This window comes from Halanaerobium sp. DL-01 (assembly GCF_003338615.1).
GTDB lineage: Bacteria > Bacillota > Halanaerobiia > Halanaerobiales > Halanaerobiaceae > QPJE01.
The window spans coordinates 1-46,604 of record NZ_QPJN01000006.1; the positions used below are offsets into that span (position 1 = coordinate 1).

46 protein-coding genes and 3 pseudogenes are annotated in these 46,604 nt (G+C 29.5%); 4 read left to right on the forward strand and 45 right to left on the reverse strand.

Going from position 1 to position 46,604, the window contains the following annotated elements; all coding sequences use genetic code 11:
• Positions 1-150: 150 nt before the first annotated feature.
• The 7 genes from DER71_RS03255 to cysD all read right to left on the reverse strand — a co-directional run bounded on the left by DER71_RS03255 (position 151) and on the right by cysD (position 5,593).
• Positions 151-852 (reverse strand): HIRAN domain-containing protein, encoded by a 702-nt coding sequence (locus DER71_RS03255; protein ID WP_114474276.1) that lies wholly within the window; start codon positions 850-852, stop codon positions 151-153.
• A 2-nt stretch (positions 853-854) separates the two neighbouring features.
• Positions 855-1,664 carry a HipA domain-containing protein gene (locus DER71_RS03260; RefSeq protein ID WP_114474277.1) on the reverse strand — a complete coding sequence of 270 codons (810 nt, stop codon included), beginning with the start codon at positions 1,662-1,664 and terminating at the stop codon, positions 855-857.
• Between the two features lie 66 nt (positions 1,665-1,730).
• Positions 1,731-1,919 (reverse strand): hypothetical protein, encoded by a 189-nt coding sequence (locus DER71_RS03265; RefSeq protein WP_114474278.1) that lies wholly within the window; start codon positions 1,917-1,919, stop codon positions 1,731-1,733.
• A 39-nt stretch (positions 1,920-1,958) separates the two neighbouring features.
• Positions 1,959-2,192, reverse strand: a complete 234-nt coding sequence (locus tag DER71_RS03270) for a hypothetical protein (protein ID WP_114474279.1) — start codon at positions 2,190-2,192, stop codon at positions 1,959-1,961.
• A gap of 108 nt (positions 2,193-2,300) precedes the next feature.
• Entirely contained in the window at positions 2,301-2,894 is a 594-nt protein-coding gene (cysC, locus tag DER71_RS03275) for an adenylyl-sulfate kinase (RefSeq protein ID WP_114474280.1), read from the reverse strand.
• Positions 2,888-4,690 carry a GTP-binding protein gene (locus DER71_RS03280; protein WP_114474329.1) on the reverse strand — a complete coding sequence of 601 codons (1,803 nt, stop codon included), beginning with the start codon at positions 4,688-4,690 and terminating at the stop codon, positions 2,888-2,890. Before DER71_RS03280 ends, cysC begins: the two co-directional genes overlap by 7 nt.
• A 21-nt stretch (positions 4,691-4,711) precedes the next feature.
• Positions 4,712-5,593 carry a sulfate adenylyltransferase subunit CysD gene (gene cysD, locus DER71_RS03285; protein ID WP_114474281.1) on the reverse strand — a complete coding sequence of 294 codons (882 nt, stop codon included), beginning with the start codon at positions 5,591-5,593 and terminating at the stop codon, positions 4,712-4,714.
• Positions 5,594-5,948: 355 nt separating this feature from the next.
• Here cysD and DER71_RS03290 point away from each other — a divergent pair, with 355 nt between their 5' ends.
• Both DER71_RS03290 and DER71_RS03295 read left to right on the forward strand, forming a co-directional pair.
• Entirely contained in the window at positions 5,949-6,365 is a 417-nt protein-coding gene (locus DER71_RS03290) for an Rrf2 family transcriptional regulator (RefSeq protein ID WP_114474282.1), read from the forward strand.
• 77 nt (positions 6,366-6,442) lie between these two features.
• Positions 6,443-8,368: an SLC13 family permease gene (locus tag DER71_RS03295; protein WP_233487365.1), complete on the forward strand. Its 1,926-nt coding sequence runs from the start codon at positions 6,443-6,445 to the stop codon at positions 8,366-8,368.
• A gap of 57 nt (positions 8,369-8,425) precedes the next feature.
• On the opposite strand, the gene DER71_RS11910 is transcribed toward DER71_RS03295, so the two are convergent.
• The 34 genes and pseudogenes from DER71_RS11910 to DER71_RS03465 all read right to left on the reverse strand — a co-directional run bounded on the left by DER71_RS11910 (position 8,426) and on the right by DER71_RS03465 (position 42,936).
• Entirely contained in the window at positions 8,426-8,590 is a 165-nt protein-coding gene (locus tag DER71_RS11910; RefSeq protein ID WP_158531784.1) for a hypothetical protein, read from the reverse strand.
• Between the two features lie 59 nt (positions 8,591-8,649).
• Entirely contained in the window at positions 8,650-9,573 is a 924-nt protein-coding gene (locus DER71_RS03300) for a hypothetical protein (RefSeq protein ID WP_114474284.1), read from the reverse strand.
• On the reverse strand, positions 9,560-10,696 hold the full coding sequence (locus DER71_RS03305; protein ID WP_114474285.1) for a hypothetical protein: 1,137 nt from the start codon (positions 10,694-10,696) through the stop codon (positions 9,560-9,562). Before DER71_RS03305 ends, DER71_RS03300 begins: the two co-directional genes overlap by 14 nt.
• A gap of 710 nt (positions 10,697-11,406) precedes the next feature.
• Positions 11,407-11,955: a hypothetical protein gene (locus DER71_RS03310; RefSeq protein WP_114474286.1), complete on the reverse strand. Its 549-nt coding sequence runs from the start codon at positions 11,953-11,955 to the stop codon at positions 11,407-11,409.
• Positions 11,936-13,078 (reverse strand): ImmA/IrrE family metallo-endopeptidase, encoded by a 1,143-nt coding sequence (locus tag DER71_RS03315; RefSeq protein WP_114474287.1) that lies wholly within the window; start codon positions 13,076-13,078, stop codon positions 11,936-11,938. Before DER71_RS03315 ends, DER71_RS03310 begins: the two co-directional genes overlap by 20 nt.
• Before the next feature lie 229 nt (positions 13,079-13,307).
• Positions 13,308-13,981 (reverse strand): annotated as a pseudogene (locus DER71_RS12470) (nucleotidyl transferase AbiEii/AbiGii toxin family protein).
• The gene (locus DER71_RS03330) at positions 13,978-14,571 is read right to left on the reverse strand and encodes a type IV toxin-antitoxin system AbiEi family antitoxin domain-containing protein (protein ID WP_114474290.1); all 594 of its coding nucleotides are present in this window, start codon (positions 14,569-14,571) and stop codon (positions 13,978-13,980) included. The pseudogene DER71_RS12470 and the gene DER71_RS03330 overlap by 4 nt, the downstream one beginning before the upstream one ends.
• 393 nt (positions 14,572-14,964) lie before the next feature.
• Positions 14,965-15,252, reverse strand: coding sequence for a hypothetical protein (locus tag DER71_RS03335; protein ID WP_114474291.1), 288 nt, complete (start codon positions 15,250-15,252; stop codon positions 14,965-14,967).
• Between the two features lie 20 nt (positions 15,253-15,272).
• Complete coding sequence (locus DER71_RS03340; RefSeq protein ID WP_114474292.1) at positions 15,273-15,719, reverse strand: hypothetical protein; 447 nt, start codon at positions 15,717-15,719, stop codon at positions 15,273-15,275.
• Positions 15,712-16,311, reverse strand: a complete 600-nt coding sequence (locus DER71_RS03345) for a hypothetical protein (protein ID WP_114474293.1) — start codon at positions 16,309-16,311, stop codon at positions 15,712-15,714. The genes DER71_RS03340 and DER71_RS03345 overlap by 8 nt, the downstream gene beginning before the upstream one ends.
• On the reverse strand, positions 16,304-17,548 hold the full coding sequence (locus DER71_RS03350; RefSeq protein ID WP_114474294.1) for an SIR2 family protein: 1,245 nt from the start codon (positions 17,546-17,548) through the stop codon (positions 16,304-16,306). The genes DER71_RS03345 and DER71_RS03350 overlap by 8 nt, the downstream gene beginning before the upstream one ends.
• Positions 17,541-18,971 (reverse strand): hypothetical protein, encoded by a 1,431-nt coding sequence (locus DER71_RS03355; protein ID WP_114474295.1) that lies wholly within the window; start codon positions 18,969-18,971, stop codon positions 17,541-17,543. The genes DER71_RS03350 and DER71_RS03355 overlap by 8 nt, the downstream gene beginning before the upstream one ends.
• Positions 18,972-19,045: 74 nt before the next feature.
• The gene (locus DER71_RS03360; protein WP_114474296.1) at positions 19,046-20,122 is read right to left on the reverse strand and encodes a DUF6765 family protein; all 1,077 of its coding nucleotides are present in this window, start codon (positions 20,120-20,122) and stop codon (positions 19,046-19,048) included.
• Positions 20,123-20,172: 50 nt separating this feature from the next.
• Positions 20,173-21,180 (reverse strand): type II TA system antitoxin MqsA family protein, encoded by a 1,008-nt coding sequence (locus DER71_RS03365; RefSeq protein ID WP_114474297.1) that lies wholly within the window; start codon positions 21,178-21,180, stop codon positions 20,173-20,175.
• A 209-nt stretch (positions 21,181-21,389) separates the two neighbouring features.
• A complete protein-coding gene (locus DER71_RS03370) occupies positions 21,390-22,001 on the reverse strand; it encodes a hypothetical protein (RefSeq protein ID WP_114474298.1) in 612 nt (203 codons plus the stop codon).
• A 491-nt stretch (positions 22,002-22,492) separates the two neighbouring features.
• Entirely contained in the window at positions 22,493-23,569 is a 1,077-nt protein-coding gene (locus DER71_RS03375; RefSeq protein ID WP_114474299.1) for a mannose-1-phosphate guanylyltransferase, read from the reverse strand.
• Positions 23,570-23,602: 33 nt separating this feature from the next.
• Positions 23,603-24,826, reverse strand: a complete 1,224-nt coding sequence (locus tag DER71_RS03380; protein WP_114474300.1) for a glycosyltransferase family 4 protein — start codon at positions 24,824-24,826, stop codon at positions 23,603-23,605.
• A gap of 22 nt (positions 24,827-24,848) precedes the next feature.
• Positions 24,849-25,775: a GDP-L-fucose synthase gene (locus DER71_RS03385; RefSeq protein ID WP_114474301.1), complete on the reverse strand. Its 927-nt coding sequence runs from the start codon at positions 25,773-25,775 to the stop codon at positions 24,849-24,851.
• A gap of 26 nt (positions 25,776-25,801) precedes the next feature.
• The gene (locus DER71_RS12170; RefSeq protein ID WP_369834982.1) at positions 25,802-27,265 is read right to left on the reverse strand and encodes a GDP-mannose 4,6-dehydratase; all 1,464 of its coding nucleotides are present in this window, start codon (positions 27,263-27,265) and stop codon (positions 25,802-25,804) included.
• A gap of 129 nt (positions 27,266-27,394) precedes the next feature.
• Positions 27,395-27,985, reverse strand: a pseudogene (locus DER71_RS12475) (GDP-mannose 4,6-dehydratase); the annotation flags it as partial.
• A 216-nt stretch (positions 27,986-28,201) separates the two neighbouring features.
• On the reverse strand, positions 28,202-29,140 hold the full coding sequence (locus DER71_RS03400) for a glycosyltransferase family 2 protein (protein ID WP_158531785.1): 939 nt from the start codon (positions 29,138-29,140) through the stop codon (positions 28,202-28,204).
• A gap of 11 nt (positions 29,141-29,151) precedes the next feature.
• Positions 29,152-30,174 (reverse strand): SDR family NAD(P)-dependent oxidoreductase, encoded by a 1,023-nt coding sequence (locus DER71_RS03405; RefSeq protein ID WP_114474303.1) that lies wholly within the window; start codon positions 30,172-30,174, stop codon positions 29,152-29,154.
• Between the two features lie 13 nt (positions 30,175-30,187).
• The gene (locus tag DER71_RS03410) at positions 30,188-31,117 is read right to left on the reverse strand and encodes an NAD(P)-dependent oxidoreductase (RefSeq protein WP_158531786.1); all 930 of its coding nucleotides are present in this window, start codon (positions 31,115-31,117) and stop codon (positions 30,188-30,190) included.
• 17 nt (positions 31,118-31,134) lie between these two features.
• On the reverse strand, positions 31,135-32,196 hold the full coding sequence (gene rfbG, locus DER71_RS03415) for a CDP-glucose 4,6-dehydratase (RefSeq protein WP_114474305.1): 1,062 nt from the start codon (positions 32,194-32,196) through the stop codon (positions 31,135-31,137).
• Complete coding sequence (gene rfbF / locus DER71_RS03420; protein WP_114474306.1) at positions 32,196-32,972, reverse strand: glucose-1-phosphate cytidylyltransferase; 777 nt, start codon at positions 32,970-32,972, stop codon at positions 32,196-32,198. The genes rfbG and rfbF overlap by 1 nt, the downstream gene beginning before the upstream one ends.
• 22 nt (positions 32,973-32,994) lie before the next feature.
• Entirely contained in the window at positions 32,995-33,693 is a 699-nt protein-coding gene (locus tag DER71_RS03425; protein ID WP_114474307.1) for a ferredoxin--NADP reductase, read from the reverse strand.
• Between the two features lie 3 nt (positions 33,694-33,696).
• On the reverse strand, positions 33,697-35,013 hold the full coding sequence (gene rfbH, locus DER71_RS03430) for a lipopolysaccharide biosynthesis protein RfbH (protein ID WP_233487367.1): 1,317 nt from the start codon (positions 35,011-35,013) through the stop codon (positions 33,697-33,699).
• 201 nt (positions 35,014-35,214) lie between these two features.
• The gene (locus DER71_RS03435; protein WP_114474309.1) at positions 35,215-36,327 is read right to left on the reverse strand and encodes a hypothetical protein; all 1,113 of its coding nucleotides are present in this window, start codon (positions 36,325-36,327) and stop codon (positions 35,215-35,217) included.
• 36 nt (positions 36,328-36,363) lie between these two features.
• Entirely contained in the window at positions 36,364-37,599 is a 1,236-nt protein-coding gene (locus DER71_RS03440; RefSeq protein WP_114474310.1) for a glycosyltransferase, read from the reverse strand.
• Entirely contained in the window at positions 37,589-38,701 is a 1,113-nt protein-coding gene (locus DER71_RS03445) for a DegT/DnrJ/EryC1/StrS aminotransferase family protein (protein WP_199505639.1), read from the reverse strand. Before DER71_RS03445 ends, DER71_RS03440 begins: the two co-directional genes overlap by 11 nt.
• Before the next feature lie 4 nt (positions 38,702-38,705).
• On the reverse strand, positions 38,706-39,449 hold the full coding sequence (locus DER71_RS03450; RefSeq protein WP_114474311.1) for a formyltransferase family protein: 744 nt from the start codon (positions 39,447-39,449) through the stop codon (positions 38,706-38,708).
• Positions 39,450-39,455: 6 nt separating this feature from the next.
• Positions 39,456-40,520 carry a Gfo/Idh/MocA family protein gene (locus DER71_RS03455; protein ID WP_114474312.1) on the reverse strand — a complete coding sequence of 355 codons (1,065 nt, stop codon included), beginning with the start codon at positions 40,518-40,520 and terminating at the stop codon, positions 39,456-39,458.
• A gap of 23 nt (positions 40,521-40,543) precedes the next feature.
• The gene (locus DER71_RS03460; protein WP_114474313.1) at positions 40,544-41,977 is read right to left on the reverse strand and encodes a lipopolysaccharide biosynthesis protein; all 1,434 of its coding nucleotides are present in this window, start codon (positions 41,975-41,977) and stop codon (positions 40,544-40,546) included.
• 443 nt (positions 41,978-42,420) lie between these two features.
• Positions 42,421-42,936 carry a winged helix-turn-helix transcriptional regulator gene (locus DER71_RS03465; RefSeq protein WP_114474314.1) on the reverse strand — a complete coding sequence of 172 codons (516 nt, stop codon included), beginning with the start codon at positions 42,934-42,936 and terminating at the stop codon, positions 42,421-42,423.
• A gap of 190 nt (positions 42,937-43,126) precedes the next feature.
• Between DER71_RS03465 and DER71_RS03470 the strand changes: the two genes are divergently transcribed.
• The gene (locus DER71_RS03470) at positions 43,127-43,618 is read left to right on the forward strand and encodes an Rpn family recombination-promoting nuclease/putative transposase (RefSeq protein WP_114474315.1); all 492 of its coding nucleotides are present in this window, start codon (positions 43,127-43,129) and stop codon (positions 43,616-43,618) included.
• A 42-nt stretch (positions 43,619-43,660) separates the two neighbouring features.
• Here DER71_RS03470 and DER71_RS03475 read toward each other — a convergent pair whose 3' ends face one another.
• Positions 43,661-44,095, reverse strand: a complete 435-nt coding sequence (locus DER71_RS03475) for a nucleotidyltransferase domain-containing protein (protein WP_114458477.1) — start codon at positions 44,093-44,095, stop codon at positions 43,661-43,663.
• On the opposite strand from DER71_RS03475, the gene DER71_RS12355 reads away from it, so the two are divergent.
• Positions 44,064-44,297 carry an Rpn family recombination-promoting nuclease/putative transposase gene (locus DER71_RS12355; protein WP_255416537.1) on the forward strand — a complete coding sequence of 78 codons (234 nt, stop codon included), beginning with the start codon at positions 44,064-44,066 and terminating at the stop codon, positions 44,295-44,297. The two genes, DER71_RS03475 and DER71_RS12355, sit on opposite strands and share 32 nt — an antisense overlap.
• A gap of 254 nt (positions 44,298-44,551) precedes the next feature.
• Here DER71_RS12355 and DER71_RS03485 read toward each other — a convergent pair.
• The 3 genes and pseudogenes from DER71_RS03485 to DER71_RS12030 all read right to left on the reverse strand — a co-directional run bounded on the left by DER71_RS03485 (position 44,552) and on the right by DER71_RS12030 (position 46,307).
• Positions 44,552-45,734, reverse strand: a pseudogene (locus tag DER71_RS03485) (RNA-guided endonuclease TnpB family protein).
• 11 nt (positions 45,735-45,745) lie between these two features.
• A complete protein-coding gene (gene tnpA, locus DER71_RS03490) occupies positions 45,746-46,153 on the reverse strand; it encodes an IS200/IS605 family transposase (RefSeq protein ID WP_089717738.1) in 408 nt (135 codons plus the stop codon).
• The gene (locus DER71_RS12030; protein ID WP_166635247.1) at positions 46,146-46,307 is read right to left on the reverse strand and encodes a hypothetical protein; all 162 of its coding nucleotides are present in this window, start codon (positions 46,305-46,307) and stop codon (positions 46,146-46,148) included. The genes tnpA and DER71_RS12030 overlap by 8 nt, the downstream gene beginning before the upstream one ends.
• Between the last annotated feature and the right edge of the window lie 297 nt (positions 46,308-46,604).

A 46,604-nucleotide genomic window follows, 5' to 3' on the forward strand; every position in this document is an offset into this window, starting at 1 on the left:
TAATACCCTTATATACCCTGTTTCTGGGGTAAAGAAAAATTATCACCCTCTGTACTTACTGTTATTAAAAGCCTCATTTGCTTCGCAATTTACTCTAAAAATAACCGCTACAAATTAAAGTAGCGGATTCATTAATTCATATTATATTTTCTAAGCAATAGAAAATTTGGTCTCTTCCACCTTTGGCTTAACCATCTTACCTCTAAATCTAATTTCTAAAATTTGATAAGGCCCAGCTTTAGGATTAACCTCATCAATTACAGCATCATATTCTCCATCTTCTACCAGCTTATCAATATACCTACTGTAAACAGCTGGAACATAACCAAGTTTGTACTCTTTATCTTTAGTCCAGATTTCAATTGCATGCATATCATAAATATTATCTTCTTCAATTTCTAAATGAAGTTCCTGTCCAGATTCTAAGCTTTCTAAAGCTTTATCTCCATCATAATGTCTCCAACCTGCAATATTGAATTTAACTGTTCTACATTTCTTCTCTTCATCAATAGGCTCCATAAATTCTAATGTATCTGTACTCAGTCTTCCTCCAGTTCTTTTCAGTGCTTCAAATGGCTTGTTTTTTCTATCTTTACCATTTAATCTATTAAGAAATGGAGCAAATAATTTGTCAGAAGTATATTTTTGATCAATATCTTCAAAAATCTTAATCGGCTTATATCCCATCTGAAGTGCATATTCAATACTGCCATGTTCATTCTCATCTTCTCTAATATATTTAAAATGAAATAACCCATTTTCTTTCCACAGCCTACCAATTACAATTCTTTCTCTAGTATCTGGATCCTTCCAAACAACTAGAAGTTCATTTTTGTGTTTAGCAATTACCATAATCAATCACCTTCCTTCTCAACTAAATCTAACATCCAGCTTCTGCGTTCCATTAATATCTTAAGAACTAATTTCTTTTGGTTTTCACTCATAAAATTTTCAGGTACTTTAAAAACAATCTCTCGAATAATATCTTCTTTCAGTAATTTTAATTTAGTAATAAAATCTTTATATATATCCGAATAGCTCTGATTTAAATAGTAGAGCATATCATACTGTGTAATTTTTTCATCACCGTTTAGTCTAATACAAGATTTGCATTTTCTTAAATAGGATCTAAAAAAGTTATCATCCTTAAGAAGCTTCTCAACATGATGTGGTAATCTTTCTCTTGCTAAAGAAGAGGCATTATCATAAATTGGGGCTAATTTTGGGGTGATATCATTTTTTTCAGAAACTATTATTCCCCAATTTTCTTCATGTCTGTCAGTTTGACCAATAAACCCATCAAATAATAATATTTCAATAAGCTCTTCAATTAAATCATATTCTTTTAGATCACTCAAAATATTATTTAGAGTATAATTTTGTCTATTAGCCTCAGTAATTTCATAGCTCATTAGGTCTACGCCTTCTTTTAAGATTTCATCCTTATTTAAAAACCTATAACTAATACAACCATGACTGTTGTTATAAAGAGCTAAATCAATTTTTGGAACTTTTAAATTTAATTCTTTCCCTATTTCTGAGACAATTTTTTCTGCCCAATGACCTCCACCATACCAATCATAATGTTCATTATATTTTGGCATTTTAAATAAAGCTCTATTTCGTGATTCTGTGTCACGAAGCCAATAAGAATTACATAACAATATCTTTTTCCTTAATTCATAAACAGGGTCAAGTCCCTCAACTGTATCTTTTAAATCATTTCTATTTTAAATTAATTCTTTAAAAGAATCATTCTTATTTCTTAAATTCGAACTAACATTTTCAATTTCAAATTTTAGATCGCCTTTTTCTTCTAAAATAATTGAACTGCGAGTTAAATCAATATTTTTTAAAAATATTTCATCTATTTTAATTGAATCAATAAATTTGGAGTATTTCTCTTTATTATCTCCCATTATATATCTCCTTTCTAAAACAAACTTATATAAATATTATTATGCAGCAGCCCGCTCTACTCCATTTATTAAATTATCAGGAAGATTTAAAGACCATTTTTCTTTATTTTTACTTTTATTGTAAGTTTTAAATGAATTATTCTCTTTTACTTTGACCTTTTCAAATGTTTCTTTTTCAAAATCTATATAGTTATCCTCATTCTCATCTTCTTTTAAATATAAACCTTCTTTTGGGAATTTATTCTCTAAATACTCACTAACTAATTTAAACATTGTAAAATATTGATTATATTTTTCTTCACTTTCATCATCAATACTGCGAACATTGTCAAAGCGAGGAAGGCATACTCAGATTTCTTTGATAAATTCATTAATCTATCATTAATCTACAAGCTCCTTATTTATCATTTCAATTACTTTTTGGGCTGACTGCTCAATAGTCAGCTTTTTTGTATCTATAATAAGATCAGGGTTTTCAGGCTCTTCATATGGTGCTGAAATCCCTGTAAAATTATCTATTTCTCCTCTTTGAACTTTCTCATAAAGTCCTTTAGGATCTCTCCTGGCACATGTCTCAACATCTGCTTTAACATAGACCTCTTTAAAATTATCTTCACCAGCTGCTTTTTTTGCATGTTCTCTCCCCTTCTTGTAAGGAGATATAAAGGAAACAAGAGTTATCAAGCCTGCATCAGCAAATAATGCAGCCACTTCTCCTATTCTCCTTATGTTTTCAGTTCTATCCTCAGGAGAAAATCCCAGATCCTTATTTAAGCCATACCTTATATTATCTCCATCCAGTCTATAAACTGTTCTGCCCTTCTGAAATAGGAGTTTCTCAACTTCTACTGCTATTGTTGATTTACCTGAACCTGAAAGTCCGGTAAACCAGATTACCATTCCTTTTTGTTTAAGCTTTTCTTCTCTTGCTTTTTTATCGATTTTACCTTTATGCCAGCTTATATTATCTACCATGGTCTAAAGATAATCCCCCTATCCTGAAGTAAAGCTTTTATTTTTGCCGATACTTCTTTTTCAGAAGTAAATTCTGGAATATGAAGATCATAATCTATATCTGTAGTAACGTTTTCTCCCAGCCAGACTGTTTCTATCTGCTGTGGGTTAACGGTTGTTTTTATAATTTCTAAATCACTCTGGGTCAGTTCTACTGCAGTCACTATCAGAATAGCTCCTGCATCCAGCATAAGGTGTGATACCTCAGCCAGCCTGCGCAGATGTTCTTCTTTATGATTGTCTGTTCCATTTTTGATATCTGCATCAACACCATACAGCAGGTTACCTATACCCATAAAATAGACTATTTTGCCGTCATCAAAAAGCCTTTTTTCCAAAGCTTTAGCTGTTGGTTTTTTGCCTACATCTTCTTCTCCTGTAATAAGGATCAGTGTTGATTTTTGATTATATTTTTCAGCCCTTTCTTCTCTGCTAATTATGCTCTGTTCCCATTTGTAATTTCTTCTTATTACCTTTTCTCTAAGCCAGCTCTGTTCATCTTCTAAAGCATCTGAAACAATTCCTCCACCTGCTATTTCAAAATCATCTACAATAACAAATCGGCTTGTCTCTTCTATTTCTCCTGCCCTATCAAATGCAATTGCTTTTTCCAGTTTAAAAATAACTTCTGCCACATCATGGCGCTCAATCTTTTCTTTTTCTTCATCCTGAGCTAGATTTGATGCATCTATTACTCTATTTATTTTTTCTAATCTTGCTTTTGCTCTAGCTGTACCAAGCTTTAGTTCATATACTTTATCTTTGGTCAGCGGTTCTTTACCAAGCCAGAAAAGATTCGCTTTTATTCTTGCTGATGATTTAGGTTCTATTTCATCTTCCCTTACAGCAACTTCTCCCCTTGTAATATATATCTGTTCTTCCAGAGTAAATCCAGCTGCTTTTCCTACTTTAATCTTATGTTTTTTATCTTCATTAAATACTTCTATTGTTTTAACTCTGCTTCTTTTGCCAGATGGATAAAATACTACTTCATCACCAACATTTAGTTCACCAGAAGCAACTGTCCCGGCTACTATTCTTCTCTTATCTCCACCTTTGGTAAATTTATATACATCCTGTACCGGCATCCTAAAAGGTTTATTATGTGGTAGTTCTTCATTTTCGAATTTATCCAGCAGCTTAAGTACTGTTTTGCCTTTATACCAGTCCATATTATCTGAAAGCTCAGCTACATTATCTCCCATCATACCACTAACAGGAATAAAGTCCATTGGTTCTATACCTATCTGATCTAAGAAATCAGTATATTCATCCACTATTTTATTATATCTTTCTTCATCATAATCTACTAAGTCCATCTTATTTACAATGACTGCTATCTGCTTGATACCCAGCATGGAAAGCATATATCCATGGCGGCGGGAGTTTTCCTGTACTCCTTCTTCTGCATCTATTACAAGTAAAGCTGCTTCTGCTCTTGATGCTCCTGTTACCATATTCTTTAAAAATTCTATATGTCCAGGTGCATCTAAAATTATATACTGCCTAAAGTCTGTCTGAAAAAATACTCTTGCTGAATCTATAGTTATACCCTGTGCCTGTTCATCTTTTAGGGCATCGAGTAAAAATGCGTATTCAAATGGTTTTGAGTTTTTACGGCAGGTTTCTTTTACCTGTTCCAGTTTACCTTCTGGTAAAGAGTCTGTATCAGCCAGCATCCTGCCTATAATGGTACTCTTGCCGTGATCAACATGGCCTGCAATTACAAGTTTTAAATCCTGTTCTTCTTTATTTATTTTATTCACTTTATGTACCCCCTACATATATCCATCTTTACGCAGTTCTTCTAAACCGCCACCATCTTCTTTATCCTGTTCTCTGCCTGCTCTTTCTGCAATATTAGAAAATTTACCGGTTTTTAATTCTTTTATTATCTCCTGATTTGTACTGGCAGTAGATTCTACAGGTTTTGTACAGGGAGCACAGCCTAAAGAACGATAACGCCTCCCATCTCCCTGATCATAATAGAGGGAGACCATTGGTATCTGTTCTCTTTCTATATATTCCCAAACATCAAGTTCTGTCCAGTCTAAAAGTGGATGGATTCGCACATGGGTACCTGGAGCAAAATCCGTTTTATATTGATCCCAAAATTCAGGAGGTTGATCTCCTATATCCCAGTCATTATTTATGTCACGAGGTGAAAAATATCTTTCTTTTGAGCGTGAGCCTTCTTCATCAGCCCTGGCACCTACTATTACTCCCGTATATGCTTCTCTATTGTCATCCAACTCATATTTTCCCTTATTGTGATTAAAGCGATATCTTCTCCAGCTGCCGTTTAGAGTATTTTTTAAAGCATCTGTTTTTAATCTTTTACAGCATTCTAAATGAGTTGCATTACCATCTGGAAAAGTATCTTTGTTTTTAAGTGCTTTTTCATTTTGGCCGTAGATCATATCCAGTTCCCATTCTTTAGCCAGCCTATCTCTGTGTTCTATCATTTCCGGTATTTTATAGCTGGTGTCTATATGGACTAATGGTAGTGGCACATGCCCAAAAAATGCTTTTCTGGCAAGCCAGAGCATTACTGTACTGTCTTTACCAATAGACCACAGCATACACAGATTATTAAATTCACTGTATGCTTCTCGTAATATGTGAATACTTCTGTTTTCAAGTTTATCTAAGTGATCCAAAGTCTAATCCCTCCATAATTGTTATTTTAGTTTACGATACTTAGTCTTCCACAAAGCCATTGTAACGCCCCCTAAGAGTATTGGACAGATACCAATTCAACATACAAAATAACCTCTCCCGGCAAGAATTTAAATACAGGTCTATTATACTTGATATACAGGAAAGATTCAATTTAAACAACAAAATGTCAGAAATAGTAATTAAAAATGGTTCCTAAATTAGCTGAGCAAATATCTTTTTATTTTTCAAGATAAATTATATAAATTAATTCCCGCGGTAATTTGATTAAATAATAAAAATGTGATAATTTAAAAAGAAAGGTTTAGAAATTAAATATACAATTAGGAGGTTCTCATGAAATTATCTAAAAAAAGTGAATATGCTTGTTTGGCATTAGTCGATATTACTCAAAATGCTCAAGTTAAACCTAATCAATTAGCAAAAATGGATGGAATAGCAAAACGCAAAAATATTCCGAAAAAATTTTTAGAACAGATATTATTAAGTTTAAAGGGTGCAGGATATGTGAAAAGCAAACGAGGAGTTGGCGGAGGTTATAAGTTAGCCAAATCACCATCTGAAATCAATTTAGCTGAAGTTATTAGATTATTTGATGGAGCACTGGCTCCAGTGGAATCAGCTAGTGAACATTTTTATGAAAAAACTCCAATTGAAAAAAATGAAAAATTGTTATCCATCTTCAAAGAAATTCGCGATTATGCTGCTGATATATTAGAAAATACTACCCTGGCTGATTTAGTCGAGAAATAAAAGAATAGCTATTTTTTTGCTCTAAACTCTACTTTGTTGATAGACAATATATACTTTTTAAAATGGAGGGATTTAAGTTGCTGGAATATAAAGAAAAAACATTTATCGTATTACTTTTAGTTTTTGCAGTATTTTTTTTTAATGCAGGGAAGGTTGAGGCGGCAAACAGTTCAGCTCAATCAAGTTTAGAAGCACCTGTTTTTAACAGTCAGGTTGCTGTAGTAATTTTTTTAATAGTTTTAGTTTTAATTTTATTTATCTGGGAACCACTTCCCGTGGGGATTATTGCGATTTCAATTCCAGTAATTCTGATAACCTTAAAAAACTGGACCGCGGTTACTGCTGAACAGGCATTATCAGGTTTTAGTAATAATGCGACCATAACTGTAATGGCTATGTTTGTAATCAGCAGAGGTATTCAAAATAGCGGTGCTGTACAAATTTTAGGCAGCAAAATAGAAGGTTTTGCTGGAGATAATAAAAAGAAACAGGTAGGAGCAATTGCTGGTCTGACCGGGGTGATTGCCAGTGCAATTAATAACACCCCTGTAGTAGCAGCTTTTATTCCAATGGTGACTAATCTGGCTCGACGGACAAAGGTCTCTCCCTCAAAATTATTAATTCCTCTTTCCTATTCCGCAATGCTTGGGGGTACAATAACCTTATTTGGAACTTCAACTAATATTTTAGGCAGTGAAGTTTCGGCAAGATTAATCAACCATCCTTTTGGTGTATTTGAATTTACTAAATTGGGTATTATAGCTTTTTTAGTTGGTTTTTTATACTTAATTACAATCGGCTATTACTTAACTCCTGAACACATCACCTATGAAGACAAAGACCTGATAGAAGGCTATGAAATGAATAAATTTTTAACTGAGGTCGAGATTAAAAAAGATTCTCCTTTATTAGGTAAAAGTATTGGTGAAGTTTTCAAGGAAATAGAACCTGACTTAGATATTATACAGATGACAAGAAAAAATGAACAGTTTATGGAGCCGTTAAATGTTAAGACCATCAGAACGGGGGATCATTTAGTAATAAGAGCTACTAGAGAGACTTTATTAGATTTTATAGAAACTAAAGGAATCCAATTACTGCCGGATAGTCAAATTAGTCAGAGTCAATTAGAAGATTCGGTTCAGGGTCAGAAGGTTATAGAATTGATTGTCTCTGATAATTCATTTGTTGAGGGAAAAACAATTAAAGATGTTAATTTTCTTGAACGCTATAATGCCAGTTTATTAGCAGTTAGACATGGAGAGAAAATAAGATATAATGATTTAAAAAATTTTACTCTTAGATCAGGAGATGTATTACTTCTTTTAGTATCAAAATTAACTTTAGGTCGATTAGAAAACAATAAAAATTTCATTGTTGAAGAAAATATTTCTGAAGCACCAAACTATGATATTAGAGATATTGGGCTTGGTATCGGGATTATAGGAATTGTAATTGCCTTAGCTTCATTAAATATTGTTGCGATTTCCATTGCTACTTTAGGAGGAGTTGTGGCTATGGCAGCAGTAGGTTTAGTAGACCCTAGAGAGATTTATGAAGCAATTAACTGGGAAGTTTTCTTCTTACTGGCAGGATTAATTCCTTTAGGAGTGGCAATTGAACAGACTGGTACGGCAAAATTTATAGCACACCAATTATTGAAGGCAACAGATATATTTCCGCCACTGATAATTCTAAGCCTTTTTTACTTATTTACTGCAGTTTTAACCAGTGTAATTAGTAATAATGCCAGTGTAGTACTGATGATTCCTGTTGCTGTAGGAGCAGCCAATCAAATGGGAGCTAATCCTTTTTCCTTTATTCTGGCAGTAACTTTTGCCTCCAGCTCAGCTTTTTTAAGTCCAATCGGATATCAGACAAATTTAATGGTCTATGGTCCCGGAGGCTATAAATTTAAAGATTTTATTGTTATAGGTACCCCATTATTGATTTTATTATCTATCATTATCCCATTTTTTATCTCTGTATTCTGGGGAATATAAATAGCTGTTGGGTTAACTGTTATTTTGATCAGCTCTAAATCAGACTGGGGAAGTAGACTACCTTACCATCATTGAATAACCTTTTCTCTGATCACGCTCTGCAATATTGGAAAACTTACCTGTTTTTAGCTCATCTACTGCCTCTTTAACTGTGGAGGCGGTAGAGTCAACTGTCTCCGTAATTATTAGTAATATTAAAGAATATAATATCCTGTTCTGCAAGAACATTATCCAGCTGGTCAAAACGGCTGACAAGCGTTTCCAAAATTTTAGCTTAATTATTAATTATCAAAAATGCTCATTTGTCCTTCAGCTGTATTTGCTTTATCACTAATCAAATTTCTTAAGGCATTTAATTGGTTATAATTAGGTTCTGTCAAATTATCGTCTATTTTCCAATATTTCTGTTCATTTTTCCAACTGAAATATTCCGGTTTTTTATCTTTTAATTTTCTCATTACTCTTTTTAGTTTATTTTTTACAGCACGTTTAGTTTCACTACCGATTAGGTTTTCAATCCCAGGATATGGAGAAAGTAAATCATTTGTTAGCTCTTCTAAGGTGAATTCTAATTTATCTTCTAAAATATAAGAGATAATATTTTGAACTGCAGCTGGAATCAGTTCTTTAACAGTACTATGCTGATCGAAATTTATAAAATGAGGTATTCTATTTTTTGGTATTTTTATAATACTTTTTGTAAGCAAATTAATTTTTTCATCATTAAATTCATTAAGCTCTAAAGATAGAAAACTATTATCTTTGTCATATTTTAATACTGCAAAATTATAATTCCCTTTTATACTTTTTATTAAGTTATCATAAGCTCCAATTCTTTCATCTTCAACATAAGTATCCTGATAACATAAATAAGAAATATCAAATCCTTTTTCAAGATAAATATTTTGAAAACCGACATTATTTATTAAATCTCGATTTTCAATATCAGCATAATTTTTAAGTTGTTCTTCTTCAGCGTTTTTACCAGATTTTGCCTCAAAAATAATCAGAAAACCTCTCTGACTTGCAATGATCAGATCTGGTTTTACAGTATTCCCCTTTTTATTTACAAAAGATTGTTCTAAAGCTTTAACTTCATAATCCAAATCATAAAATGGATGGGGAAAACCTGCTCTGGGAAAAGTAAGTCCAATAATTATATTAACTAATTCTTTTTCATCTCTATAATCATCAGAATAACTCATCATCCTTACCTCCCCAGACTTTTATTTGAGAATCTAAATACTGCTGAATATTACAGACAAGTCTCGCTATTGTATTCCCACAATTTTTTTTTGATAGATAAATTGAAATAAAGTCCTTAGTTATTTCAAAATTAATTTTATTTCCCTGATTGCCATTATGAAGATCTACAGCAAGCACTTTATAATAACCATCATCAATTTTATCTGCGTAACCCCAGAGTTTAAAAGGCTTTTTATTAGAAAAGATTGCCTTAATTATATATTCTGCTGACAAATCATCTCTTTTAAATTCAATATTAATGGGAAGCCCCATTAATTTATTGTTTTCAATGCTAATAGAATAATTCTTTTCAATATTATAAACCAACTCTTTATAATCAGTATAAAGTTTATTAACCAGCCATAAATGACGATTAAAACTTTTTCCTCTAGTTGAAAATTTACCGTCATAACGCAAATCATCGATTATTCTGCTTGAAACATCCTGCTTTTCCTGACTTAATAAGCTCAAATGAGAAATTCCGGTAGTATATGAGAATTGCTCATCAGAAGACAGTAAATTTATCAAACCTTTTACTTTAGTTTCTGAAGAATTATTTATTTTTAAATTTAATTTTTCACTATTTTCTTCTGTTTTTTCCATATCAATTTTATCATGATTGATTGAAATTCCTCGCCAGGTAGTATAATCCTCTGTGGATTCCATCAATTTTTTGCTAAGCCATACATTATCAAAATTAGGAACATTTTTTAATAAACGATCTATATTGGTATCTGTAGCTTTTGATCGTTCCGAGCTATGGAGCATAAAAAATCTTTTATCATTTTCTGCATCCAGAAAAAACTCTGTCTCATCAAATAATAATTTATATAGATATTCTTCTTCAGTTTCTTTTAGCTGCACTTTATATTCCATGTCTTTGTCTTTTGTTTTCTTTTTAAAAAATCGCAAAAAATCATCATGAGAGGGATTATCAGTTTGGTTAATATGGCCTTCAATTAAATATGTCTTAACTAAATTTTGATTGAAGTTTTGTTCCTGTTCTTCTTTCCGACTAACATAAACACTATTCATTATATCATTAAAATTATTATATAATTCACGACGATTTTTAACCTCCATATAACCCCTCCTTTTATCCGCTACGTTACGTCAACAAAACAAAACTATATTATTAGAATAAATTTATCAGATTAATTTTTTGAAATAATTTATTCAGTAAGTATATTATAATACGAATGTTTGGCACAATCAAGAAAATGGAATTCCACCTTCAATTTAAAAACTTCCTGCCGTTAATTAAGACTAAGGCTTTTAGCAGATCATAAACTGCATAAAGAGTAGAAAAAAGAAGCAGCATCGAGAAAAAATTTATTATTTTACCACTGATAAGATTCTCAGATTTAGACAATTCTAAAAAAGAGAACTTTATTTTTTTACAGCTAATCATTATAAATGACAGTATCAGGCTAAAGAAAACATAAATAAGATCTTCTCTGCTTTCTTTATAAATTTATTCAGTCTTTTTGTAGCTCTTTTTAACATTTCCTCAAATTTCAAGATAATTGTATTTCAGCCTGAAAGCCTCAACAATTGCCATCTTTTGGCTGAATTGATTACTTAAAATAATATCTCGAGAGCCCACACCTATTTGTTGTATAATAAAATTACCGGGAATTGCAAAGTAGTATTCCCGAAAGTTGCAAACTAAAATTCCCTATTATTACTCAAAAACTCAATTCAACACAGGGAGCATTTTATTGAATTAAAACAAAAAACTCCCATCAGAATTTTAATGCTCCAGTGGGAGTAGTAATCTCATCATTTCTGTATCAAATTTTATAATAAGTATATATTTCACTCTTTAAATAATTAGACAGATAACAGCTTGAATCTTCTGAAAATAGAAATTCTAAACAATCTTTAAGCTGACTAAATTCCATAATTTCATTTTCATAAGCAGAAATGATTATTCCAAGAGTGCCAGTAACTTTGATATTATACTTTTTACAGATGTCTCTAACTGGCTTATCATTACTTACTGCCAAAAGATCATCTTCACCAGCAATGGCAATAACAATTCTGTCATATTCAGATAATCTTTTAGCTATATTATCTTCTGAATCTCCAAGCTCAATAAAAATACTATATCCCAATTCACTCTCTATTGTTCCTTCAATAAATTTCAAGCTTCCTAAATCATCATAAATGTTTTCATCTTCTAAAACAGGTGTTGGAATTTTTACTTTTTCAAATAACTGATTTAAAATAGAGATATAGTCGAAGCTTAAGGCTGCTGTTATCTCCATAAAATCAGTTAGGATATTATTATCGACTACTATAGTTTCTCCTTTGTAGTTTTTAAGCCGTTCTGTATTCATAATTCTTCCATTTTTTAGCTAGTTTTCTCATTTCTAAAACTGAAATATTTAATACTTCTGCAGCCTTGTTAATAGTTATTTTTTCTTTGATAACCAATTTTCTAACCAGAGCAAATAGCTTTTCATTTTTTCTTATATAATCTCTTGGTTCTGGTTCTTTTTTGTCATATCCAGCCTCCTTGAGTTTTTTGAATAAAGCACCTAATATTTTACCATCTATATAGCCATATTTATTTAAAGTCATGATCAGAGATTTTGCACTAACACCAAATTCTTTCTTCTTCTCAATAATCAGGTCCAGGTCAATATAACCATCAAAATAATAATCATAATTTTTTAAAACTTTAGCAGGCACTAAAAATGCCATCGCAAAATGATCTGCTGCTTTTTCTCTTATATCCTTTATCCGGGTGTTAGCATATTTTAACTCATTAATATCTTTGCTGTATTGATCACGGTGAAGAATTAAGTGTCCTAATTCATGGACTGCAGAAAAGATTTTTCTTTCTTCGGGAATATCTCTGCTGTCATTAATAAAAATATAGGCACCTTTATCTTCAGAATAAGCAGAAACAGCATCTAAATTAGCATCTTTTATTTCCTGAGCAATTACATTAATATTATTTTCTTCAAAAAGAGTAAAGATATTGATATTTAATGCATCATCTACCCACATATATCTTCTCTGTTTTTCTGCAATTTTTTCTATGGCAGTTTTTTCTTTTTTATTTAATTCATTACCTTCGATTTTTAATTTATATTCTTCTGGTAAATAATCTTTTACTGGGTCATCACTCAGTTCTATAATTTCATGATATAATTTAAATTTCTTTGCAATTTTATTTTTTAATTTGTCATCAAAATTATTTTCTGGATCATCGGCTCTAAACATAAATGATATTTTTTCTCTTTTTGTTTTTTCGCTTAAAAAGAAATCAATTTCTTTATCAAAATATCTGGCTAATTTATATAATTTGCCGCTGTCCATTACTCTTTCTCCATCTAAATACTTTGCAAAAGTCTGTCTAGTAACCCCTATGATCTCTCCCATTTCAGTCTGGTTAAGGTTGAATTCATCCTGCAGCTCTTTTAAATTTTTAGCTATTACTTCTGCCACTTTCATAATGGCACCTCCTTATATGTTAAATTAATATAACTTATATTAAGATATTAAAAAATATATTTGTTATACTATATTAACATTATAACACTAAATTCTGAAAAATGAAATGATTAATTAAAAAAACCCCCACCTATTATAGTGAGATTAGAAATCAAACTAAATCTATCTTTACTTTCCTATTCAATGCTTTTGCAATTTTATTAACTGTTTCAATTCTTCTTTGGTTTATCTAAGTTCCACGACTTTTAGCAGTTTCAGTTAGAGCATCTGCTAATAGAGCTATATTAATCTTTTCTTTAAATTCTAAAGTTAAAATATATACATCATAAAAATCACGCATTCTAGTATTTATCTTTGATCTGCTAACTATAGTTTCTAATTTTTCTGCCAGTAGAGTTTCTAAATTATAGGATAAAATTTCAATTTTTTTATCGTTAAATAATAATTGATATCTGTAATTGATTTCAAATGGAGTCAGTTTATCTCCTGTTGTTAAATCTATTTTTAATGGTATTTTCGCTTTCCCCATTAATGCTAATATAGATAATCTAAATCTTTATATTCAGCTTCTTCTCTTATTTTATCTATTTGTTTTAGTTCAAATTCAATTTCATCTTCAGTTTTTGTTAAAAATATTTCTGCAAAAACTCTTGTAATATTTTCTCTGGTTAGGCTAAAAGATTTTATAGTAAGATCCATATCTACTGTACTTCTTGATTCAATTCCTACTAAATCAGCAACTAACATACCACCTTTTAAAATAAAGTTATTCTTATAATCTGAATTTGCAATTTTTAATAATAATCGCTGCATCATATAATTTCTTAAAAGCACCTGACTATTAATATTTTTTTCTTCAGCCAAATTTTTAATTAAATCTTTTAATTGCATTAAGTTTTTCATACAAACATCTCCAAATATTTTCTTAAAACACTGCTTATTTTTAATTTATCTCCATAATCTAAAAGTAAATGTAAATCTTTATTTTTTTCCCTTAAATATTTTCTAATAGCTTCATTTACCGTTGAAATATCCATGTTATTACGATCTTTTAAAATATCACAGATTGTTCTCTCTTTATTATATGCTTTAATTTTTCTACCGAAGATGGTTTCTTTTCCCATAACTCCAAGTAAATGAAGTTCTTTTTTAACTGTATGAATTTTGATATCTTCATCTTTTAAATAAGGATTATGATAACCATAAGGAACAGTTACTGTATATTCTAAAGGATCTCTATCACTTAGATCATGTAGATAAAGTGCTGTTTCATGAGAATAAATTAATCTGGAGTTTTTTTGCTGAATGGTATACATCTCATCATTAAAAGTAGCAGGAGTTGTATAAACTCCTCTTTTGATTCTCTCCAACTTATCTTCTTCTAAAAAAATAGATAAATATTCTCGAGGAATATTTTCTTCTTCCAGTTCTTTAGTAATAATAAGGCCGTCATTCTTTTCGATTAAATTATTTAATTTTTGACGATAATTCATAGTACCACCTCTTTTACTTTTATACTAATATTATATCTTATTTTAGTTTAAAAGTAAAAAATCTTTATTTATCGCATAGTACAATTACCGGGAATTGCAAAGTAGTATTCCCGAAAGTTGCAAACTAAAATTCCCTGTTATTGCAACGAAACATGTGAAATCTTATTTAGCACCACCAGCAGCCTCTACTGCTGGCATTTTTATAGCGTTAGCTCTAAAAAGCCTTCCCCACAGACTTATGAAATCACTCAAATCACACAAACAAAAAACTCCCGCCAAAATCTCTCAACTTCAGCAGGAGCAGTCACATAATGCTTTTGATATTTATAATTTAATTACTCTTTTATTCTTAAGTTCTTTTATATATTAAATTACCTAAGATCATAATTAATGTTATTCATTCCTATTTTCAGCTAGTAATTTATTAATATTTAGAGGTGGAATAATAAGCGAAGATATATCAAATGTATTAGAAACATCATAATTTTTATCTTCAATTTTGAAAGAATCTAAATCTGTTTTCAGAGTAATTTCCTCAGATGAAGAAAGTCTAAAACCAGATTCTTGAGAAGCTTTAATTTTGTAAGCTCCGGCATTATACATATTCTTTTCAAATTCCTCTATAGTTAAATTATCTAAATGTTCTTCTATAGCTTTAATTCTTTCTTTAAAAGTACGCATAATTAATCATCACCTTATATTCATACAGCCGCTATTTCATTTTCCTGAGCAGCCAATTTAACCTTTGTAATCATTTCTTTAAGAAGATCAATCCGCGGCTGCCATCTATTAGCTTCTTTTCTGGCATCCACAATTTTTTCAAAAGGAATTTTCTGTTTTGAATCATATTTAAAAAGTCCAATTCCTTTCTTTTTTAACAACTCTATAAATTCTTCTTTAAATCCCTGTTTTGGCTCCGGCATACAGATATAAGCTTCATCTGCCCCATATTTGTGGACTTTAGCCTGATTTAAAGCCTTTCTCCAATTTTGAAGCTTAAACTCTATAGTTATTATCCGACTGTTATTTTCAATTATTACCATATCAATAACCTTTGACATATAAGGTATTTCTAGATGTACTTCTTTAATATTATCCATATTCAATAATTTAGTATAACAATCTTCTACAATTTCATATTCAGTCATTTTTAGCACCTGCTTCTGCTATATAATCAGATCTAATCAGCGAGTTTTCTGCTGCATCAGGATATTTATTATATACATAACTTAAAATTGAATCCAGAGATAGTGTATTAATTTTTCTTTTAAACTTTATTAAATACTCTTTTTGCTGTTTTGAAATGTTTTCTAAAATATTTTCCTCCACAAATTCAATACCCTTTTCTGCAAGTCTATAAGAATATAAGTTGGGAGGATCATTTTCCATAGAGTTGACATTTCCAAAACCTATCTCCTCATTATAATTATATTCAGATTCTTCATAATCTGCAGTAGTTTGCTGGATTTTCTCTACTTTTTCAATCACAAAATCAATATTAACAAAAAATTGTATATCATCTAATAAATCTTTAGAAAATGGTCCATAATCATAGGCAAAAAAATCAGGTAAAGTAGATTCGTCAAGTTTATCAAATTTATTTTTGAGTTCCTTATTAAAAATATAGATCATCTTAGTTAATCTAGTTCTACCAATTATCGGCTCATTTTTTTTATCAGTTTTACCAGGTAAATATAATAAAAGGAGCAAAATATCTTTACCAGTTAATTTTTTAGCCATTTTTTGTTTCCTCCTTTTGGAAAAAATATTTTATGCCCTTATAGTTAAACTTCAAATTATTTTTATTAAAAAAAGAACTGTATCTTTTTTCTGGAAGTTCAAGTCTACCCCTTACAAATTCTAGATCTTGATTATTAATCTTATCACTATAATACTCAGGATTATCAGTCTTATATAAAATCACTTTTATCTTTGTTTGCTTTTTTATAGCTTTTTTTAATAAATATCTTAATTCATAATCCGCTTCTGGAAAAGAATAACCAATAAAAATTACTTCATCAGCCTTTGCTAACTCATTAAATGCATCTCGCCAGATTCTCCGATAATGTAAGTTTTCAAAATTTTTAATATAGGTTGGTGTAATTATAGAACTCTCAAGTTCATTTGCGCGCTCCAATTCACTGCAAAAATGGCAGTTATTCTGATCAGTTTTATCCATTAAAGTTGATAAAGCTAGAATCTGATCATGTTGAGCATATAATTTAAAACAATTTCTACAAATTAACCAGTTGATTGACCCGTGTAATTTCAACAATTTAATCTTATTTTCACTTTTTCTATTTATTACTTTTCCTGTATCAATATTATAACAGTCTGTACAGTAATCTACAATAATGTCATCAGAAAAAGTCTTATTAAATAGGAAATTATCTATAATTGTATCCCAGTTTAAAGAAATTATTACAGGCTGATTTCCTGAATCGGCTTCACTTGCAAAATATTCAGAAATTTGTTCATACAAATGATTCTCAGATGGGGTATAATAAGATAAAATATAGATCAGACATTTATCAAGAGCAAGCTGTACTTTTTTGAGATCATTGATGCTGTAATTTTGAAAAAAACTGTCTTCTCCAATTGCCTTATCAATAATAGTAAATATATTCTCTAATGAAATATTAATTTCTATCAGTTGATCAAATATTTGATTCCATGTTTTTTTAAAATTACTGTCTTCCTGTTCACTATTTTCATTTATCTTTAATATTTTTTCTTTAAGATCCATATCACCAAAATTTTTAATTAAAAATCGGGCAAAAATTTTTCTGCTTTTATTAAACAAAGCAAATTGGGAGAAAAGATCATTTTTAGAATCAATAAAACTTAAATCTTCTTTATTCTTTTTCTGAAGTTGTTCTTTATTTAATGAAAATATCTCATTAATCAGATTTGATTGAATCGGAATACCTGTTGGCCTTGATGCTCCAGCCCCTAAAATAAATATTTTTTTATTCATCTGAATTCATTCCACTTTCTAACACTGTTTTCCATTTAATTAAATAATTTAGTTCTTCCTGATCCTGATGTCCATATTTTAAAAATGTATCATAATTATTATCAATTATAGTTAATAAACTTTTTAGATCCAGTTCCTCAACTTCTTTAAATTCTTCTACTTTAGATTCAAGATAATGAATTAAACAATTTTCTTTTGTCTCCTGATCAGCATAACTTCGCTGTCTTTTAACCCCTTTAACTTCATATTCATAAACTTCAGTACTTTCAAATTCAAAGAAGTTATCAATGTCCTTCCCTATTATCTGCTTACATTTAGAACAATCACAGATATCAGTATAATATAAATCTGCAATATCTTCTTTTTTAGAACTCTGAGCTTTATCTATAATATGACTTTTAATGTATTCTGAAGCAGTTTGAAACCTTAAACGTCTATGCAGTGGATAAAAATAATATCTAGAAGAAGGTATACCGCCACCAACAGGAACTACTGCTCTATGTTCTCCATATTCCATACCGTGTCCAACCCCCGCTAAAGAAAAACTTAATTCAGCTTCAAATGCAGTTAGCATTATTGAAAAAAAGCTGCCATATAAATTAATTATTTCAAGATTATTTCGACTCAATTCTTTTATGAAATTGAAATAAACTTCTAATTTGCTTTTAGAAGCCTGGTGCTCATTAAAATCATCTATCCAGAGTAAAACCCCTTTCACATCAAGAGTAGAATATTTTTCAATAATTTCATCGCGCATTTTTTGGGATATAAATATATCATCAGAAACTACAAGCTGAACGAAAATATCTCTCTTCGAATATTTTTCCACAGCTATTTCAGCAAATTCAATATTTAATTCCAGCCATTCTTCATAACTCATTTCATTTAAATAAAAATAAGGAGGGGTTATAAAATCAGGTTCAAAATCATTTAATCTCTGATCATCTGCATCAAGATACTTTAAAAATCCTTTTTCCTTATTTTTATTCTTTATTTCATTTATCTGAAAATCGATGACATTTTCACAAAAGCTTTCTTTATGAGCATTAAAATCTACTGCTCGTACTGGACTGCCCTTTTCATCTTCTTTTTCTGAATTTTCCGGAGTCTTTATATGTGTTATTAAGGGCTCACCATAATAATCAATTAAGTTTTCAATAGATTTTTTTAGTGTCTGTTTCTTTTCTTTTTTACTGTAGGATTTTATTTTATCCAGGCTGTGTTGAAAACTATGTGTAATAGGATCAATAAAAAAACCTTTGTCTGATTCATTTAATAAATTTTTTCTGATAAAGCCTGCCAGTGCTCCCGGTGTATAAGCAAGCATATTACCATTAATAGCTAACAAATCATAATACTTATTATTTTGATCTATAAATTTTTTATCAGCATTGGTACCATAACGTAAAATATGATAGGACATTTAAACACCTCCGATATTTGTTAATTTTATTATACTGTAAAAAAATGTAAATATCAAGTTTTGTTTAGCAGAGGTTATCCTACATTTAACCCAGCCTGGGGTAAAATTTCATGTATCACTTTATACTTATGCTCTGCAGCTGCTTTCATGTATAAAGTCCAGTAAGCATTATCGAAATTATTTTTTTTATAAAATTTATTATAATTATACGCTCTTTGCTTTAAACCTTCTATAGAGAATTTTGGACATTTTTTTACTTTTACAGCCTCTTTAAACCACTCGCGATCATTATAATTCAAATTTTCATCTATACTATCAAAATCCTTAAATTCAAAATAATTATTTTGAATTTTATTTAACCAGTTCTTATATCTTTCTTCCAATGTTCCTCTAAATTTTAAAGTTTCTTTAAGCTCTGATAAACGAAACTCTAAATTTTCATCCTCAACTACCAAGCCAAATACATCATTTTGCAATAAGAATTTTCTCAAGAAAATAAAAATATTTTTAGCAGCAGGAAGAAAACGTTCTTCCAGGTTATTAACTTCCACTATCTGCGAGTTTCTGCTATATTTCCAGCTGGCATAGGGAATGTCAGGATTTTTTATGGAAAGGGCATGGCCTATAGGTAAAACACCAGGAATTATTTCTGTTGCCAATTTTTTTAATTTATCTTTTATTGAAAGATGTTCAACCCCATCTAATAATTCTACCAAATTATATCTATCATAAAAACCTTTAAAGTCCTGATGACTGTAAGTATCAGCGTAGAGATGGAGAAAAATTCCTAACCGATATAAAATATTATTTTTATTACCTGATTTCAGAATATCCTCTTTCAAAAGATTAACAGTTGTAGATTCCGGCTTTGTCATTAATCGAACATCATCACTTTCAGCTGCCGGAAGAAAGTGAAAAGGGATCCAAACATTAAAAGATTCATTAACATCTGAACTTTTAATAAAACCCAGTTCCTTATGAGCAGTTTGAGTTTGATGAAAAATATCCCCATCCTCAAATTTTAAAGCATGATCATAGACAGCGTCATCAACCTGTTGAGAAGAATAAGCTACTTTTTCTGCATATTCACTCTTCATACCAGCCAAACGAGATAAAACATAAATTGCCGCGTAATGAAAATCCTTCTGCACTCTAGCTCACACCCTTTTAAAAATTTCTCAAAATAAATAAATTATCCTGACTATTTAATTTTAATAAATAATTCTTCACTATAATCATTTATGTCTTCCACATTCAACATCTGATATTTATTGTTAACATCTTTAAAATAATCGGCTATAAGATTTTTTCCTATTATCTCATTACTTTTTTCTTCCGGTTTTAAATTTTTTCTAGTTAATCTCCATGGTCTTTCAGAGTGGGTCATTTTTTCAAGTGTTTTAGCACTATAACAGCCAAAATTATCAATAACACTATCTAAAAGTTCTTCTTCTGCTTCTGTTAGATTAATATTTTCAAATTCTATACTTTTATCTTCTATAGGATTATAGCCATAGTCTCTGTATTTAAAATATATTTTTTTATAAACCGGGCCATGTACCCAGGCTTCACAATCATTATCAAATAAAAACTCATCATAAAATGTTTTATAAAACCCCTGACTATAATAAAGTAACTTCTGCAGTGCTAAAGGTGTTACTTCACCTAATTCTTTAAGTAGATATTTAATTACACTATCAATCTTTTTTTCTGTCTTAAGCTCATTATTCTGCAAATCTTTTATAGCTCCCATTAAACCATTAAAAGCTTTAACTGAAACCTTATCTTTATTTTCTTCTGCTAACTGTCTCATATAACCATAATCATCTTTGACTTTTTTTAAAGTCTCAGAATAACTTTTGGAAGGTATATCCCCATCCAAATACCGGGTTAATGTAGTCTCTCCCCAGCCTAAAAGTAATGATAATGGTCTTTTACCTGTATTATACTGTTCTACTATCTCTTTAATTTCAGATACTTTAATTATTCCAGCTTTTTCTCTATAAGCATGATCTATCTTCTGCAGATTATGGTCATGAAGTTCAGGAATAAAAATTTCAACTCCACACTCATTACAATAAGCTCTTTCAGCGGTATATTCAAACTCCAGACCGCGTACTTCTTTTTTTTCTACTGAATCTTCAATTTGATACTCAACGTCCTTTCGGCACTCAGGACAAAAAGTTCTCTGCGGTTGATAATCTGACATATGATCATCCTTTCTTATGATCAATTATTATACTTTAATGATACACTAATAATACATTGTTGTCAATTAAATGTATCAATTAATACATTTTTATTTTGCATACAAAATTACCGGAATTGCAAAACATAAATCCCAAAAGATGCAGACTAAAATTTATGAAATCACCCGGCTTACTGATTAATCCCCCAGCTCCATCCTCATCATAAGTCTCAAAATAATAGCCCACAGCAGAAAGAAAGCGAAACTTCTTTTAACTGTTTCATCACTTTGTTTTGCTGCAGCATTTCCTGATGTTTTTCCAGTTCTGACTCCAGATTCCTGACTCTTGATTGAGCCCGTTTACAATCTGCCAGCATATTTTTACTTTCTCTTTCTCGCTGCAGAATTTCGGGATAACAGGAATCAGCCTTCAGATTATATTTATTAAACTCAGCTACCAGTCTATCTTTTCTTTCCAGGAGCTCAGATATCTCTTTCTCTAAATCCTCAGTATTTTTGATTTCCAAAAATGAATTATTAATCATTAAACTTTCCAGTCTGCTGATTCTTCTCGCTAAATTATCTTTTAATCCCCGCTCCTCGATCTGATAGTAGTCAATAATTCTAACTGCATTCTGATTTAAGTAATCCAGCTCATTTAACTTACTCCACAGCACTTTAATCTCATTTTGAAAATAGCTCTGCCTCAGTTTAAATTCCATGAAGCTCTTAGTTTTTAGATTTATTGTTACAATTGCTGATTTAATATTTAAGATTTTATCAGACAGCTCTCTCTTTTCCCCTTTCAATATTAAAATGACAAGCCTACCCTCCATAAACAAAAAAATCCCACCAGGTCTTTAAGACTCCAGTGAGAATAATTTTAAATTACAAAAAAATCATATAAACTTTATAAATTTAACATAATCATTTATTCTTTTTTCATCATGTATTTGTTGTATACTAAAATTACCTAAAATTGTAAAGTAGCATTCCTTAAAGTTGCAAACTGAATTTCTTTATTATTGTAGCGAGGCCATTTACTTAATTTAGTAAAAGTCGTAAAATCTTAATGAGCGAAAAGTGTAAAATCTTATTTGACATTCACAGCAGTAATAATATCTATGGATAATTTGCTTCTATGCCGGATACTCACCGCAGCATTCCTAAGTTAAATTTATGAAAGTACTCGGCTTACTGCATATAAACAAAAATCTCCCACCAAAATTTAATAATTCCAGTGAGAGTAATAATTTAACCATAACGACATCTATTATTTGATTCGATAATTTTCTGAATATCTCAAATGAACTCACCAAGTGTGCATTTTACTTTACAAACAATCTTCAAGACCTTCTGCTTCCAGAATATTTCTGATCTCTTTAACTTCCTGGGCTCTCTTTTTATCACAAATTAAAATAGCATCTTCTGTATCAACTATCACTACATCATCAAGTCCAATGGTAGTTACTACTTTATTGGGACTGTGAATAATAGAGTTAGTAGTATCTATACCGTAATGTTTACCAATAACTACATTACCATCAGCATCTACTTTTTTAACTCTCTCTAGAGCCGGCCAGCTGCCGAGATCATCCCAACCAAAAGAACCTGGAATAACAAAGATATCATCTGCTTTCTCCATGATTCCATAGTCAATGGAAACACTCTGCATCTTTTCGAATTCATCTTTAATTACTTTTTTAGCTAAATCTGTTCCTAAAGCATTTTTTATTCTTTCTAAGGACTCATACATCTCAGGTAAATGGGTCTCTATATTAGCCAGAATACTGCTTAACTGCCAGATAAACATCCCACTGTTCCAGAGATATGTTCCTTCTTCTAAAAACTCTTTAGCAGTGCTTAAATCAGGTTTTTCAGTAAAGTTTCGCACTTCAAATACCTGATCTCCATCTATAGTATGTAATTGATCACCAAAGTGAATATAGCCATAACCTGTTTCTGGATGAGTAGGTTCTATACCAATTGTAACTAAGTTTTTACCGGCAGCTGCAGTCATAATTGATTTTCTTAAAATATCTACAAACCCTTTTTGATCTTTAATTAAATGATCAGCTGGTAAAACAATCATTGTTGAACCCGGATATTTATCTTCAATTACTACTGAAGATAAGCCTATACAGGCAGCTGTATTTCTTTTTATTGGTTCTACTATTATATTTTCTGCTGGTATACCATCCAGTTGTTTTTTAATCGCTTTTTGATAGGCTTCATTAGTTGCAATAAAAACCTGTTCTAAAGGAACAAGTTCATTTATTCTTTCTACAGTTTCCTGCAGCATTGTTTTTTGATTATCATTTAATTTTAAAAACTGTTTTGGATGGTTTTTTCTGCTTAAAGGCCAGAATCTGGTTCCTTCTCCTCCAGCCATTATTAGTGCTGTTATCATTTAAAATCAACTCCAAAATTAGCAAACCAATTATTAATCCATTTTTTTTAATAATTTTCTATATTTTTTAATCGACTTGTCTTTATCAAAATTTTTTTCAAATAACTTTCTAATATTTCGAGAATGCTTTTCTAAAAGATATTTATTCTTTTTATAATTCTTTATTAAAGATACAAGTTTATCAGAATTTCCTATTTCTATATTATAACCAATCTCATTTTTATTTATTAATTCTTTAATCTCATTATCGTTTTTAGAAATAAATAATATTGGTTTACCACTTGCCATAATCCCATATACTTTACTCGGAACTACAAGCCCTTCAAAACCACTATCCAAAGTAGCGAGTGCAAGATCAGCAGAATTTAAACTGTAAACCAGATCCTCCTTATCTTGATAAGGTTTGAAAATAAAATTATTTAAATTATTTTCAGAAATATAATTTTTTATATATTCTTTTTTTACCCCTTCTCCAACAAACAAAAATCTTATTTTTTTATCATTTTTTAATTTTTTTGCTGCTTCTAATAATGTATCAAATTCATGAACATTTCCCATATTCCCTGAGTACATTACCACAAAATAGTTATTTAAATCCCATTTATTACAAAAACTTTCTTCTTTTGAAATCGGATATATCTTTTCACCATCAGACCAGTTATAAATAATTACAGATTTTTTATCAATTAACTTCTTACCATAATTTTTTTCTAAAAGTTCTTGCATTTGTTCACCAATAGTTACTATATTATCAACTTTCTTTAAAATAAATTTATTAATTTTCTTAAAAAATGAAATCAAAAAATTGCTTTTAATTATCTCCAATTCAATAGCTACTTCAGGATATAAATCTTGAACTACATAAATTACTTTTGTTTTTCTAAAAAATTTCAAAGCTAAAGCAATTAAAGAAATATATGGAGGAGTAGATAAAACAATTATTTTATCATAGTCTTTTAAAGTTATACCTTTTAAAAATACTGATAAATAAAAAGTAAAATAATTAATTATTCTTCCTAGTGTACCAAATTTACCTGTTTTAGAAAAGGATGTATTGAATACTCTAATGATTTCAATACCTCTATATTTCTCTTGTTTAGGAATATTATCAATAATACCATTATAACTTGGTTTTCCTGTTAAAACTGTTACTTTATTATCCCGACTCAAATCAGCACATAAATCTTCAAGTAACTGACCAGTAGCAGCAAATTCAGGATAAAAATGTTGATTTATTACTAATATTTTATCTCTCAATTACTACAACTCCTACATAAAACTAATAATTTTCTTTAAACCACTGATATGTGTCCTTAATTCCTTCTTCCAATGATATCTGTGCTTCCCAGCCTAATTCATTCAGTCTTGAAACATCCAATAATTTTCTGGGGGTTCCATCAGGTTTGGATAAGTCATTCACTATCTCGCCTTCAAAACCAACTATATCTTTAATTAGTTCTGCAAGTTCTAATATAGAAATATCCTTACCTACTCCAACATTAACAAACTGATCTCCACCATAATTATTCATTAAATATAATAAAGCATCTGCTAGATCATCTACATGCAAAAACTCTCTTCTAGGTTTGCCTGTTCCCCAGATAACTACCTCATCTTCATTATTTGCTTTTGCTTCATGAAACTTTCTGATCAAAGCTGGTAAGACATGAGAAGTTTCTAAATCAAAGTTATCATTAGGTCCATAAAGATTGGTAGGCATTGCAGAAATAAAGTTAGTTCCGTACTGTTTATTATAATGCTCACAGAGTTTAATACCTGTTATTTTAGCTACTGCATAACCTTCATTTGTTGATTCAAGCTTTCCCGAAAGAAGATAATCCTCTTTCATCGGTTGGTCTGCAAATTTAGGATAAATACAGGAACTGCCTAAAAACAATAATTTTTTAACATCATTTTGATAAGCTGCATCTATTACATTGCTTTCTATCATTAGGTTATCATATAAGAATTCTGCTGAATAGGTATCATTAGCCTTGATACCACCAACTTTTGCAGCTGCCAGTATTACATATTCAGGTTTTTCTTCTTTAAAAAAATCTTCTACCTTTTCCTGCCTTCTTAAATCAAGTTCAGAGGAAGTTCTATAAACTAAATTATTATAACCTTCTTTTTTTAACTTTCTCATAATAGCTGAGCCAACTAAACCTCTATGACCAGCTACATATATCTTTGCGTCTTTTCCCATTTAAAACACACCTTTCACTTTGATATTTAAATATCTCCGTGTTCTTCTATTGCTTCTAAATCAGATTGAACCATTAACTGCACCAGTTCTTTAAACTTAACTTCTGGTTCCCAGCCCAGTTCTTCTTTAGCTTTTGTTGGATCTCCAATTAATAGGTCTACTTCTGTTGGTCTAAAGTATTTAGGATCTACTTCTACTAATACTTTACCTGTATTTTTATCTATTCCTTTTTCGTCTACACCTTCACCCTGCCACTCTATTTCTACATCGACATGCTTAAAGGCAGCTTCTACAAATTCTCTGACTGTATGGGTTTCTCCTGTAGCTATCACATAATCTTCTGGAGTATCATGTTGTAACATCATCCACATCATTTTAACATAATCTTTAGCATAACCCCAGTCTCTTTTTGAATTCATATTACCAAGATATATTTTATCCTGTTTACCCTTAGTTATTCTGGCAACAGCTCTGGTTATCTTTCTGGTTACAAATCTCTTACCTCTTCTGGGTGAATTGGATACAACTATATTTCCGATACCAGCCATAAATTTACCGCTTTCCGTTTCTAAATCAAATACCCATTCTGGTTGTTTATTATCGGTTATAATTTTTTTAACCTTATTTTTTGATTTAGCAAAATGATGCTCAGAAACTGCATGACCACCATTTTCTATTTTACGAATAAAGTCTCTAGAAATCCCAGTCTTTCTATTGATTTCTCGCTGTCCTGCTCCTGCTGCTGCCAGTTCTTTTACCTGGTCTTCTTTTTTTGAATTATCAACAGGAGAAAGTAGATTGATAGAGTAATAACCGTAATAGTTTTCATCTGGCTCAAATGTTATATTAAAATCCTGTCCTGTTGTCTGATTAATTAAAAATATTAAACCCTGTGCTAAAATAATTGAATTGGTTTTAAAGTTTTTAAATTTATAGGTACAGGGATTAGATTTTAAGCCATCAGCTTGATTATAACCTTCTAAAAAACTAAGTTGAATATTCTCAGGAGCATTTAGAATCCTATCAGGGATTTTTTTATATTTATCATTAGTATATATTTCTTTTTGAATATAACGAAGATAAGAATTATTCCCGATTAAACTGGCTCTCTTTGAACTACCGTATTCTGTATTATAATTTTTAATGGTTAGTGTTCCCTGAGCTACTCTGCTCCATAAACCTTTGAACTTTTCCATGATTTTCTTATCATTGCAGGAAAAAAAGCCTTTACCCTTTTCACTAATAGAACCATCGCCAACCATCATCCCTAAAAATTCAGCTTCTTCCAGGGAGAGTGCAGTAAGCTCTTTTGATTGTGGAAATTCTTTATGCAGAAGTTTTGACTCAATTTCTACATTTTTAGCTTTTATCTTCTTTTTATTTTCATCCAGCATATTATGATGATTGGTTACTTTTATACTACCATGTCTGGTATTAATAACTCTACACTCGAAATCAGAATTATCTTTTTTCCTTCTAGTAGCAGTCATACAGCTTAGTTCTACAAAATCATCTCCATCCCATATTTCAATGTTTTCTGGAAGATACTGCTGAATGTTTTTGCCTTTAGCTTTTGGTTTTTTTATATCACAGGGTCTTTTAATGGATATAAATCCATTTTCTCTAGTTATTAAGGGAGTGTTTTCCGAAATACATTCATGATTGAATAAAATACCATTAACAGCAAAAAGATCGTATGCCTCTCTATAATTTTTAACTATCCAATAAGCATAAAGTTTAGCTGCAGCATAAGGGCTCCTCGGATAAAAAGGTGTTTCTTCTGTCTGTGGTATTTCCTGAACCTTACCATATAATTCACTGGTAGAAGCCTGATAAAATTTACATTTTACTTCTGATTCTTTTATAGCATCCAGTAATCTTAAAGTGCCCATTGCATCCACATCTGTTGTATATTCTGGTATTTCAAAAGAAGTGCCCACATGACTTTGAGCTGCCAGATTATATATTTCATCTGGATTAATCTTTTCTACTAAACGACTTAGATTGCTGGAATCAGTCATATCACCATAATGAAGTTTTAATCTTATATTTTCTTCATGTGGATCCTGGTAAATATGATCTATTCTCTGAGTATTAAAAGTAGAAGCTCTTCTAATTATCCCATGAACTTCATATCCTTTATCCAATAATAATTCTGCTAAATATGATCCATCTTGTCCTGTTATACCTGTTATTAATGCTTTCTTCATTATTTAATCATCCTCCAAAATTATAACTCTCTTTTTCTCAATTAAATGTATTAGTTTTTTACATGCTGAACAAATATTTTTATTACAGATTAATATAGTTTCTTTACTTTTCACAACTATTACATTATTAATATTTATAGGGATCCAAGTACTATTGGAAATATATTAAAAAAATTTCTCCACCCATATTTAATAGGGTAATCTGTGGTCATCTTGTCACCACAAACGATTTAGCAATCTATTAATAAACTTTTCTTTGATTTTATTTAGAATAAAAAAATAATCCCATTGAGTATTTTTATTGATGGTATAATAACAATCAAAGATATCTTTCAATTTAAAAATATTTTTTGGATCTCTTCTTATTTCCTTTAATAAAATTAAAGAATTAAATTTTTTTTGATATTGTTTGTATTCATTTTTGTCTATAAAAAAAGCTATTGCTGTATTATATTCTCTAGACAAATCATTAGCTATTGAGAAAGATTCATTATGACTTCTAAAAAAAGACAATACATCATCAATAAAATAAAAATATGGATATTTATTTGTTATTTCCAAAAACATTAAAAGATCTGGGCCTGCTCCAGTTCTGGAATGATCTATATTAAAATTATTAGGGATTTTATCAATAATAACAACATCTTTTTTTCTAAAAAGTCCACATCCTGGAGAAACTGGAACACTATATTTCCCGGTTAACGCTCCTTCAACAAATATTTTTGAAGGATACTTCCCAGTTTTACCCAATCTATAAGCCTCTTTTTGTGTATGCTTAGTAAATATTTCGGTTTTTGTGTATACAAATCCAACTTCTTTTTTATTATCTAGCACAGGAACAGTCTTTTCTAAAAATTTATCATCAATTAAATCATCTGACCAAAGAAATTTTACATACTTACCACTTGATTTTTGTAGAGCAATTTTCCAATTTCCAACTGGTCCTAAATTTTTCTCGTTTTGATATCCTACAATCTTTTCATTATTATCAGAATAGCCTCTTATAATTTCATAAGTATTATCAGTACTTTTATTATCAACAATTACTATTTCATAATCATTATAGGTTTGTTTAAGTGCAGATTCAATGGTTTCTCTTATTAAGTTTTCACGATTATATGTCGGTATTAAAATACTAACTTTGGGTTTAGACACAAATATTCTCCTTAATTTAATTCTTTTATCCAATCAATCATATTTTTAACACCTGTGAATTTATCTATTTCAGGTTGCCAATTTAATATTTCTTTAGCTTTATTTATATTAGCTATGAAAACTTTTTGATCACTTTCACGCCAATCAATTTCTTTATAAGTCATTTTAACATCTAATAAATCTTCCAGATAATCAAATAATTCTAATAATGAAAAACTATTATTTATCCCACCACCAACATTAAAAGCTTCTCCTTTTGCCTGATTAATATTTTCTACAGCAGCAAAATAACAATTTATCAAGTCATCTGCATATAAAATATCTCTAACCTGTTTACCATTACCTGAAATAGTAAATGGCTCATCCAATTCTCCTTTTTTGATTTCTAATGCTTTCTGACAGAACCATCCTACCCAACCCTGATCTTTGGTTGAAAATTGTCTTCCGCCAAAAATGGAAGAATGTCTAAAAACTACAGTATTTAAATCAAACATCCTGGCATAATCGAGGATATATTGATCAGCTGCTCCTTTAGAACAACCATAAGGTGAGTGAAAATCAAGATTTGTTTTTTCATCAAATCCTTCAGGATAATTTACAGCTTCATATCTTTTATCATTTTCTTTGAAATCGATATATTCTAAATCACCATAAACTTTATTAGTAGATGAATAAATAACTATTGACTCTGGAGAATATTTACGAACAGCTTCTAAAACATTAACACTCCCCTGAACATTAACTTCAAAATCCATTCTGGGATTGTCCAATGAAGTTGTCATTGCTACCTGACCCGCAAGATGAAAAATAACATCAGGTTTAACTTTTTTTATAATTCTTTCCACATCATTATTATTTCTTATATCAGCATGAAAAAATTTGAATTCACCCTGTTTATTAAGCCAATCTAAATTTTGAGTTGAACCTTCTCTATATAAATTATCAAGAACAAAAAGTTGATGACCCTGTTCAAGTGCATAATTAGATAAATTAGAACCTAAAAAACCGGCTCCCCCTGTAACCAAAATTTTCATTTATAAACCTCCATTAAAAAATATTCAAATACTTCTTTATATCTTCTTTCAATGAAATATCAATTTCTTTATTTAATATATTCTCTAATTTATCAATTGACACATTAAATTGCATAATCTCATTTTCTCTATATTTTAAAGTTCCAAATTTGATTTCAGAAGTACTATTTAAGATTTCTTTTAAAATCAAAACAAATTCTTTTAAGCTTAAGCTTTTACCACTGGCAATATTATATATTTCACCATAATTATAGTTATTAGATTCAATTAAATCTAATAACAAGTCGATAAAAGTTAAAACATAAATAAAATCTCTGGTTTGCTCACCAGCAGTCATTTCTAATGTGTTGTCTTTTTTCAACTCACTTATTACATACTGAACAAATTTATTATCGTCTTGATATTTTCCAAATAAGACACCCGGTCTAACTGTAATAATAGGAAATTGTTCATTATGCCCAAACATATAAGCTAAATGAACTGCTGCTGTTTTAGTAGCAGCATATGGTGAATTAGACTTTTCAAAAAAGTCTTCTTTAAAAGCTTCTCCACTATAATCACCATATTCTTCTGTTGAACCAAAATTAATAAAAAGATCTAAAAATTCTTTTCCCTTAAGAATTTCATAAAAATCGTATAAAGTTTTAAGATGTAAATCAATCATTTTTTCAGTTAAAGAATAATCCCTTGCTGCTGTTACAATAGCAGCTAAATTAAAAATGTAATTTGGCTTTATATCTAAAACAATTTCTTTTAATTTAGATGCATCAGTAATATCACATTTATAATAGTTTATTCCTTGATTTTTATTAATAGTTTCCACACCTAGGCCATAAATTTCACAATTATATTCAGATAGTTTTTCAACAAGGTTTCGACCCACAAAACCATTACTACCTGTAATTAATATTTTCTTATTATTAAAACTATTTTGTTTATCCAAAATAATAACCCCTAAAATTAATAGTTAAGATATTTGTTAATCTGTTCTACATCAAAATCATAATCAACATTATCATTCTGATACCAGTCAACTACTAAATCAATTGTCTGATCAAAACTAAGCCTTGGTTCCCAATTTAAATGATGTCTAGCTTTACTGATATCTAGTTTCAATAATTTTGCTTCATGTGGCTCATTGTTATTAGAAGTATCAATCCATTCACCTGATCCCCATTTATTAACCAGTTTGTCAACAAGTTCTCCAACTGTAACAATTGAAGTTTCATCAGGACCAAAATTCCAGGCACCTGTATATTTTTTAGGGTTTTGATAGAGTTTTGAAGCTAATAATAAATATCCCCGCAAAGGTTCTAAAACATGCTGCCAGGGTCTAATAGCTTTTGGACTTCTGATCTCAATAGCCTTATCTTCTTTTAGATAACTAATACAATCAGTTATCAGTCTATCTGCTGCCCAGTCTCCACCACCAATAACATTACCGGCTCTAACCGAAGCCACAGCTATATCAGAATCTTCATTATCAAAAAATGATCTTGTATAAGCAGAGGTAACCAATTCTGCACAGCCTTTGCTGGAACTATAAGGATCATATCCGCCCATAGGATCATTTTCTCTATAACCCCAGATCCATTCATTATTCTCATAACATTTGTCACTAGTTATTATAATTACAGTTTTAACACTATCACTCTGCCTAGCTGCTTCTAAAACATTAACTGTACCCATGACATTTACTTCATAGGTTTCTCTTGGTTCTTTATATGATAATCTGACCAGCGGCTGAGCTGCCAGATGAAAAACAATCTCTGGTTTTTCTTCTTCAAAAGTTCTTAAAAGATTATCATAATCCCTTATTTCTCCTCTTAGATCAGTAATCTTTTCACTTACATTAGTAACAACAAAATTATCCTGATCAGTATAAGGATCTAAGGCATAACCAATCACATTAGCTCCCAGCTCATTTAACCAGATAGATAACCAGGATCCCTTAAATCCTGTATGACCTGTCACTAATACATTTTTATCATTATATATCCCATCAAATAATAATTTTTTCATTATTCCCAGACCTTCCAGAAAGCCTTATCTTCATTCCAGAGTTTATTTAAATGTTTAACATCACGTTCATGGTCCATACATTCCCAGTTACCATCATGCTTATAAACCATAACCTTACCCTGCTTAGATAATTTTTCTAAAGGACCAACCTCAAAATCGCAATCTTCTGCAGAAGATAAATGATCAAGCATCTCTCTTTCAAAAACCATATAACCTCCATTAATTAAACCCTTAGAAGTTTGTGGTTTTTCTTCAAATGATTGAACTACATTATCTTCTTCCAGAAGTTCTCCAAATCTCGCTGGGGGATGAACCCCTGAGATTGTTACCATTTTATTATGTTCTTTATGAAATCTAACTAAATCATTAATATCTATATCAGCAACTCCATCACCGTATGTAAGTAAGTTTATATCATCATCTAAATACTTTTCAATTCTTTTTATTCTTCCACCTTTAAGAGTATTTAAACCTGTATCAACCAGGGTTACATTCCAATCAGTTTCATTATGATTATTATGGAATGTTATATCAGAATTACTCAAATCTATAGTAAAATCGTTATTTTTAGCTTCATAATGTAGAAAATAATCCTTAATTACATCACCCTTATAACCAAGACAGATAATAAAATCAGTTACTCCATAATTAGCATAAGTCTTCATGATATGCCAGAGAACAGGTTTCTGACCAATCTTAACCATGGGTTTTGGAATTAAATTAGTTCTGTTACCAAGTCTGGTTCCAAATCCTCCTGCAAGTATTACGGCTTTCATAAAAATTTAACCTCCTGTTTTTTTATTCCCACTGATCTAAATAAATTTTTTTTAAGTTTTCAGCTTCAAGTTTTTCTTTGAAATCTAAATTAAACTCAGTTGTACCACATATATAGTAATGAGCCTCCTGATAATTGGAAGCTGCATTTATTACATCTTCTTTGGTTATTCTTCTATTTATAGTTTCTTTATTTTCTTCTTGAGTTGTAAATAATAATAGTTGATCATCATTTAATTTCTCTTTTAAGTAGTCAAGTCTTATAAAATCTTCATATTTTTTTGCCGAATAAAGAAGTTTTAAACGTTCTAGCTCATTCTGTTCTTCCAGAGCCTCTACAAAACTAAAAAATGGAGTGATTCCAGTTCCACCTGCCAGACAGATAATATCATTTTTTTGATCAAAGACTGGTAAAATGAAATCTCCATAAGCATATTTAATTGTAACTTCACTACCTTTTTCAACTTCATTAAAAATTCTTGTAGTATATCTCCCAGCTTTTTTTATTACCAGTCTAATTACTTTTTCTTTATTATAATAAGAAGCTAAGCTAAATGTTCTCGATTCAGGCCAGTAATCAGAAGAATCAACTTCTTCTAAAGACAGCTGCAAAAACATTCCCGCTTCAAACCTTCTATATTTATCAGGTTTTAAGATATATTCTCTAATTTCTGCTGTGTGTTCAATTACAGACAGGATCTCTGCCTGTGTTACAACTGCCATTTTTTATATCCTTTCATAAAAAAAATCAGCAAACTGCTGAATAATATATTCAATCTTCTGGTCATCAAGTCCTGGATAAACTCCAATAAAGAAAGTATTGTTCATTATATAATCAGTATTGGCAAGATCTCCAACAACTCTGTATTCAACATTCTGATAGGCAGGCTGTCTGGTTAAGTTACCAGCAAATAATTGTCTGGTCATTACCTTGTGTTTCTCTAAGTAATTAACAAGTTCATTTTTAGTGAATTCATCATTTTCTTTAACTGATAATGGAAAAGCAAACCAGGAAGGATCAGAATTTTCTTCTGCCTCAGGTAAAATTAAATATTCTTCAAATTCTTTAATACCTTTATATAACTTTTCGAAGTTTTCTTTTCTTGCCTCTATAAAATCTGGTAACTTTTTCAACTGTTCTACTCCAACTGCTGCCTGCATATCAGTAACTTTTAAGTTATAGCCAACATGACTGTAAACATATTTATGATCATAGCCATAGGGAAGATCTCCAAACTGCATAGAAAATCTGCGTCCGCAGGTATTATTCGCACCTGGTTCACAGTAGCAGTCTCGACCCCAGTCTCTAAAAGAAACAGCCAGCTTTTTATATACCGGATTATTAGTTAATACTGCTCCACCTTCTCCCATTGTCATGTGATGAGCAGGATAAAAACTAACAGTAGCAAAATCTCCAAAAGTTCCGACCATTTCACCATCATAAGTAGTTCCAACGGCATCACAGCAATCTTCAATTAAGTATAAGTCATGTTCTTCAGCAAATTCAGTTACAGCTTCTAAATTGAATGGATTACCCAGAGTATGAGCAAGCATAATAGCTTTGGTTTTATCCGACAGTGCTTTTTCTAATTCTGAAACCTTTATATTATAGGTGCCAAGTTCTACATCTACAAAGACAGGCACAAGATTATTTTGAACAATTGGATTAACTGTTGTTGGGAAACCTGCAGCAACAGTAATTACTTCATCACCAGCTTTTAATTTTCGGTCCTCTAATTTATCTGAAGTTAAAGCTGATAAAGCAACTAAATTAGCAGAAGAACCAGAATTAACCAGAGAACAGTATCTCTGATCCATAAAATCTGCAAATTCTGCTTCAAATTCTTCAGCATATCTACCAGTTGTTAGCCAGAAATCAAGACTGGAATCAACTAAAGATACTTTTTCTTTTTCATCAAAAACTCTAGCTGCAAAGGGTATAGTATCTTTACCCAGTTCAAAGCTTTCTTCTTTTTGTTCTTCTCTATGCAATTCTTTTACTTTTTCGAGTATTTCTTTTCTTAGCTTTTTAGTTTTTTTCAAAACATTTGTCACCTACCTAAAAATTTTATTGTTTTTATTAGTCAAAATCATTTTTTATTCAAAGACTTAATATCTGAAGAAAACAAAGTCATTAGTAAGATGAAAAAGCCCCCGCTTAGCAAAATAGTTAGTATATCGTTGTCATTCAACATTATAATTGGATATACTGATAATGCTAAAATTATTTTTTTATTCTGATTTTTACTTAGAGAATCTAACAAAATCATTACAAAAACAAAAAAAAATCGAAATTAAAATCATACCTAAAAATCCAAAATTATCAAATCCATATGCTAAATAACCAGTGTTGGCATTATTTACTCCTTGCGTAACCACAAACCCCGATGGCATAGAATAAGGATAAGTTAAATTGAAAATATCACCAATACGCCCTTCGGAGTATAAAAGTTTAGGGTTAGAAGAAAAAAATTCATAATGTTGAAATTTTACTAACGCAGGAATATAAAGAAATCTCATTGGCAAAATTGAAACCAAACTACTAATATTAAATAAATCATATATAATAGAAAATAAAAAACTACCTAAAGTTATAAAAGCTGTAAAAAAAGAAATGAAATTATATTTATACTTATTAACAAAAATCACCATTAAAATTAATCCTGCTGAAAGAAAAATTTCCTTATGAGGTATAATTAAATATAACAACAATTGCATTATAATAGTGAAAGTAGTGATTTTTCTTCTTTTACTATAATATGATAAAACTATAATAATTGGATTAATCATCCTATATTGCCAAGTAATTAGATATTTCATTATTCCATTTGAAATATTTTGATTAGCTCTTATTTTATATATAACAGAAAGATTAATGGCATTCCAATGAATATTAAATGTTTTTAATAGATAATAATAAACAAAAACAGTAGTAAAAAATAAAAATATAAATATGAAGTATTTCATTTTTTTTATTTTAATAAGTTTTATTGTTGGTAGAATTCTAATTAAAAAAATTTGCAAAATAAAACAAAAAATAATCATAAATAAAAATTTAGCAGAAAATCCACCTAATGAATATAAAGTTAAAGTTGGTAAAATCATTATAATAAGATGAATTTGTAAAACTATATAAGAGATTTTCTTTTCATGTTTTGGAATAATTATTATTAACAAAATAGTTAATAAATAAGAAATAATGATTTTATATATTGATATATTTAACACAAAACCAATATATCCATAAATAGGATTTAGCCATTGTACGTAAATAATATCTAGACATATTTTATAAACAAAAAGAAGAGAAATTAAAAACATTTTATATCTATTAAGTTTCAAATCATATAAATTCACTGAATATATCCTACTTTCTTCCCACAAAATAATAAATCAATTATCTAAGTGATTAAGAATAATTTCATTAACTTCATGAATCCTGTGTTCCAGGGTGTGTTCTTTCAAGGTTTTAATTTGACCTTTTTTTGCTATTTTTTGACATTCTTTTGGATTGTTTAATAAATACTTTATTTTTTCTAATGCATCTTCCTTATTTTTATAAGTTACAATTTCATAGTCTGGTTGAAAAAAATCTTCAATGTTTTTCTTCCAATCAGTTATAAGACATGTACCAACCCCTGTAGTTTCAAACATTCTCATATTTGCCGCCTCTTCATCATTTGTAAAATCAATATGTTTATTAAATGAAATCTTAGAATCACTCAATAATTGAAACATATCTATCCCAAAAACAGGACTTTCAAATTTATCTTGAAGGCTTTTTGGAAACCTTATTAATTTCTTTTTATTTAATAATCGATCTATGTTTTTATATTTGAATATGTAAGGAAACAACTCGTCATTAACACCTATTCTTTTAATAAAAACCAAAGATTTCCCTATAACCTGTCTTAAAAAAACCTCTAAATATTCGGTCATAGATGGGTTATCAAAGGTTGTTTTTATAATAAAATCATTTATATTCTTCATCAAATATTTTATATATTCAGCTCGATTATAATGATAACCTTCGCCACTGAAAATTGATCCTACAAAAGATAAATTATATTTATTTATTTCAGAAGTGTTAATTTTATTCAAAACACTTTTATTAAACCCATGTCTTAAATAATAAGAATTAACTCCTTTATTACCTAATTCATAAACCTGGGATTTAAGACAGCTCAACACAAAGTCAAACTCTTCTAATCTATTATAATTATTTATTTTAACTCCAACCTGAGTAAAATTAATTTTTATATTAGGTAAATTTTCTTTTATATTTTTAAGAAGTTCTTTACTTACATACATATTCCAAAAAATTATTTCAGGATTTATTTTTCTTAATTGTTCAATTAAAATATCTTTTTTCCAACTGAATTTATTATATGAAAAATTATTCTCGTCAGCCCATTTTTTTTGTAGCCTCTCGTCATTATAAATGATTTCATGTGTTTTATTTCCTTTTTTATGTAAATGTTTAGAAAATGTATTACCATAACTAAAACAATCTTGGAAAATCTTATTCAAGTGATCAGTATAATTAGATGGAATATTATTGTTATTCTTATAGAAATATTCCAAATAACTATCATAATAACTAGATATTTTAACAAATTTATAATTCATTTATTTTTTCACCAACACTTATAATAGCATTATCATTTATTTCTGGCCACATCGGTAATGAAAGTATCTCTTCGCTTAGTGTTTCACTTACTGGAAAATCTCCTCTTTCATAATTTAAATAATTATATGCAGGCTGCAAGTGTAGTGGTATTGGGTAATGAATCCCAACTGAAATATTATTACTTTCTAAATCATTCTTTAATTCATCTCTATTATTAACTCTTACAATATATAAATGATACACATGTTTAGAATTATCTCTAACAAATGGAGTAATAATATCTTCATCTTTTAGTAATTCATCATATTTTTCAGCATTTTTAATTCTCATATCTGTCCATTGATCAAGATACTTAAGTTTTATTCTTAAAACAGCAGCCTGAATAGAATCCATTCTGCTATTATAACCTTCTATTTGATGAGTATATTTTTCATTATATCGGCCGTGATTACTCAACATTTTTGCTTTTCTAGCAAGCTCATCATTATTTGTCACAAGAGCTCCTGCATCACCAAAAGCACCTAAATTTTTACCTGGATAAAATGAAAAAGTTGCAAAATCTCCGTATTCTCCCGGACCTTTATCATTTATTTGTGCTCCATGTGCCTGAGCAGAATCTTCGATCACTTTAAGATTATGTTTATCTGCAATCTTCATTAGTTCTGGCATATCTGCCATTTGCCCATATAAATGAACAGGAATAATAGCTTTAATGTTTTTATTATCTTTATTTTTTTGTATGTATTCCTCTAATTTCTCTGGAGACATAGTATAAGTTTTTTCATCAATATCCACAAAATCAACTTCTGCCCCAACAGCTGTTACTGCCTCAGCTGTTGCAATAAAAGTATGAGGGACTGTTATAACCGTATCTTTTGACCCAATACCTAAAGCTTTTAAGGCTATCATTATAGCATCAGTACCATTACCGCAACTAACTGCGTTTTTGACATTACAATAAACTGCAAATTCTTCTTCAAACTTTGTTATTTCTTCTCCACCAACAAATCTCGTATCGTCTATTAGTTTTTTTATTTTTTCCATCACTTCTTCATAAATTAAATCATATGAATCAGATAATTCCATAAAAGGTACAGACACAAAATCACTCCCAATCTAATGTTAAAAATATTTTTTTCTTGTTAAATTTTATATAGGGTGGCTCAAAAGGTGGAAAATCTAACGCTCTAACATATCTATATATTTTTTCTTTTGACCATGATAAGTCTAATTCTTTTATATCATAAATATCTTTTCTTTCATAATAATGCAATGACCTAGATTCTATTAGTTTATCTTGTGGAATCGGTTTATAATCTAGATTAATTATATTTTCTATATTTTCTTCAAATAGTTCAACTGACTTCTTTTCTGTTAATTTATATAAGTCTCCAACTACTATATTGGAATCAATTTCAAATCTTTTTTCATATAAAATATCTCCTGAATCCACTCCTTCATCCATAATATGAAGAGTAGTGCCAAAATCTTTTTCTTGGTTAATAATTGCAAAGGTAAACTGGTTACAACCTCTATAATCAGGTAACGGAGCCATATGCAAATTAATAGACTCATGCTTAGGTAAAACTAAAATTTCTCTCTTTAAAATTTTATGGTACTGAACTGAAAAAATAAAATCAAAATCCATATTTTGTAATTCATCTAAATTTAATATAGGAATATTGTTTTCTTTTGATAATTTCGCAACTCTATATTTACTATCCCACCAAACATCTTGACTTAACTTCTTAGTTAAAACGCCCAATATTTCAATATTACTATTCTCAATTAAAATATTGAGACACTTATAACCAATTGGTTTATTACCCATAAAAATTATTTTTTTCATTTTTTATTATTCCCTCATTCCCAGTTTGCTCATTTTGGGTTCAAACCTCAATTTTACGGTTTTGCCAGTTTCAGATGCTTCATAGATAGCATTAATAAGTTCTAGAGACTTTCGGCCTTCTAGACCATCGACTAGTGCTTTTTTATCATTTTTAACAGCATCAATAACATCAGCAATATATCTTTTATGACCGAAGCCATATACATTCGGCGGGTTCTCTTTATATTCTTCCATGACAGTTTTATCACTTTCTCTTTCATCTTCAAACTGCCACGTTTCCATTTCATTGACTGCATAACCACCAATCACTACTGCCCCTTTTTCTCCCATAACTGATAATGAGCCCTCTAGATCACTTGGACGAGTAGCAGTTGTAGCTTCTATTATCCCAATAGAACCATTTGCAAATTTAATGATTACAGCACCTGTGTCTTCAACTTCAATATCTACTAATCTAGTTGCTGTTTGAGCTGATACCTCAACAGGCTGCCCCATCATCCATTCTAAAAGATCAATATGGTGAGATGCCTGGTTAGTTAAAGCACCACCATCCATAGCCCAGGTTCCTCTCCAATCATCCATATCATAATAATGCTGATGCCTGGACCATCTGACTCTAACAGTACCCATAACCATTTTACCAAAGCGACCTTCTTCTACTGCTTCTCTTAATTTCATTACTGGTAAGTTATATCTGTTCTGTTTTACTACAAATAACCTTGTCCCATTTTCATCACAAACTCTTATCATTTCATCTGCATCATCTAACTTTAAAGCCATAGGTTTTTCTACTATTACATTTTTCTGATATTTACTAACTATGTCTATTGTATGTTCAGCATGTAAACCGCTTGGAGTTAAAATATTTACTATATCTACATCTTCATTCTGTAACATTTCATCATAACTTGTATAATATGGAATATTATATTTTTCTCCATACTTTTTTGCCTTATCTTCTTTAAGATCACATACAGTTACTAGTTCTGCGTCTTCAATTTCATTTAAAGCTTCTGTATGTTTTTTGGCTATTCTTCCACACCCAACTAAAGCAAACTTAAGTTTATTCATTTTATATCAGCTCCCAAAAAAAATTAATATATTGTATTCTTTATTTTTTTTATAATATTATCAAATAAATAATTTAAAATTAATATGACTATCAGAAAATATGCTATTTTGAACATAAAATTATGAACAGAAATCTCTGATTTAAATAATCTTATAACTATAGGATTCAAAGTTAATAAATATAAAAATATCAATTTTAAATAATTAAAATTAATATTGTACTTAAATTTAATAATTAAAAAATAAATTAAAACATTTATCACAAATGCTATTATAGTACTCCATACAGCTACCATTGGACCATATATTGGAATAAATATAATATTAATTGATAGATTTATAACTCCTGTTAAAAATGTAGTCATTGGCGTATATCTGCTATCTTTATAATAATGCAAAAACAATACTAAATAATGGTAAAAACCTTGAATTATCATTGCTGAAATTATATATGGTAAAAAATTAACCGTATCTAAATAGCTATTAGGTAAAATATAATAAATTATTTCTTTGCTAAATAATTGTCCAATCAAAGAAATAATAATCAAAATTGCAATAAAGTTTTCTAAGTTAGTACGTAGATTAATATTATCTTTATCTTCTTTAATCAACTCATAAAAATTTGGGGTCCAACTATTAATATATGAATTAATAAATACAGTAAGAACCATCCCTCCAGTATATGCCAAAGAATAAATGCCTACTATTTCTAAATCAATGAATTTACCTAAAACTAATCGATCACTATAATTAATAATATTCCCCATAACTCCTGTTAAAATCATAGGCGATCCTAAAAGTAAAGAATTTTTTAAATAGCTAAAATTAAATTTAATTTTAAAGTCAGACATATATTGTGTATACTGATATCCAAATACAAACAAAGTACCAACCAATATTCCAATAATTCTTCCATATACTCCTTGTAGAAAAAATTTAATTAATATATAAGATACAATAACATTCAAAATAAAACTGATAACACTTGATATAGCAACTCTTTTATAAATTTTTTTAATTTGAAAATAACGGTTAGCCATTAAATTAAGGCTACTTAAAACTCCTAATAATATTGCTATCCTAAGATTAGCAATCCCCACTTTAGATAAATCAAAAATTTTATCCCAATACTTTAATGCAAAATCAGAATTCAAAATTAAATAAAAAATAAAACCAGTAATAATCAAAAATATATTTAAAGAAAATAAATAACTACCTAATTCTTTTTCATCATTTTTTAAGAAATTAAAATCCCTACTTTGGGGAACATATAATCCAAAAACTAACACAACAGTTAATATATGTTTTATAGGTCTTAATAATTCAACAACTCCATATTGTTCTGGAGTTAATAACCTCGTTAATATAGGTAAAAAAAGTATGTAACCTGTTTTAACAAACAAGTTTGAAAAAGTATATACAGCAGTTCCTCTCCATAAATCTTTGTTTTGGCTCATTAATTAATAATCACCACTAATCTTTATGAATTGTTAAATTTTATATATTCCGATAAATCAAATAAAAAAATAGTCTTTTACATATAAACTCAATCCCTTAAGTTCATATACAAAAAACTCTTATACTCTATATCTATATTTTCATTTCTCTTAACCAATTCAACACAGTGTCCACTTTGTTGAGGTCGGTCATCAATAATAAAAAAATAGTTTTTCATAAAAAATGAACTTGTTAAATAAATAATATATGACATCCGCTGTCACATATTAAATAGTTTGTTATATTTCAGTATTTAATTTTGCTTAAATTTAATCAATCTACTGCTAAATTTTTTTGCATCCACATCCTTTATTTTACTTATATAAAGAATTCAATTGATATCATACTTGGATTTTGTCGAAATATATTTTATGACATCCGATGTCATTTCCATAAAATTACATCAGTATCTAAATATATTAACTTCATTTAACCCAGAAAAATCTGTTTCCAGATCCCAGTGGTATAAAATATCTTCCTCACTGTTTAAAGAACCCAATTCTTTGGGATCATAAATAACCTCATAATCAATATTATTGCCTTTAAAAATCGTCTCAATCAGATCAAGTATTTCACTTTCTTCTCTATTAGCCTCATAAAGATAAATGTTTTTCTCTTCCTTCTTGTTCTCTTCAACCAGCTTTAAAACCCTGGCTTCAATTTCCTTTACAGCCCTGTATGATTTTTTTATATAATTTAAGGTTTTTTCAGTTTTTTCTTTGATACCAGCTGGAGTCAATATATATTTAATATTTCTAGCATTGAGTCTTTCAATCTTAACCAGACCTTTTTTAGCACATTTTTTAATTAAAGTATTGACCAGACCTAAAGAAATTCCAGTTTCTTTTGCTATCTCTCTCTGTGAGGGATTATCTCTATCATCTAACACGTTTAAAATATCTGTTATATTTTTTTCCATTGCAGCTCCCTTAACTTGTTCAATTCCTTAACATCTTTAATTGTAATATACTTTACAGTAAAAATCAACAAAGAAATATTTTTAATTTTATCAGCGGATTTTCTTGAACATATGTTTATAATATGATATTATAATAATAGAACATATGTTTGTTTTAAATAATAAATCCTACATAAAAGGAGTTGATTTAATGATTTCTCCACATGATAAGTTTTTTAAAGAAATGTTCAGCAAAAAAGAAGTGGCAGAAAGTTTTATCAAAAGCTATCTTCCTAAAGAACTTTTAGAAATAATGGATAGTTCTCATTTAGAGATTTCTAAAGACTCATTTGTAGACAAAAAATTAAAAGAATATTTTTCTGTAGGACTAAGGTATATTTTAGAAATTGTAGACTATGATGTGGATATTATGAAACAAAAAGTAGATACTATTATTCCTGAAAGGAGTGAGGCATTCATGTCTACTGCAAACAAATTGCGTGAAGAAGGTATAGAAAAAGGTAAAAAAGAAGAACTTATAGAAACTATCATAGGATTAACAGCTCAAAAACTTAATATTGAGGACTTCCCTTCTGTCCTGGAGAAAAAACTTAATAATTCTCAATTAGAAACATTAAAAACTATTAGAAACAATATCCTTAATATTGAATCACTTAAAGACCTGGAAGGATACTTAAATTAAGAGCAGATTATTCTGCTCTTTTTTTCTGTTAATCGATTATAATCAAGAGTCATTATGTTCCTCCTTTAAACCTTCAATATAATCTTTTTGAATTTTATATTTATATATTCTAGCATCAGGACCAAACTTTAAAACATATTCTACAAAATCTGCTGTTTCAATTTGGTCTCTACTATATATTTTTTCTCCTTTTGTAATTATTTCATGCTTAAAAGCCATGTTAACATTATTTAAATTAATTAAATCAATTTCATAATTTTGTATTTCTAGCTCAATTTCTCCAGCCAACTCCAATTGTTCTGATGTATTTGGAGAATCTTCAAAAAGGACGGCTAAATCTAAATCGCTATTTTCTCTTTCATATTTGGTCCCATATGATCCAAATAAAAAAGCTGCCTTAACATTCTTTTTTTTCTCTAAAAACATTTCTATTTTCTTTTTCAATTTGCAGTCAATTTTTCTTATTACTTTATCCATAATTAACCTCCTTCCTCTAAATTATATCACTTATGCTGTATTTTATAAATTCAATCCGCAGAATAATCAATTTGTAATTTTTATTCTAAAATATATGACAGAAATCTGGGATCAACATTTAAAGCAAAATAATTCAGAAAAATTACCGCTAATACTTCCACTCTTGATTTACCACGGTGATAGAAGGTATAATATGAATTAATTGACGCTCCTCGGGGCAAGCCCACGAGGATTCCTTATTCATAGAACCTAGCCTTTTTACAGTTAATCTCACAAATCTTTCTTTTGTAGCAGATAGATAGATTTGCGTTAGCACATTGAGTGCGTCACAAGATTAAGTGTGAACTGGTCTTACAAGTTCTGAGCAAAAAAACAAAGTGATTCACTCAAAAGCAGAGCTTTTGGTTCTCTACTTTTCCAAAGGCTTAAATTTCCGTACGCCCTACGGTATGAAATCTATCTACTAGCTAACTGCAGCTCTAAACCCTGCTGCAATATGTTCTTACTAGCATTTATATCTCTATCGTGAATTGAATGACACTTCGGACATTCCCATTCACGAATACTTAAATCTTTAACCTCTTTATTTTGATATCCACATTCACTACAAAGTTGACTTGAAGGGAAGAATGTATCAATTTTGATTAAATCTCTCCCATACCATTCTGCTTTATATTCTATATATTCAACAAATTTACTCCAGCTAACATCAGATATTGATTTAGCTGGGCCAAATCGAATACGGTCATACTAAAACCTTCCTTGCGTAATTCAAATTAAAGGTTTTAGTGAAATTAGAATTTTTAAGCATATTCTTAACTTTTAAACTTTCAACTACTATTGTTTGGTTTTCACGGATTAATTTAGTCGAAAGTTTATGTAAGAAGTCTTTTCTAATATTAGCTATTTTTTCGTGTACTCTAGCTAATTTATTCTTTACTTTATACCAATTATTTGAGCCTTCTTCTTTTTTAGCAAGTCTTTTATTTAATCTAGCAATCCTTTTTTCATATTTGGACAGAGTTCTAGGATTAGAAACTACTTCACCATTAGAAGTAATTAAAAAATTTTTTAAACCTAAATCTATACCAATAGCTTTATTTTTTTGAGGTAATTCTTTTATTTCTTCTTGAACACATATAGAAATATAGTATTTCTGAGCTTTTGATTTTCTAATAGTTACATTTTTAATTTTACCTGTAACTTCTCTAGATTTTCTAAATTTCACCCAACCAAGTTTGGGTAGCTTAATCTTATTATTTTTTATCTCAATGCTTTCAGTTCCATTAGAACGCTTGAAATATTGAGTTCTATAAGATTGTTTGTTATTCTTTTTAGACTTGAATTTAGGAAACCCAGCTAAACCTTTAAAGAAACGCTTAAATGCTTTATCTAAATCTTTTAGAGATTGTTGTAAAGAAATGCTATCAACTTCTCTTAACCAATTATATTTTTGCTTTAGTTTAGGTAATTGTGCAGCAAATTTAGAATATGATAAGTATTTATCGTCTTTAGATTGAGCTAGGAAGTGGTTAAACACAAACCGAACACAACCTATATTTTTATTAATTAATTCTTCTTGCTCTTTATTGGGTATAATTCTAAAACTATATGCTTTATCAACAATTTTAGTCTGCATAATTCCACCTCCTAATTAGATTTTTGATTTTGAATGTATCTCTTAATAGTATGAGAGCTTACATTTCCTATTGTGCTTACAAAGTAGCCTTTACTCCAAAGCGAACCACAACGAGCATAGAATTTCTTTAGTTTTGGATATTCTTTAAATAGCTTTATTGCAGAAATGCTTTTTAAAGTTCTAACTATGTCAGTAGGTGCTGCTGTTGGTTTGGCTGATAGAAAAATGTGTATATGGTCTGGCATTACTTCTAATTCTAAAATTTCATATTGATATTTATTGCATACCTTAGCAAGAATATTTTTTAATGATTGTTCTATATCTCCTTTTATGACTTCAAATCTAAATTTAGGACACCATACAAGATGATATTGTACTAAGTATCTACAATGACTTAAACTTTTGTAATCGTTACTCATCGCTATCTAACTCATATTTTTCTTGTATAGCTCTACGCATTAGGTCTAAATAAGTCAATGTAGATTCTTCTTCAACAGAGTATATTCTTGCTAAATTTTCAAGTTCGTCTTTCCAATTCTCGGGAATAGAAATATTAATTTGAACATTTTTCATTAGTTACCCCTCCTTACATATATATCATATCATAGTAGATTATATATGTAAATAGAAAAAAGTAGTTTTATAGAAAATTGGGAGGATATTATATTTTTTAAGAAATATTTAATTGCATTAAAAGATATCGGCATTCTCCAGAGGACAAGCCCATCTGGTTTTCTGTCGATAAAATCTATAACACAGAAACTGTTTTAGAATATTTTTCTGTAGGACTAAGGTATATTTTAGAAATTGTAGACTATGATGTGGATATTATGAAACAAAAAGTAGATACTATTATTCCTGAAAGGATAC

Bases quoted from the DNA above. Each gene is read 5' to 3' on its own strand.
- DER71_RS03385 (WP_114474301.1), bottom strand. From the start codon at position 25,775: ATGGGAAAAGACGCAAAGATATATGTAGCTGGTCATAGAGGTTTAGTT.
- DER71_RS03465 (WP_114474314.1), bottom strand. From the start codon at position 42,936: ATGGAAAAAAATATAACAGATATTTTAAACGTGTTAGATGATAGAGAT.
- DER71_RS03330 (WP_114474290.1), bottom strand. From the start codon at position 14,571: ATGAATTATCGTCAAAAATTAAATAATTTAATCGAAAAGAATGACGGC.
- DER71_RS03340 (WP_114474292.1), bottom strand. From the start codon at position 15,719: ATGACTGAATATGAAATTGTAGAAGATTGTTATACTAAATTATTGAAT.
- rfbF (WP_114474306.1), bottom strand. From the start codon at position 32,972: ATGAAAGCCGTAATACTTGCAGGAGGATTTGGAACCAGACTTGGTAAC.
- DER71_RS03315 (WP_114474287.1), bottom strand. From the start codon at position 13,078: ATGAAAGTGGCAGAAGTAATAGCTAAAAATTTAAAAGAGCTGCAGGAT.
- rfbG (WP_114474305.1), bottom strand. From the start codon at position 32,196: ATGAAAAAATTATTATTTGATGGGATATATAATGATAAAAATGTATTA.
- DER71_RS03355 (WP_114474295.1), bottom strand. From the start codon at position 18,971: ATGTCCTATCATATTTTACGTTATGGTACCAATGCTGATAAAAAATTT.
- DER71_RS03335 (WP_114474291.1), bottom strand. From the start codon at position 15,252: ATGCGTACTTTTAAAGAAAGAATTAAAGCTATAGAAGAACATTTAGAT.
- DER71_RS03270 (WP_114474279.1), bottom strand. From the start codon at position 2,192: ATGTTTAAATTAGTTAGTGAGTATTTAGAGAATAAATTCCCAAAAGAA.
- DER71_RS03255 (WP_114474276.1), bottom strand. From the start codon at position 852: ATGGTAATTGCTAAACACAAAAATGAACTTCTAGTTGTTTGGAAGGAT.
- DER71_RS03310 (WP_114474286.1), bottom strand. From the start codon at position 11,955: ATGAATACAGAACGGCTTAAAAACTACAAAGGAGAAACTATAGTAGTC.
- DER71_RS03375 (WP_114474299.1), bottom strand. From the start codon at position 23,569: ATGATAACAGCACTAATAATGGCTGGAGGAGAAGGAACCAGATTCTGG.
- DER71_RS03350 (WP_114474294.1), bottom strand. From the start codon at position 17,548: ATGAATAAAAAAATATTTATTTTAGGGGCTGGAGCATCAAGGCCAACA.
- DER71_RS12170 (WP_369834982.1), bottom strand. From the start codon at position 27,265: ATGACTGCTACTAGAAGGAAAAAAGATAATTCTGATTTCGAGTGTAGA.
- DER71_RS03470 (WP_114474315.1), top strand. From the start codon at position 43,127: ATGATTTCTCCACATGATAAGTTTTTTAAAGAAATGTTCAGCAAAAAA.
- DER71_RS03290 (WP_114474282.1), top strand. From the start codon at position 5,949: ATGAAATTATCTAAAAAAAGTGAATATGCTTGTTTGGCATTAGTCGAT.
- DER71_RS03450 (WP_114474311.1), bottom strand. From the start codon at position 39,449: ATGAAAAAAATAATTTTTATGGGTAATAAACCAATTGGTTATAAGTGT.
- DER71_RS03345 (WP_114474293.1), bottom strand. From the start codon at position 16,311: ATGGCTAAAAAATTAACTGGTAAAGATATTTTGCTCCTTTTATTATAT.
- cysC (WP_114474280.1), bottom strand. From the start codon at position 2,894: ATGGTAGATAATATAAGCTGGCATAAAGGTAAAATCGATAAAAAAGCA.
- DER71_RS03440 (WP_114474310.1), bottom strand. From the start codon at position 37,599: ATGAATTATAAATTTGTTAAAATATCTAGTTATTATGATAGTTATTTG.
- DER71_RS03425 (WP_114474307.1), bottom strand. From the start codon at position 33,693: ATGGCAGTTGTAACACAGGCAGAGATCCTGTCTGTAATTGAACACACA.
- DER71_RS03455 (WP_114474312.1), bottom strand. From the start codon at position 40,520: ATGAATAAACTTAAGTTTGCTTTAGTTGGGTGTGGAAGAATAGCCAAA.
- DER71_RS03475 (WP_114458477.1), bottom strand. From the start codon at position 44,095: ATGGATAAAGTAATAAGAAAAATTGACTGCAAATTGAAAAAGAAAATA.
- DER71_RS03305 (WP_114474285.1), bottom strand. From the start codon at position 10,696: ATGGAGGTTAAAAATCGTCGTGAATTATATAATAATTTTAATGATATA.
- DER71_RS03405 (WP_114474303.1), bottom strand. From the start codon at position 30,174: ATGAAAATTTTGGTTACAGGGGGAGCCGGTTTTTTAGGTTCTAATTTA.
- DER71_RS03365 (WP_114474297.1), bottom strand. From the start codon at position 21,180: ATGTCAGATTATCAACCGCAGAGAACTTTTTGTCCTGAGTGCCGAAAG.
- DER71_RS03300 (WP_114474284.1), bottom strand. From the start codon at position 9,573: ATGAGTTATTCTGATGATTATAGAGATGAAAAAGAATTAGTTAATATA.
- DER71_RS12030 (WP_166635247.1), bottom strand. From the start codon at position 46,307: ATGAAAAATGTTCAAATTAATATTTCTATTCCCGAGAATTGGAAAGAC.
- tnpA (WP_089717738.1), bottom strand. From the start codon at position 46,153: ATGAGTAACGATTACAAAAGTTTAAGTCATTGTAGATACTTAGTACAA.
- DER71_RS03460 (WP_114474313.1), bottom strand. From the start codon at position 41,977: ATGAGCCAAAACAAAGATTTATGGAGAGGAACTGCTGTATATACTTTT.
- DER71_RS03265 (WP_114474278.1), bottom strand. From the start codon at position 1,919: ATGGGAGATAATAAAGAGAAATACTCCAAATTTATTGATTCAATTAAA.